Origin of the sequence: Amycolatopsis pithecellobii, assembly GCF_009707865.1 — a bacterium.
GTDB lineage: Bacteria > Actinomycetota > Actinomycetes > Mycobacteriales > Pseudonocardiaceae > Amycolatopsis_E > Amycolatopsis_E pithecellobii.
Map to the genome: position 1 here is coordinate 1 of NZ_WMBA01000068.1, position 43,339 is coordinate 43,339.

Below are 43,339 nucleotides of genomic sequence, written 5' to 3' on the forward strand. Positions count from 1 at the left end.
CGCGCCAACCACGCGACCCTGGACGGCCGGCACCTCACCGCAGTTTTCACCGAACTATGGGAAATCTACACCCAACTGGTCAACGGAGTGCCGGTAACCGCAGAACCCGGCACACTCCCCGAATCAACGGAATGATTCCCCGTCAAAAGGGAACATCACCGACAGCAGCGCCAGGACAGCAGACCACCTGGCTCGACGGTCCTCAATCACCCACCAGCGAGACCGAGTCCCGCCAAGACCGGCCAACACAGCCTGAACGACTGGCATTGGGTCCAGGCCCGACAACGCGCCCAGCCCGGCACCGTTTCGGCGGCGCCATTCTGGTACTCATTCGCGGTGTCGAAAAGATTGGTATCGCCGGTGTGCCCGCCATAGGTCAGTCAGCTCGCCTAGGCTGATGCGGGAGACCTGAACACCACAGGTGCCCAATCGGCGGTACTCCATCTCATCTCTTCAACCCAGCATCGGAGATGGATGCGACCAACGCGTCGGCCGTGAGCTGTTGCTGTGAGAGGGAAAGGCCCGCCGAGCTGGGCAATGACAGGCCGCGCCGATAGATGTGATCGGCGACGTCACCGCCCAGGCGGGCGCAACCGACATACGGAGCTTGCACGTGCAGGGGCGGCCACACACGCCGCGCTTGGACCTCGCGGCCAGAGAGCGATTCGACGAAGTGGTCGCCGTCGGCTTGTTCGTCCAGCAGGACCGAATACAGCCAGTACGTTGGCCTCGCCCAGGTCGTGCTGGGAGCGGGGGAGACGGGAAGTCCGGTCAGCAGCTTGTCGTAGCGGGCTGCGATCGCGCGTTTCGCTGCGACACGGTTGGACAACCGTTCCAGCTGGGCGAGGCCCACGGCGGCAGCAAGGCTGTTGAGGCGGTAGTTGTAGCCGACCGCATCGTGACGGTAGCCCGGCCCCGGCAGCTTCGCCTGCGTCGTGAGGTGCCGAGCCGCGGCAGCACGGTCCGCGTCGTCCGTGGTGATCATTCCGCCGCCACCCGTGGTGATGATCTTGTTGCCGTTGAAGGAAAAACACCCGAACTCGCCGGCGCTACCCACCTGTCGCCCAGCCAGCGGACCCTCCAGCCACGACGCGCCCAGCGATTCAGCGGCGTCCTCCACGATCGGGATCCCGAACTCCTCGCGCAGCGCCAGTAACGGCTCCATTTGCGCCGGATGCCCAAGGACGTGCACGATCTCGATCACGTCAGGAATCCGTTCACCGCGCTTCGCGCGCCGAACCACTTCCTCGTACAGCAGCTGCGTATTCATGTTCCACGTCGCGGACTCGCTGTCCACCAACAGGATGTCCGCGCCCGTATATGTCACGGCGTTCGCTGAGGCGATGAACGTCAGATCCGATACCGCGACCAGCTTTCCCGGGCCGGCTCCAGCGAGTCGCAGCGCCACGTGCAACGCCGCCGTGCCGCTCCCGCACGCAACCGCGTGCGCCGAACCGACCGCACGCGCAAACTCACGCTCGAAGCGTTCAACCAGGGGGCCAACCGACGATAGGTACCCGCTTTCCAGACATTCCAACAGGTATTCGCGTTCGTTGCCATCCAGTACCGGCTCAGCCAAGGGAATCATCGCTGATACCTCAGGGCCCGATGCCGCACCACCCGAGCCTCCAACCAGCGCGCGGTCTCCGCAATTCCCTTCGCCAGGTCGAAACGCGGTTCCCAGCCGAGCGTTTCCCTTGCTCGGCCGGGATCTGACAGCAATACGTGCACCTCGCCGGCCTGCGGCCGAATACGGCTCTCGTCAACCACGACCTCAGCGTCCGCCCCGGTGGCCTCGCAGCACAGATCGAACAAATCGCGGACTGACACCGCGTTGCCGGTACCGAGCTGTACCAGCGAACCCGGCGCGATCTCGGCCTCTGCCATCCGCACGAACCCTTCGACGGTATCTGCCACATATGTAAGATCACGCCGCGGCGAAAGGTTGCCGAGGCTCACCTGCTTCGCGCCCGCCAGCAGCTGCCCCAAAATGGTCGGCAGAACTGCGCGTGCCGACTGCCGCGGGCCGAACGTGTTGAACGGCCGGAGCGTGACCACTGGTGTCCCGAAGGACCGCGCGAAGCTTTCGCACAGCTGGTCCGCAGCGATCTTCGTCGCGGCGTATGGCGATTGCCCACGCAGTGGGTGTTTTTCGCTGATCGGTACCGTTTCCGGCGTTCCGTATACTTCACTGGTCGAGGTGTTGACCATCCGCACCTCTCCGGCCTCGCGCACCGCTTCGAGCACGTTCAGAGTGCCCATCACGTTCGTGTCCACATAGGATGACGGAGAGATGTAGCTGTACGGAATCGCGATCAGCGCAGCAAGGTGGAATACGATATCCACGCCGCGCACCGTGTCTTGTACGAACCGGCTGTCCCGCACGTCACCGAGCCGCACATCGATATCGTCCACCCTGGATGATTCGAGTTCGTCCAGCCAGCCGTAACTGCCGTTGGAGTTGTAGACGCACAAGGCCCGAACCGACGCGGTTTCCGACAAGAGTCGCTCTACCAGATGACTACCGATGAATCCGTCGGCCCCGGTTACCAGCACACGAGACCTCGATAACCGGCCCATCACATCTGCCCTCGAGCCTCGGCAAGCTCGGCAGGCCGCCCGATATCCTTCCAGTCCCTCAACTGCCACAACATGACACGTTCTTTCCGTTGGAGACATTCGGTGAACAGATCCGTGATCGGGAACAACTGCCCGGGCGGGATCCGCGACAGCAAATCAGGTTCGATTACATAGATCCCCGCGTTGACCGGCCACGAGTGGGTCGGTTTCTCCACCATCCGCACGAGCGCATCGTCACGGGCCTCCATGACGCCGAACGGCACCTGGTGTTCGTAGGTGCTTACCGCGATCGTCGCGACAGCGTTGTACTCGCTATGAGTTTCCAACATTTCCCGTACCGAGAACGCGGTGATCAGATCGCCGTTCATCACCAGAAGCGGCGCTGCCGAACGGTAACCGGAATCCGGGAGGAGCCCGAGAGACCCACCGGAGCCGAGCGGACGATCCGTATCCTCCCGTAGGTATTCGATGCGACAGCCGAACTTGCTGCCATCGCCGAAGTGCTTCTCGATGATGTCGGCGAGGTAGTTGACCGAGATGAAGATGTTGCGGATTCCCGCCCCGACCAGATGCAGCACGAGCCGTTCCAGGATGGGCCGCCCAGCCACGGGCAGCATGGGTTTCGGCACGTCCTTTGTGAGCGGGGCCAGCCTTTCCCCACGTCCTCCGGCCATGATGACCGCCCAGTTTTCCAACTCCGGCATGCCGACGATCTCTTCCTCGATGTGCAACCCGGCCAGCATCCCCTTCGCATCTACGATGGGAATCTCGGACACCCGCAGCGCACGCATGAGGTCGAGCACTTCGGCGCGGCCGTCATCGGGACCAACCGTGACGGTCGGCCTTCTGATAAGGCGCGCCACCGTACTGTCCAGGTCGTGACCGCGGAGCAACGCGCGCCGGATGTCGTTCTCGCCGACCGCGCCCGCGAGTCCACCATCGCCGTCGACTACGAAGGCAGTGGTCAGCCTGTGCCGGTCGATGACCGAGAGCGCTGTCCTGATCGAGGCGTTCCGACCGATCATCAGTTCGGCAAGATCAGTGTAATTCTTCACCATCGGCTCCCCAAGTTCGGACTCGAACCCAGGCTGCTTCTGGCCGGCTTTCGCAGCCAGGGGACGAGTTCCTCCTGGTAGGACCCCTTGCGCGAAATCGCCAAGACTGTGCGCAAAGCGGACAGCCGTGGTATGTGCGGCGGGGTTAGCGTCGGTGGCTCGCAGAGCATCGAAGACGCGAATCCGAGGAGCGACGAGCGATCATGGAAGTTGACTTCAACCAACCGATCTCGCAGGTCATCCGTGCGGCCCGGCGCCGGCGTCAGCTCAGTCAGTACTCGCTCGCCAGGGAGCTCGCGACAATCTCCGGCCGCCCGACGATCACCCGTGACCTGGTCGCTCGCTGGGAGCGCGGCCACCAGATCCCCCGCCTCGGTACGCGACAGTGGCTCGCCGTCGTTCTCCAGGTACCGCAGGAAAAACTCGATGTCGCGGCCGCCGCGTCGCGCAGGCGCAGCCGACTCGGGCACGCTGTCGTCACGGAAAACGCCCCCGCCGGGCCTGGGCCGGCGAGACGTGCCCAGGGCACCCCTCCCCTGCTACCCGTCTTCCGATCTCGCGTGCAGGCCGGCATTCTCGCCGCCACGCTCCTGAACCCCGACCGCTCGTTCAGCCTCACCGAACTCGCCGAGCACGCGGGCAGTTCGCTTGCCAGCGTCGACAAGGAAAACAAGCTTCTCGAGAAGGCCGGCATCCTGACGAGCCGCCGCGAAGGCACTATCCGGCTCATGCGTGCCAACAGCGACGGCGGGCCGCTGGCGGGACCGCTCACCGAACTCATGCGCCTCACGTACGGCGTCCCGCAAGTCATCGGCGAAGAGTTCGGGTGCGTGCCCGGCGTGGTCCGGATTGTGCTCGGCGGCGTGTGGGCCGACCGCTTCGCCGGCATCGCCGGGCCCGCCCCGGAAAGCATCGAGTTGCTGGTCGCAAAGCCCGCGGGACGTCCGCTCGATTCCCGTGCGCTCGCGACCGCCGCCCGGCGTACCGAGGAACGCCTCAAGCGCCCCGTGCATTTCGCGGTCGTTTCTGCGGAACCGGAACCCGACACGCTGCAGATTCCGCGACAACGCCCTGGCCATCCCGTCGTCGAGGTCTCCCCGATCCGGCCACGCGTCGCGCCGCAGATCGCCGGCGTCGAGCTGGACGGTCAGGAAATCGTCGCCCAATTGCTGCGCGTCGGCCAGCTCGAAATGGCCAACGGACCCGCCGCCAACAGCCAGCCGTTCCTGGAGCTCGCCGCCAGGCACATCACCTCCGCCGAGCAGCTCACGGAGACGTCGCCGGATTCGGCATTTCTCTTGCTGTGCCAGGCCACGCAGCTGATCGGCTCGGGGATGCTGGCGCAGCAGGGCTTGCGCATCTCGTCGACCGCGCCGGAGCATGTCCTCGGCACCGTCGTCGCGGCGCAGTTCGGACACCAGTTCTCCCAGGTGGAGGCGCTTCGCCAGCGGGCGAAGGAACTGCAGACGCCGACCAGCCGGGACAGTCACGTGATCTCCAGCGAGGCGAAGACCTACCTCGGCACGGTGCGATCACTGCTTGCGACCGCCACGGAGGTGATGCCTAAGCTGGGGCTGTTCAGTTGAGGGCGAGAACCAGATCAACCTGATACGGCAGGGCATCACTGGGATCGCAGTTCATCAGCAGGTCATCGCCGACCTCTGTGCGCTGTTCCGCCCACCGGATACCTTCGAGGACGTACCCGTTGAGCGGTCGGCCTGGAGATGAAGGCGGTGAGCGTATGGGCACAGTTCCCACGCACCGTGTCCTCGCGATATTGCGGGCAGTGGCAAGCGGCGGCGCCGAAATGACATGCAGCTGCGAGCCCGACTTGTTCATTGACGGCCTCGCCTGCTGTGATCAGGCGACAGCCCGGTTCCTGGCGCACTCTGGTCTGATCCAAGCCTCCCGGCCCGGCGCGATTGGCCAGCGCGTTCCCGTTCGGCTCACGGCGGCCGGTCACGCCGCTTTGGGCAGGAGCCCACTCGAAGCCGCCTAAATTCAAGTGGAACCGAAGCGCGGGGTGATCGCGTCGGGACCTTCCCCCAGTCTCAACCGCCTGCATACCGCCCGTGTACGCTCTTCCACGGAGGATTGGCCGAGCGGCCTAAGGCGCACGATTGGAAATCGTGTTGGGTGTTACAGCCCTCACGGGTTCGAATCCCGTATCCTCCGCCAGCTAGCAGGCGGAACGCCGGGTAGTCCGATGATCGGATGCCCGGCGTTTTGCTGCGGTGGGGCCCCCAGGCGCACCTCCGACGCCGCGAAGCCACCCGAACAGGCGCACTACCAGCGCCGCTCTCACCTGAATAGCCTAGTGCGTTCCCTGCGCGGTACTACCGATAGTTTTACAAGGGTCGCCACCACGGCGACCACGTAGCTCGACAGACCCGAGGAGAACCCGCGCCGATGGCCGGAGTGGAAGAGATCCGAGCAGGGATCGCGATGGCGAACGAGAAGTGCAACGCCAGCGTCGCCGCCCTGCAGCAGGCCGCCCAGGCGCTCCAGGAGGCCCAGCAGATCCTGGGGCAGGTTACCGCCGGTAGCACCCAACCCGAAGTGACTCAGGCGAACGGCTTACTGGCGGAGGCCGTCCAGGGGATCAACGGTCAGCAGAACACGATCCAAGCCGCCGTCTCATCGGCCGAGTCCTACTCCGCCCGGCTGTAGATGTACTCCCTGGGCGAGCTGCACGCGCAACTGGCCGCTTTCCGTGAGAAACTGGCGGAGGCAACCGGACACACCAACCGTGCGCTGGAGCTGCTTGATGAGGCACGCGAAACGATCGTCACCGCGTTCGAGCAGGCGGAGCCCTGGCTACCACCCCAGCTCGCCGCCGCCGAGGAAAGGCTCCGCCATGACGCCGAGCGGCTCGCAGCCGCCGACCAGCTGGTGACCGCCTACCAGGCAAGCCTCTGATGAAGTTCGCCAAGTCCAGCGCGCAGCGCGGCCGGGTCTTGACCGCGCTGAACGCGATGCGCCAGCAGCTCGGCCTCGTTCTCGGCGCGGCGCAGGGCGCGCGCGAAGCCGCCGAAGCCGAGCTGGACCGGGTCAGGCTGGAGCAGCGGATCGTCCGTGCGGGCGTCAGCAACGCCACTCCCGAAGACCTGCGACATCCCGCGCTGGCCGGGGTCCGCGAGCAACTGAACGCCGTGCAAGCCGCGTTCTACGCCGACGCCGCGACGGTGCCCGGCCGCCTGCGTCAGCTCCTCGCCGAAACCGCACCCGGACCCGCGAGCCGCCCGCCGAGCGACTGGCTCGGTCGCCCGGCTACCGAAAAGCTCGTGGTACCACCGCTCTGGCGCATCGGATCGTCCACTGTGGACGACAGTGGCGCCTTCCCGGTCGCCGTACCACTGCTCGACGAATCGCACCTGGCGATCACCACCGCGCCGAAAACCCGTGCCACAGCTGAATCGCTCGTCGAAACGCTACTGCTGCGGGTGCTCAGCAGCGTGGAGCCCGGCGCGGTCCGCGTGCACCTGTGGGACGTCGGCCAGCTCACCGCCGTCCTGCCCAACCTGTACCCGCTCAGCCGTACCAGCGCGATCACCATCTACGACCCCGCCCGCCTGGACGATCTGCTCGACGAGCTCGCCGGCTACATCCGCCGCACGCACGCACAAACCATGCAGGCAGGCCATCATTCCCTGCGCAGCATGCGCGAATCCCTGGGCCAGCGCACTGAACCGTGGCGCATCGCTGTGTTCTTCGGCAACGGCGAGGACTGGACGCGCGAACAACTCCGTGAGCTCAAACGCATCGCGGGCGGCGCACTCGCCGCCGGGATCTCGCTCATCGGGGTGGACCTGCCGACCATGTTCGGCGGTGGCGTCGAAAACATCCGCCTTCTCGACGAGCACCACGCCGTGTCCAGCATGACCGGCGGCGACATCACCATCGACCTCGATCCGCCGATCCCGCCCTCCGCCGTCAGCAGCGCGGCCCACCGGCTCGCGGACGCGCTGATCGCCAAGCAGGGCGGGCCCCGGTCGTTCCCCGATCTGCTCCCAGCCGAGCTGGGACAGGAAAGTTCCGCCCGCGAACTCCGCGCACCGGTCGGGTTCTTCGAGGGCGACCCGGTCGAGGTGGTCATCGGTGACGGGACCCCGCACGCGCTGATCGGCGGCCCGAGCGGCTCGGGCAAAACGAACTTCCTGTACGCGCTCCTCGGCAGCCTCGCCGCCCGCTACCCGCCCAGCGAGCTGGCGCTGTACCTCCTGGACTTCAAAGAAGGCGTGTCGTTCGCGGGGCTCGCGCCCGGCCGTCGCGACGCCAGCTGGCTGCCGCACGCGCGGCTCATCGGGGTCAACGTCAACACCGACCGCGAGTTCGGGCTCGCGTTGCTGCGGTTCCTCGCGGACGAGCTGCGGCGGCGGTCGGCCGCGGCGAAGGAACATGAGGTCACCGACCTTGCCGCGCTACGCCAGCAGGATCCGGACGGGCACTGGCCGCGGATCGTCGCCGTCATCGACGAGTTCCAGTACCTGTTCGCCGGCCGCGACGCGGTCACCAACCAGGCGACCGCACTGCTGGAGGACATCGCGCGCCGCGGTCGCGCGCAAGGCATCCACCTCATCCTGGCCAGCCAGGACATCGCCGGGATCGACGCGTTCTGGGGCAAACCGGCGGTGTTCGAGCAGTGCACGCTGCGGATCGCGATGCCGAAGGCACGGCGCGTCCTCGCCGAGACGAACAATGCCGCGGTGGCCGCGCCGAAATGGCATGCCGTCGTCAACCACGACTCCGGTATCGCGCACGGCAACCAGCTCGCGCACGTACCCGATGCCAGCGGCCGCGATATTTTCTCCTCCCTGCAACGAAAACTGTGGGAACAGTACGCCGACGAGCACCAACGGCCACGCCTGTTCGACGGGGCACACTCCCCGATACTCGAACACGTCCCGGCGTTCGCCGCGCTCACGCCAGGCAGCAGGCCGCGAGCACTGCTCGGCCAGTCGATCGACGTCGAGGACACGGCGTGCGCGGTGGAACTGTTCAGCGCACCGGGCCGCAACCTCGCGGTGCTCGGCACCGCCGCCGCCGAAGCATTGTCCATTATGGATGCGGCCGCGAAGTCGCTTGCACGGCAATATCATCCGCACGAAGTCGAGTTCCTGGTGTCCTGTTTGGTCGATCGGTGCGCACCGCCGGTGGATCACCTGGTGCAGACGCTCAAGGCGGAAGGCCATCTCGTCGAGGTATTGCACGAGGAGGAGCTCGGCGAGCGGATGGCCAAGCTCACCGAGGAACCGTCGGCGCACACCCGGATGCTGTTGCTGTACGGCGTGGACTCGGCATTGCCTTTACTGGAAGCGAAAAAACCGGGCGAGCTGAAGAGCGGGCTGGACCATTTCCGCACGGTGCTCAAGCAGGGCCCGACGAGGAACGTGCACACGCTCGGCTGGTGGCGCAGCACGGCGCGGCTCAAGGACACGCTCGGCTTCACCGGCACCGACGACATCGGTGCCTGGGCCGCACTCGATGTGCAGGGCGCCGAGTTGAGCCAGTTCGCCGCCGGTCAGGTCGTGCCGTGGTCGCCGCGACCCGGTCGTGCCCTCTTCTTCGACCGCAGCACACATGTCACCCCGGAAGTGATGATCCCCTTCGACCGCCCGGAGTACTGATGGATTCCCCGGCCATGCGCTACAAGGAAATCATCGGGCTCGCCGCGAAGGCTGCCGAGGAACTGCGGGCCTGGGAGCTGCGGCGCGCGCAGGAGCTGGAAAACGAGATCCTGGCCGCGGAGCAGGCCGTTGCCGAGGCCACGCAGCGCGAGCAGCGCACCGCCCAGGTCGCGCACAACTGGTGGCGCATGGCCGAAGACAACGTCTCACGGCTGCCATGGCTCGAGGTCGCCGAAGGACCGGAGCCGGCGACCAACGCGCGTGGTGCCTGGCTCGACCGGTACCTCAACGAACTCAAGCCGATATACCAGGAACTCGTGGATTCCGTGCTGTCACTGGGCTGGCGCGCGCGGCGCTGAGCTACACCAGATCCTTCAACGCACCCGCGCGGTCGGTCCGTTCCCAGGGCAGATCCAGATCCCTTCGGCCGAAATGGCCGTACGACGCGGTTTGTGCGTAGATCGGGCGCAGCAGGTCCAGATCACGGATGATCGCCGCCGGACGCAGATCGAACACCTCGTTGATCGCCGTCTGAATCTTCGCCGGCGAAGCCTGTTCCGTACCAAAGGTTTCCACGAACAAGCCCACCGGGGCAGCCGTCCCGATCGCATACGCCACCTGGATCTCGACGCGCTCCGCCAGCCCGGCCGCGACCACGTTCTTCGCCACCCACCGCATCGCGTACGCCGCCGAACGATCTACTTTGGACGGATCTTTGCCGGAGAACGCGCCCCCGCCATGCCGCGCCATCCCGCCATAGGTGTCAACGATGATCTTCCGGCCGGTCAGTCCGGCGTCACCCATCGGCCCACCGACCACGAACCGGCCCGTCGGGTTGATCAGGACCTTCGGGTCTTCGGCCGTCAAACCCAGCGAAGTGATTTCGGGATCGATCACCTGTTCCCGCAGATCCCGCGCCAGCATCGTCTCCAGGTCGATTCCGTCCGCGTGCTGGCTGGAGATCACCACCGTGTCCAGCCGCACCGGACGGTCACCCGCATACTCGATGGTCACCTGCGTCTTGCCATCCGGCCGTAGATACGGCACCACACCGCACTTGCGCACCTCCGTCAGCCGCCGCGACAACCGGTGCGCCAACGCGATCGGCAGCGGCATCAACTCCGGCGTGTCCGAGCACGCGTACCCGAACATCAGGCCTTGGTCGCCCGCGCCCTGTCGATCCAGCTCGTCCAGGGCGTCGTCCACACGCGACACACCTTGGGCGATATCCGGCGACTGTGCACCAATCGCGACATTCACCCCACAGGAAGTGCCGTCGAAACCCTTCGCCGAGGAGTCATAACCGATTCCGAGGATCCTGTCGCGCACCAGCGCCGGAACGTCCACATAGGCCTCGGTGGTCACCTCACCGACGACATGCACCTGCCCGGTCGTGATCATCGACTCGACCGCGACCCGGCTGCGCGGATCCGCTGCCAGCAAGGCATCCAGGATCGTGTCGCTGATCGCGTCACACATCTTGTCGGGATGTCCCTCGGTCACCGACTCACTGGTGAACAACCGCCGGTCTGTGCGCACGGTGCCTTCTCCTCATTTGCGGATGCCGTCGCTCAAGGATCGGCCAGGGAGCGAAGTTGTTACACCTTCTCGCCTGCCGGACGGTCAGCCACGCGGCCGGAAGCGGACGATCTGCGGATCGTGATCGGACGCTTGCGCAGCGAATTCGGCGTTGACGTGCACGATGTCGTAATCCATGCCGTGGGGGTCCTGCGCGGTCAGTATGTGGTCGAGCACCTGGGAATTGCCCTCATACACGTAGCTGTAGCGCTCCCCGGCGGGCAACGTGTTGATCAGGTCCGTCAGCTTCCCGCCCGTGGTAAGGGTTTCCAGCGCCGGCGAGAACTGGTAGTCGTTCAGGTCACCGGCCACGATCACGTTCGCACCGCGATCGTCCGCGAGCAGCTGGTCGACGAACCCGCGCAGCACCCGCGCCTGGTTTCCGCGCTGCACCTCGGAACTCCGGGTCGGCGGCTGATACCGGCCGTGCGTGGGCTGGTCACCGCCTTTGGAGTTGAAGTGGTTGGCGATCACGAACACCGTGCGGCCACGGAAGACGAACTCACCAGCGAGCGGTTTGCGACTGTCGGTCCACGCCTCGTTGGCCGGATCGATCCGTCCGGGCGAAACGGACAGGTGCACCTTTCGATGGTCCTGGACCAGGGACACCGGAGTGGTCGCGTCACCACCTGGACGATCCACAAAGGACACGCGATCCGGGTTGAACAGGAAGCCGACTCTGATGTTCCCGCCCGGCTCACCTCCGTCCTTGCCTTCCCGCGGATCGATTTCGCGCCACTCGTAGCGTGGTCCGCCCGCCGCGACGATCGCGTCGGTGAACCTTTGGAGAGTCTGGTCGGCCACAACCACGCCGTCACCGTTCCCGCCAGCACCGTTGTTGTCCTGGATCTCCTCCAGCGTCAGGATGTCCGGAGAGGACAGGTTGTCGACGATCCCGTGTGCCAGCTGGTCGAACTTCTCCTGAGTGTCCACAGCAGACAGATTCTCGACGTTGTAAGTGGCGATCGCGAGCTCGCCCGGCTGTTGCTTGCGGGTGACCTCCCTGGCGATCCCACCACTTTGGACACTGCCGAGGACGTTGGCCTGCAAGGTATAGCCGCCGAACTGGTCGTACTCGACGGGGCCCGAGGTGACGCCGGTCAGCTTGTCGCCGGTGTTGACCACCGGGAACGGTCGCTGCGCGTAGGGAATCAGCGACTCGATCTTGAGCACACCCATGTTCGGCTTGTCGTATCCCAGGTACAGCGTGCCGCCGCGGCTGGTCGGGTTCTCGGTCGGTTTTGTCGTGACGTACAGCTCGTTGTACTGCGTGGTCGGGCCGACTACCCGCGCGTCGCTGATGCTGACGCTCTCGCCTTCGTGGGCCTCCCAGAAGTCCAGCGAGTACTTGGCCGGCTCCAGTGGGAGGCTCTCGATATTGCCACCCGACTGCGGTGCGAGACTGTCGGGCACGGTGTCCGACGTGAGCACAGTTGGCGCCGGGATGGGATTTCCGCTCGACTGAACCGTCCACTGTGGATCGGTCAGCTCAGTGGCCGACTGGTAGTTGGAGTCAGTCGGACTGTCCGGGTAGAACTCGCTGACCGTGCCCGAAACCGTGACGGCGTCGCCGACGGCGACCGTGGGCGTGGTCGATCCGGTGAAGATCTGCAGGCCTTCGCTGGTGCGCGGATCGTTGTCCGGCTGGGGGTCCGTGATCCAGAAGCCACGAGCCGAACCGAACGCGCGGGTCGCGGTGACGATCCCGGTGACGCCGGCGACCTTCTTCCCCTTGAGGGGCGAAACCCTTGTGGTGCCTTGGATATCGTGGACTTTCGCGCTGACCGGAGGGGTGCCACCACCTGAGGTCTCGCCCTTGCTGTTGACCGGCGTTGGCGGACTGGCGGTGAAATCGGCCGCGTTGTTGTCGGTGTCGGCGCCGGTGCGGGAGACGGAGGTGGTGTTGCTCGCGGCGGGCGCGGGAGCGATCTCGCGAACGGTCGCGGCGCCATAGCCGACGAGGTCGTGGATCGCTGGGTCGGCGGCGCAGTCGGCCGCGGCGAGGCAGGTGAGGGCGGAGGTGGCGTGCACGAGCGCGACGGTCCCGGCGCCCGCGGCGAGCGCGATGCCACCGGTCGCATCGGGGGTGGGCAAGGCGACGGCGCCACCCGATCCGGTGGACTCGGCGACCAGGTACCGCGCACCGGGCGCGACGGTGCCGGTCAGGGGCGTGACCTGCCATTTGCTGGACGCGCTCGGCGAGGCCGGCAGGTACTGCACGCTCCAGCCATCGAGGCTCAGCGCGGTGCGGCCGGCGTTGGTCAGCTCGATGAAGTCGCTGGTCAGCGTGGCGCCGACGTTGCCGCCGCCGCCGTAAACCTCGCCGATCAGCAGGTCGGCACTGGGCGCGGCGAGCGCCACCGGCGCAGCGGCGACAAGCCCGGCCGCAGCCAGGACGGCGAGCACACCTGTTCTTCGAGAGATCACGCTCGGTTCCCCTCAGTCTCGATCAGTCGAGACATCGTCCCTCGAACTGGTGAGACAGGGGCAGACCGGACCGTAACAACAGGTAACGGTTGGCATTCTCGCCGGTCAACAACGAAAACGCCGGCCCCCTCCGAGAGAGAGCCGGCGCCGAGAGCGGTAGCGGTGGGATTTGAACCCACGGACGGGATCAACCGTCACACGATTTCGAGTCGTGCTCCTTCGGCCGCTCGGACACGCTACCGCCGACCAGGGTACTGCACCGGCTTTCACGCAGAGCCATCGCCCCGCCGGCCTGCGAAGAACGCCGCCATCAGGGCAGCGCACTCCTGTTCCAGCACCCCGCCGACCACCTCCGGCCGGTGGTTCAGCCGCCGGTCCCGCACGACGTCCCACAGCGAACCGACCGCACCCGTCCGCGGCTCCCACGCGCCGAAAACCACCCGCGAGATCCGCGCGAGTACCAGCGCGCCGGCGCACATCGTGCACGGTTCGACCGTCACGGCGAGCGTGCACCCGGTCAACCGCCAGCCGTCGCCGTGCACGCGGGCGGCCTTGCGCAGCGCCAGCACCTCCGCATGCGCTGTCGGGTCCCCAAGTTCCTCGCGGGCGTTGTGCGCAGACGCCAGCAAGTCACCGCCCGGCCCGAACACGGCGGCACCGATCGGCACGTCCGGGCCCGCTTCCCTGGCCGCGGCCAGTGCGGCGCGCACCAGGTCGGCGTCCATCAGATCTCGTCGAGCAGCGCGCCGAACTCGTCCGCGAACCCGCATCGTTGCGCGATCATCTGCATCTGCTCGTCCGGATACAGGTCGACCTCACCCGCGATCACCTCGAGCTCCGGCGCGGGCAAACCGACATCCGCCAGGATCTCCAGGTCGCCCTCCGGCCAGATCGACTCCTCCGCATCATCCGGGAAGTCGACCCGCAGCACGTCGAGCACATCCGCGGCGATGTCATAGTCCAGCGCCGCCGTCGCGTCCGACAACAACAACGACGGACCGCGCGGGCTGGGCCGGACGATCACGAAGAACTCGTCGTCCACCGCCAGCAGCGCGAACACCGCACCCGTCGAACGCAGCTTCCCCAGTGCGGTGATCGCCGCATCCAGGTTGGTCAGCGCATCGGGTTCCAACGCGCTGCACCGCCATCTGCCGTCCTCACGGACAACAGCCACGGCGAACCCCGCGACCGGCTCCTTCACCGACATGCGCACACCGTATACCTGCCCGGGACGAGGATGGGTCAGTATCGACCCATGACCGGACCGACCGACCTGCCCTCGCTGCCCGACGCCCGGTTCGCCGGGCTACTCGCCGAGGCGCAGGCGCTGCAGGCGACCACCGTCGAGTTGCGGCGCGACATCCACCGTCACCCCGAACGTGGCCTCCATCTGCCGCGCACCCAGGCGGCTATCCAGCGCGCGCTCGCCGATCTGCCGCTGGAGATCCGGCTCGGCAAGTCCACGACTTCGGTCACCGCCGTCCTGCGCGGCACACAGCCAGGACCGTCCGTGCTGCTGCGCGGAGACATGGACGCGCTCCCACTCCAGGAGGACACCGGCCTTGAGTTCGCTTCACTCGAAGCGGGCACCATGCACGCCTGTGGTCACGACGCCCACGTCGCGATGCTCGCCTCCGCCGCCCGCTTGCTCGCCGCGCACGTGGACGAGCTCGCCGGGTCCGTCGTGTTCATGTTCCAACCCGGCGAGGAGGGGTTCCACGGCGCGCGGCACATGATCCACGAAGGGGTGCTGGACGCGGCGGGCGAACGTGTCGAACGCGCGTTCGGGCTGCACGTTTCGGCGAATATCGCCTCCGGCCGGCTGGAGACCCGGCAGGGACCGATCATGGCGTCGACGGACAACTTCTTCGTGCGCGTCATCGGGAAAGGCGGCCACGGTTCCGCCCCGCACCACGCGATCGACCCGATCCCGGCCGCGGCGGCGATGGTCGGCGCGCTGCAGACGATGATCACCCGCCGGGTCAGCGCGTTCGACCCCGCCGTGCTGTCGGTGACCCGGATCGCGGGTGGTACCACGACCAACATCATCCCGGAGACGGCTGAGCTGGAAGGCACCTTCCGGACCCTGTCCGAACGCACCAGGGCGCTGGTGCGCGAGGAGCTGCCGAAGGTGTGCGAGGCCATCGGCGCGGCGCACGGCTGCCGCGTCCAGCTCGACATCGAACCCGGCTATCCGGTGACCGTGAACGACCCGGTGGAGGCGGACCGGGTGCTCGAGCTCGGCCGCGAGGTACTGGGCGCGGAACGGTCGGCACCGATGCCGGCACCGATCATGGGTGGCGAGGACTTTTCCTATGTGCTGCAACGGGTTCAGGGCGCCTTCGCGTTTCTCGGGGCCTGCCCGCCCGGCACCGATCCTGACGAAGCCGCGGCGAACCACTCCAACCGGGTACTGCACGATGAAAGCGCTTTCCCAGTGGGCGTCGCGATGTACACGGCGTACGCGCTGGACGCGTTGCGTACCCCACGGCGATCACTGGCAGGATGACGCCCCGTGCGAGACGTATGCGTGATCGGACTGGGGTTGATCGGCGGCTCGCTGCTGCGCGCGGCTTCCGCGGTGGGGCGCGTGACCTGGGGCGCGACGGCATCGGAAGCCGACGTGACCGCGGCCGCGGCCGAAGGCTTCGACGTGTCTGCCGACGTGGAAGCGGCCCTGCGGCGAGCGGGTGAGCAGGACGCGCTCGTCGTGCTCGCCGTACCGCTCACGGTGATCGATGACGTGCTGCGCAAGGTCGGGTCGGTCGCGCCGCGCTGCCTGCTGACCGACGTCGCGAGCGTCAAGTCGTCGGTGCTGACGTCGGTGCGCAGGCTCGCGCCGCAAACACGATTTGTCGGCGGGCACCCGATGGCAGGCACGGCGGAGTCGGGCTGGCGCGCGGGGAACGCGGCCCTGTTCGGCGGCGCGGCGTGGGTCGCGTGCGTCGAGGAGGACACGGAGCTGGCGGCGTGGGCGGAAGTCGCGCGGCTGGCCCTGGACGTCGGCGCGCACGTCGTGCCGCTGACCGCGAAAACGCATGACGAGGCGGTCGCGCGGATCTCGCACCTGCCGCATCTGCTGGCGGCGGTGCTCGCCGCGGTCGGTGCCGACGGCGGGCCGGTTCCCATGGCGCTCGCCGCCGGCTCGTACGCCGATGGGACGCGGGTGGCGGGCACGCGGCCGGAGCTGGTGCGGGGGATGACCGAAGGCAACCGCGAGGCGCTGCTGCCCGTGCTCGACGAGGCACTCGGCCGGCTCGGCGCGATGCGCGGCTCACTAGCCTCGACAGGCGGGCTGGCGGCGACGATCAATGCCGGACACAAGGGTGCGCAAGCGCTTGCGGAGGCCCGCGACGTCACGCCGACCGGGGTGCGGGTGAACCTGAGCGCGCCCGACGCGCGCGAGGGCCTGCGCGCCCTCGGCGAGCGTGGTGGCCGCATCACCGCCGTCGCCGATGACACCGCCATCGGCGAGGTCGGCTGAACCGCCCCGGCACACGATCAGCCGAGCCGGTGGAATGGCGCCTACTGCGAGCCCGGGCCGCCGGGGGATGACGGGCCTTGGTCGCCGCCTTGGGATTTGTGCAGGAAATCCTTGGCCTTGTTGCTCACGTTGTCGATCTTGTCGGCGTGCTGGCCCAGCCGTGACTTCGCGAAGCCGCTGGCCTTGTCGATGCCCTGCTCGATTTTGTCAGCGTTCTGGTCCAGCGCGTGCTGCGCCTTCTTCTTGATTTCATCGAAGTTGATGCCCATCTGTCCATCGAACACCGGATTGGCCGCTCTCGCACCGCGACAGCACCTGCCTGAGAATGGGCCGATGCCGACGAGGACGTTCTCATTCGAGGTCAAACGCACCAGTTCCGCGCCGCCGGGGGTGTTGTTCCGGCTCGAGACCGACGGGGCGCGCTGGTCGGACTGGGCGAAACCGCTTCGCTCCCGCTGGGAACGGTGGGCCGACCCGGTCGGCGGCGTCGGTGCGATCCGCCGCGTCGGGCTGTTTCCCGTGCTCATGTATGAGGAAACGATCGAGTACGAACAGGACCGTCGCCACGTCTACACCTTCGCCCGCCTGGCACCCGTCCTCGATTACCGCGGCGAAGTGACCTTCACTCCTACCCTCACAGGCGGCACCGACCTACGCTGGCGCGGTTCGTTCCGCGAGCGCTTTCCCCACACGGGCCCATTCATCCGCCATTTCCTGTCCGGCGCGATCACGATCATTTCCGCTCAACTGGTGCGCGCCGCCGAGCGCGGCTAACCCGCGCCGAGGCACAGGAAAGGCCGTCGCAACGGGTCGGCGGCCGTCGCCTCCGCCAATGCCAGCGCCGGAGACGTGCCCTTTGCCAGCAGGCGATGCAGGTCCGTCATCGTCTCGGCAGCCGCCTGGTCACCGACGCGCGAAACCGCACCGACGATCGTCCTCGACCCGCCCGCCAGCAGCGCACCCGCGAAACCCAGCGCCTCCTCGCCCGGCCGGACGTGACTCATCGCCAGCTCACACGCAGCGAGCACGACACGCTCCGGCGGCCGCCGCAGTCGCGTGGTCTCGTGCGCGAACAGCGGGCCGTCCACCAGGTCCAGCCGGGAGAACAACGCGTTCGCCGGCTCGTGCGCGCCGTGCGCGACCAGATGCGCAAGCCCCGAACCGTCCAATGCGGACAGTACCGTCGAGCTCGTCGCATCCGGGCCGTCGACCAGGGTGGCCTGCGGGTACACCGAACACAGTTCCCGCACCTCGCCGATCGCGCCCGGCACACCCGGCCCGCCGACGAGCACCACTGGCTCCGGCTCACCTTGCGTGGCCGCGCCGCACCACGCGGTCGCCGACGGGGCGATCGACACCGGACGTCCGCGCAGGGACGGCAAAGCCGACCAAGGCAAGGCATACAGCGGCCCGAACGGCACGATCACCAGCTCCCGGTCCCCGATCGCATCCGCGAGCGGAGCCACCAGCAACCGGTCGAGCAACTTCGCGCGTTTTTCCGCGGACTGGGTCACCGCGACGACCAATGGAGCCGGCAGGTGGTCGGGCGCCAGCACGTTCAGATCCGCATGCAGCTGCCTGGTGACCTCGACCGTCTCGTCAAGTGGCCCAAGGGAAACCAGCCGGAACCGGCCATCACGCACGACGAGCGCGGACAGCCGGTCGCCGTACCGGGTGAGACTCACCAGTACCCGATCGCCGAGCGCTGCGGTCACCTCGTCCGGGGTCGCGACCGGGCGCGGGCGACCCCACGGGCTCGTGTACCAGCCGAGCCGGCTCGCCTCCCGTTGCAGCCGGACATAGCGTTGCTCCAATGTGGACACCGGCTTGCCGTCGATCCGGTTCTGCTGGGCGATGCGCTGCACGTGCCGCATCTCCGTGATCAGCCGCGCCAGCACCGGATCGGCGATCTCCGGCAGCGGCTCATACCGGTAAACCTGCGCCCGGGTACGCTCCTGCCACGCGAAAACCCTTCTGGCACCGGCATTTCCGCGCGCACGATCAAGTACCAACCCGACCGCGAGACGGCCGAGCTCCTGCCCGTGCACCGCCGTGCCACACACGAGGTCCAGTCCACCCATCCGGTCGCGCACCCGGCTCAGCTCAGCGAACCCCGCCCGCGCCTGCGCCAACGCGGCACGCGAATTCCCTTGTGCCACAGCGAGTTCCGCGCGACACAGCCGTAGCAGCATCACGTGGTCGATCGGGGTGGTCTGGCGCGGCCTCGGAATCCGGGCCAGTAGCTCCTCTGCGGCGTCGACGGCGCCACGCCGCAGCAGAAGCCGCACCGCGAGCAGCCGCGCCACCGACGCTTCGTCGCGCAACCCCAGTTCCGCCAACCGCACCGCGTGCTCGGTGAGCTGCGTGGACAGCCGTGCCGGCGGCCGACGACCGGCGTCCAGTACCGCTGTCGCGTTCGCGCGCAGCTCGGCGAGCGCGGCGACCTCGGCCCATCTTTCGTTGCCGCGCCGGAGAAACCGGCGATGCGCGGCGGCGGCGAGGCGCCGCGCGAGCGGGAAATCGCCGTCGAGAATCGCGGCGGCGGCACGCGCCACCTCCGCCTCGGCGACATCCTGGATCGCGCGGTTGCGCCGCAGTTCCGGCAGCGCATCGTCCAGCTGCCGCGCCGCTTCTTCGGCGAGCCCGGCGGTGAGCAACGCGCGCCCCTGGTCCAACCGCAACCGCGGCAGCCAGCCCGGGCTCTCCGCGTGGTAGATCCGCGCCGCCTGCTCGTAGTAGTTCAGTGCCGCCGGGATGTCCCCGACCAACTGGGACTGGTCGCCGAAGTTGTGCCGCGCCTTGCCTTCGATCCGGGTCAGGCCGTGCCGTTCGGCAAGAGCTATACAGTGCCGCAGATCGGACAACGCCGCGTCCGGGTTGTTGAGGCTCATGTGGACCAATGCGCGGTTCATCACGTTGCGTGCCAACGGAAGCGCGTTCTCCTCGGCGTCGTAGGCGAGCACCGGAATGATCTCGTCGAACAGCGTGAGGGCTTCGGTGAACCGCCCGATCCGGGTGAGCACAAGGGCACGCTGCGCGCCGATGAGCGCACTGAGTAGGTGCGGCGCGGCGCTTTCCGGCAGCAGCTTCGGCAACGCGGCGGCGTCGTCCAGGTGGCCTAGACCAGTGGTCGCCGAGCCGACCTCGGCTTCGGCCATCGCCAAGCTGATGAGCACGCGGGCGCGCAGCCGCACCCATTCGGGTTCGACGCATCCGCCCAGGGAATCCAGGAGTTTCAGCGCCCGGTTCAGCAGCCGGACGGCCTCCACGTTGTGGAGGTTCCCGGACGCGTCAGCGGCCCTGGCATGCAGGCGCGCGGCACGTGCGAGAACGCGCTCGAGTTCGCGGGAGCCTGCCACACCACCTATCTGAGCACACCGCGCCACTCAGGCATACAGGCGGTGAGCTCACAGCACCACGGCCGGGGTCACCACGGTGCGGTTGCTCGCCGCGCCCCCGACGGAGATCACGATCTGTGTGGTCCCGCGTGGCACGTTGTCCAGCACGAATCGCCCACCCTCGTCACACACCGTGGACTCCGAACCATGCCCGGCGACCCGGACCTCGACCCCGTGCTCACCGGCCGGGACGAGCCAGCCGTCGATCCGGTGCCGCTGGCCCACCCTGGTCAGGTTGATCATCACGGTCAGATCGCTGACCGTGAAGGTGATCGTACCCTGGTCAACGGTGCTGCGGACCCCGGCGAGCTGCCCCGCCCGCTCCCAGCGGGCCACCTCGACGTCGAGATTCTCCAGCTCCAGTGCGAACTGGACCCGTTCGACGAGGCCGGCCGGCGGTGAATCGCAGGCCGCCAGCACGCGGCCGAGATCAGCCAGCAACGCGTCGTCGTCGGGGTGCGCCCTCCCCGGCACCTGGATCTCGTTCATGCGCTGCCCCCTTCGCTGTCCAGCATTTCGCGCATCGTCTTCAGGCAGCGGCCACGGTTGGGCCCGATACTGCCCCGCGGCATCCGCAATGCCTCAGCGACAACCCGGTACTCCGCGCGTCCGGAAAGCACCGTGAGCCGCAACAGTTCCTGGCACCGCTGCGGAAGCTTGCCGAAGGCAACCCAGATCCGGCGGTCCCGTTCGGTGCGCAATGCCTCGGCCTCGGGTCCGGGCAGCGTGCTGAGCACGGTCTCGGCCATTTCGTCGGTCAACGGGACGGGCGCCTGCTTCCGGCCGTTCGCACGTTGCGCCTCGTGGCGGGCCGTGGTGACGAGCCAGCCCGCAAGCGCCTTGGGTTCCCGGAGCTGGTCCAGATGACTGAGCAAAGCGAGCCACACCGTCTGCACGACGTCCTCGGCCGTGTGCCGGTCCAGCCCCTGGCCACGCGCGACATTCCACACCAGCGGCGTCAGCTCGGCGACCAAGCGGTCCAGGCCGCGTTTGTCCCCTTCGCGGGCGGCATGCAGGCACGCTTCGAACAGCTCGGGGCCGCGCAGCCCCTCCCAAGGAGGGTCCGCTTCGGCGGTGTGGACGCCCGTCACCCCAAATCGCCCCGCTCTCCGTGGATTCTCCCCACCAACCGAACGCAGTATCCCGCTTACGTCGGAAGAGAGGAACCTATCCGCCACCAGATACAAACATCACCCATTCGACGTAGGCCTTTCCGCCAGATATGCGCCGGCCGGTGTCGGCGAACGTCGACACCGGCCGGCTCCCCCTGTAGTCGTCCCCCCGTCTTGGACGACCACGGGATCAGTGGTGGCCGGCGGCCCCCTCGGCTGCCGGCCACCACTAGCTGGACATCACACCAGTAACTGGTCGATCTGGCCGTACGCATTTTCGTGGAAGGAGACGGTCAGCCCGTTCGCCTTCGCCAGTACCGCGAGCCCGGTGAGCGGGCTGCGGCCGGTTTCGACCGCGGCGAGCTGCTTCCAGCCCAAGCCCGCGATGAACGCCCACACGCCGGGGCGCACGCTCGAGGACCACAGCTGCGTGATCAGCCGGTTGCGGATCCACAGGCCGGTGGCCTGCACCGTGCCGTTGGCGGTGTGCGGCGCGGGCCTCGGTGGCGTGTTGGGATCCCAGGCGCCGGTGGGCGGTGGGGTATTCGGGTCCCACGCGCCGGTGGGCGGTGGGGTGTTCGGATCCCAGGCACCAGCCGGCGGTGGCGTGTTGGGATCCCACGCGCCGGTCGGCGGCGGGGTATTCGGATCCCAGGCACCAGTCGGCGGTGGAGTGTTCGGATCCCACGCGCCCGTGGGCGGCGGGGTGTTGGGGTCCCACGCACCAGTCGGTGCCCCGGGCGGCGGTTTGTTCGGGTCCCAGGCACCAGTCGGTGCACCAGGGGGTGGCTTGTTCGGGTCCCACGCGCCGTCCGGAGTGTCGAGGTGGGTGGGTTCGGGCTCGTCGTCAGGGCCGGTGGCCGGGTTCTGCGTCTCGCTGGTGGTCATCGCTGCTGCTCCCCTGCTGCGCGAATCAGTAAGTGGTCTGGACCATTAATAACTCGTCGTTCACTACGTACGGGACGACGGGATGCCCGCCCGCCCGCGCGTCGGCGAGCAGCGCGAACTGGTTCGCCCCACTTGCCCCTGCGGAGAGCCTGGTCCACCCCAGGTCCTCCAGAAAAGCCCATCCGCGCGCCTCCTGCGCCGACGCGAACAGGCCGAGCGCGCGTTGTGGCGATAGCCACGCGCGCAAGGTGGTGCCCGTGCAGCCGATCGTGGTCGGCCGCTCCTCCGGATAGTCCTCTATGTACGACTCGCCGTACGCAATCCGGAAGTAGCCGTCCTCTCCCCAGCCGGTGCCCCATGAGTTCTTCGCGATCCAGCAACCCTGGTCGTCGTCCCAGCCGACGAGCGCGACACAGTGGCCCCCCTTCGTCTCCTCCGTGGTGTGCCGGTAAACGCCGCCCGTGTAGTGGAAAAAGTCCTCGTAGACCACCATGCACGTGGTGACTGGCCCGTATCCGTAGATGTGGTGCTTGATGCCCGCCGGATCCCGGGTCAGGTCGACCATGTTCTCCGCGTGCACGACGCGGTTGTGCCAGTTCGGGTTCAGGGAACCGGCACCGTTGTCGTGGTAGGGCCAGTAATCCTCGAACGTGACCCCGTTCGACATGCAGTCGCCCAGCAGGTCGTCCGGCCACGTGCCGTCCTCCCCGCTCAACTGCTTCTGGGTGGCCTGTCCGAAGTAGAGGTGCGCTTCGGACAGGTCCAGATCCAGCCGCGCGGCCCGCCGGGTGTACGCCGCCGTCCCCTCCAGCACGGCGATGACCCCGAACGCGGTGCACGAACCGCGCTCCCCCTGGTCCTTCACGGGCGTCGTGTAGTCGCCGTCGCACGTTCGCCGCAGATCGAACGCCCGCGGTAGCTCGGACGTCGGCGCGCGCAGTGCGGTGCACTTCTGCCCGGCGGTCCCGAGCGCGGCCTCGGCCATCCGCCCTGGCAGATCTGCCCTGGCTTCGACCGCGGCCGCACTCGGGGCCGGCACCCCCAGCCGCACCGCACGCGAGCGGCCCCCCAGCCTGCTCAGCAAGGTCTCCCCCGCTTGCCACGGATCCCCAAGCGTGGCAAGGGAATCGCGGATTTCCGCGATTTCTTCCTCGCAAGAGCGTTCGGAGCTCATGCGTCCTCCATCGGGGGGCGTGTCCGGCTACCGCTCCTATGACGCGGTAGCGGGTGTCCCAGATACACACCGGCAGGATCTTTTTGTAACCCGCTGGTCGGACGCCGAACTTTCACCCGTTCAGCCTAGAGATCACCTACTGGCGGTGTCGTCCGATTCGTACAAGCGGTACCGCCACCGGTCCGGGCACACTGCGGTATGACCATGACCGCGCGGACCATCAGCATCAGCATCGACCGGCCCTACGCCGAGGTCTACCGTTTCCTTGCGGAGCCGGACAATTTCTCGCGGTGGGCGTCCGGAATGGACGCGACCGCGGAGCTGACGACTACGCCACCCAACGAGTTCGGCGTCCTCGATCACACCGTGCACCTGCCTGATGGACAGAATGTGTATGTGCCGATGCGGACCGTACACAACGGAGCGGGCACCGAGGTGCTGTTCACCGTGTTCCGCTTGCCGGACATGGACGACGCCGCGTTCGCCGCCGACGCCGAGGCGGTGCTCAAGGACCTCCGTGTCCTGAAAGGACTGCTGGAATCAGGCCTTGGCGACTGAGACGGCTTGGCGGATCAGCGCACTGTCGCCGGCCGTGCGCAGGACGTAATCGGCGAGGTCGGCGCGGGAGATCGAGAAGCTGCCGCGGACATTGCGGCCGACGCTGCTGGTGATCCGGCCGGTGTGCGGGCCGGTGGTCAACCGTGGCGGGCGGACGATCGTCCATTCCAGACCGCTCGCGGCCACCTGGTCTTCCATCGCCGCCATGTCCGCATAGCCGTCGCGCAGTACGCGGATCAGGATCGGCTTGACGATCCGGCGCGTGAAGACGCCGTCACCTTCGGTGTGCATTCCACTGTTGCTGACCACCACCAGCCGCCGGACGCCCGCGGTGTCCATTGCGGACATGATGCTCGCGGTGCCGTCGCGGCAGATCGTGGTGGGTCCGCGACCGTGCGGCCCGAGCGCGGACACCACCAATTCGCTCCCGCTCACCGCGGGCACGATCTCGTTCGGCACGAACACGTTCGCCGTGACGACTTCCAGCCGCTCGTGCGCCGGTACGTCCAGCCGCGCCGGGTCACGGACGACGGCCGTCACCTGATACCCGAGCGCGAGCCCCTTGCGCACCACCTCGGTGCCGGTTCCGCCGGTCGCGCCGAAAACCGTGAGCTTCATGATCCCCTCCTGGTTAGTGTTCACTCACCAGCTATGGTTAGTGAGTATTCACCCACCGTCAAGCGACGGCTGAGAAAGGGCTCAGGATTGGGCACACGGGACGAGATCCTCGCGGCCGCGCGGCGGATCATGCGTGAGCGGGGCTACGCCCGGGCGACGACCAAGGAGATCGCCCGCGCGGCCGGTTACTCGGAAGCCGCGCTGTACAAGCACTTCACCGACAAGACCGAGATCTTCCTCGGCGTGCTGTCCGAGCAGCTGCCCGCATTCAGCACCGTGCTCGGTGAGCTCGAAGCGGGAAAGGGCACGGTACGGGCAAACCTCGCCAAGATCGCCCGCGCCGCGCTCGACCACTACCTGGAGAGCTTCCCGATCTCGGCGTCATTGTTCTCCACACGCGAGCTGCTCACCGCGCATCGGGACGCGATGCGCGAGCGGGACAGCGGTCCACGCAATCCGCACCGGGCGCTGAGCCGCTATCTGCGTGCGGAGCAGCGGCTCGGCCGTCTGCCGCGGGCCGCCGACCCGGACGCGATGGCCACTCTGCTCCTCGGCGCGTGCTTCCAGCAGGCGTTCCTGCTCTCCTTCGAAGGCGAGCCGGCGCCGCCGCTCGACACGCTCGCCAAGAGCCTGGTCAAGCCCCTTCTTTAGGCGACCGCCGGGCCCGCCAGCGCTCGACGATCTTGGGCATCTCATCGGCGAGGAACGCGAAGAAGTCGTGCGTCTCCTGGAGCCGTCCGCCCGCCGGACTGTCCGGCCCGACCGCTTCGATCCCGGCGGCAAGCGTGCCGAGCAGGTCCTGATACCGCTTGTCCTGGTTGCTGACCATCTCGTACCAGTAGTCGCTGCGGACCACGAAGATGTCATGCCGTTCGCCGGGGCGGCGCGAGCGCTGCACCAGCCCGATCTGCACGAGGTAGCGCACCGCGCCGGACACCGCGGCCGGGCTGATCCGCAGCACCTCGGCCACTTGACGCGCGGTGAGGTGACCTTCGGGACTCGCGAGCGTCGCCGCGAACACCCGGGACGGCATGCGCGGCATGCCCGCTTCGGTCAACGCGAGCCCGAACTTTTCCACGAACTGCAGTGCGGCCTCGTCCAAGCGCACGGCGGGGTCGGTCGGCATCCGGTCATCCTCTCGCATCACCCGACAGCCTTCACTCATTTTTCTAACTTCACAAGTTTGTGAAACAAGTGTAGCTTCCCGGACATGGACAACGCCATCTCCATCTCCGGGCTGCACAAGTCGTTCGGGTCGACGAAGGCCCTCGACGGCCTCGATCTGGAGGTCGCCACCGGAGAGGTGCACGGATTCCTCGGCCCCAACGGGTCCGGCAAATCGACCACCGTGCGCGTACTGCTCGGGCTGCTGCGCGCCGACGCCGGCCGGGCACGACTGCTCGGCGGTGACCCGTGGCGTGACGCCGCGACGCTGCACCGTCGCCTCGCCTACGTCCCCGGGGACGTGAACCTCTGGCCCAACCTCTCCGGCGGCGAAGTCATCGATCTGCTCGGGCGGTTGCGCGGCGGGCTCGACCCCCGGCGGCGCAAGGACCTCATCGACCGCTTCGACCTCGACCCGAGGAAGAAGGGCCGCACGTACTCCAAGGGCAACCGGCAGAAAGTCGCCATCGTCGCGGCGCTCGCGTCCACTGTGGACCTTCTGGTGCTCGACGAACCGACCTCGGGCCTCGATCCGTTGATGGAGGCGACTTTCCAGGACGCGATCCGGGAGGAACGCGAACAGGGCCGCACAGTCCTGCTCTCCAGCCACATCCTCGCCGAGGTCGAAGCCCTGTGCGATCGCGTGAGCATCATCCGCGCCGGGCGCACCGTCGAGACCGGCACGCTGGCGGACCTGCGACACCTGACCCGGACCTCGATCACCGCCGAACTCGCCGGACAGCCCAACGGGCTGGCGACACTGGCGGACGTGCACGACCTGACCGTCGAGGGCAACCGGGTGCGGTTCGACGTCGAGACGCATTCGCTGGACAAGGTGTTGCGGCAGCTGACCGAAGTCGGCGTGCGCAGCCTCACCAGCCAACCGCCGACACTGGAGGAACTGTTCCTGCGCCACTACCAGACCGAAGCAGGCGTGCGATGAACCCGTTCGCGGGCACCTGGCAGCTGACCCGGCTGGCGCTGCGGCGCGACCGCGTCGTGGTGCCGATCTGGGTGGTGCTCATCGGGATCGTGCCGGCCGCCGCGGCCGGGAGCTACGCGCAGTTCTATCCCGACGCCGCCAGCCGGGCCTCGCTCACCGCGGGTGCGAGCGGCAACCCGTCGGTGGCGCTGCTGTACGGTCCGGCGTTCGACCTGTCCACGGCGGGCGGTTTCACGGCTTGGCGGTTCAGCACGTTCCTTGCCCTGTTCATCGCGCTGGCCTGCATCTTCACCGTCACCCGGCACACCAGGCAGGAGGAGGAAACCGGCAGGCAGGAATTGCTGTCCTCCGGGGTGACCGGCCGGTACGCCGCGCTCACCGCGGCACTCGCCGAGTCGGGTCTGGCCGCGTTCGCGACGGGGTTGATCGCGACGGCGGCTCTGCTCGCGGCGGGCTTGCCCGCGGCCGGCAGTGTCGCGTTCGGTCTCGGCGTCGTGCTCACCGGCTGGGTGTTCAGCGGGGTTTCGGCCATCACCGGCCAGCTTGTCGAGTATTCGCGGACGGCCAACGGCCTGGCGTGCGCGGTGCTCGGCGTCGCGTTCCTGCTGCGCGGGGTCGGCGATTCGGCCAAGGACATCGGCTGGCTGTCCTGGCTTTCGCCGCTCGGATGGCCGGCGCAGCTGCGGTCGTTCGCGGGTGAACGCTGGTGGGTAGTGCTGTTGCCGCTCGCGACGGCCGTCGTGCTCGGTGCGGTCGCCTACTGGTTGCTGCCCCGGCGGGATGTCGGGCTGAGCGTCTTCCCGGCACGTCCGGGCCCGGCAGCCGGTTCGGCGCGACTGCGGTCGCCGCTCGCGCTGGCGTGGCGGTTGCATCGCGGCCTGCTGACTGGGTGGGCCGCCGGATTCGCGTTCGCCGGTGCGCTGTTCGGCGCGCTCGCCAGCGGAATCGGCGGGCTGGTCGGGGACAGCGCGCAGGTGCGCGAGTCGTTCGAGCGGCTGGGTGGCGCATCCGGTCTGGTCAATGCCTATATCGCGGCCATCGCGGGCATTTTCGGGATGATCGCCGCGGTGTTCGCGGTGCAGGCGAACCTGCGGATGCGCAGCGAAGAGACGGCGTTCCGGCTCGAACCGTTGCTCGCCACGGGCGTCGGTCGGCTGCGGTGGGCGGCGAGCCATCTCGTGTTCTCGTTGCTCGGCAGCGCGTTGCTGCTCGCCGTCGCCGGGACGTTCGCGGGGCTGCTGCACGGTTTGCGCGTCCACGACGTCAGCGGCGAGCTCCCGGCGGTGCTCGGCGCGACGTTCGCGCAACTGCCCGCGGTGTGGGTCGTCGCCGGGATTTCCGTGCTGCTGTTCGGTTTCCTGCCGAAGTACGCGAACGTGAGCTGGTCGGTGGCGTCGCTTTCGCTGGCGCTCGCGCTGTACGGGCCGGTGTTGCGGCTGCCGCAGCCGGTGCTGGACATCTCGCCGTTCACGCACGTACCGAAGCTGCCGAGTGCGTCCCTCACCGCGACGCCGATGCTGTGGCTGACGGGAATCGCGCTGGTCACGCTCATTTTCGGATTGATGGGTTTCCGCCGGCGCGATGTCGGGTAAACGCTAGCGGGGCTGAGGAGCCCGGGCGCTGTCGGGGGGCCCGGGCTCCTCTCGCAGTTTCCGGGCCGGTGGGCCGGGTAGTCAGCCGGCATGAACGAGCTCATCGATCGCGTACCGAAGCAGATCTTTCTCGCCGGGAAGTGGCAGGATTCCGCGGACGGCAGCCGGTTCGGGGTGCAGGACCCGAGCAACGAGGAGCAGTTGTGCGAGGTCGCGGACGCGCAGGACGCCGACGCGCGAGCCGCGATCGAAGCCGCCGTCGCCGCACAGGACGAATGGGGTGCGACCGCGCTGCGTGAGCGCGGGGAAATTCTGCGCCGCGCCTGGCAGCTGATGACCGACCGTGCCGACGAGCTCGCCCGCCTGATGACGCTCGAGATGGGCAAGAACCTCGAGGAGTCCAAGGCCGAAGTCACCTACGCGGCCGAGTTCTTCCGCTGGTTTTCCGAAGAAGCCGTCCGGATCGAAGGCCGCTACGCGCGCAACCCCGCAGGCGCCGGGCGGATGCTCGTCTCGAAGCACCCGGTCGGACCGTGTCTGCTGATCACGCCGTGGAACTTCCCGTTGGCCATGGGCACCCGCAAGCTCGGCCCGGCAATCGCGGCCGGCTGCACCATGATCGTGAAACCGGCCCAGCTCACGCCGCTGTCGATGCTGAATCTCGCGGCGTTGCTGCAAGAAGCCGGGCTGCCCGATGGGGTGCTCGGCGTGCTGCCCTCGACATCGGCGAGCCGGGTCGTCAGTCCGGTGCTGGCGGACCCGCGGATCCGGAAGATGTCGTTCACCGGTTCCACCGAAGTCGGGCGCAAACTCGTCGAACAGTGCGCTCCGAACCTGCAGCGGATGTCGATGGAACTCGGTGGCAACGCGCCATTTCTGGTGTTCGACGACGCCTCGCTGGACGATGCGGTCACCGGTGCGGTCACCGCGAAGATGCGTAACAACGGTGAATCCTGTGTCGCGGCGAACCGGTTCCACGTGCATTCCTCGATCGCGGACGAGTTCGTGCGGCGGCTGACCGAGAAGATGTCGGCGGTACACGCCGATCCGCTGATCAACGCCGGGCAGCGGGACAAGGTGCGCGAGCTCGTCGACGACGCGCTCGAGCGCGGGGCGCACGCCACCACGGGCGGCAAGCCCCTGGCCGGCAAGGGTTTCTACTACGCACCCACGGTGTTGACCGATGTACCACCGGACGCGCGGATCCTGCACGAGGAAGTGTTCGGGCCGGTCGCGCCGGTGACCACTTTCGACAGTGAGGACCAGGCGCTCGCCCTTGCCGGCGACACGGAATTCGGGCTCGTCGCCTACGTGTTCACTCGCAACCTCGACCGCGCGCTGCGGGTCGGCGAGCGGTTGCGGACCGGCATGGTCGGCCTCAACACCGGGCTCGTGTCCAATGCCGCCGCTCCGTTCGGCGGGGTGAAGCAGTCGGGGTTCGGACGCGAAGGCGGCGACGAAGGGATCGACGAATACCTTGACGTGAAATACCTGGCGCTCGCGCTGAAGGAATGACCATTTCGGACAATTCACGTTTTCGCTTGTCCGCGGAACCCTCATGGACTTAGCTCCATCAGAGTGAGCATGAATTCGCCCGGAGACACGGGAATAGCGGACATCAAGCACAAAGCAGAAGTGGCGAAGGCGCAGCTGCAACAGTTGTCCGCCACGCTGTCCAGCAACGACGGTGCCGCGACCGTGACCGTCAATGCCAGTGGTGCGCTGCAAAAACTCGCATTCGGGGCGAAAGCGCGTGAACTCCCGCTCGAACAGCTGGCGGCCACCATCGTCACCACCGCGCAGCGCGCGCAGGCGCAGGCCGCGCGACAGATCACCACGATCATGGCCCCGGTCGTCGGCGCCGACAGCGACGCGATGCATTTTCTGCAGGAGCAGTTGCCCGCGCCTGAGGTACCTGATGAGCAGCCACCCGCGGCGCCGGATCGACGGTTCGTCCTGAATGAGGAACAGACCGCTCCGCCCGCACCCGTTCGGTCCCCTCGCCCGCCACGTCCACCTGCGACAGACGATGGCAACGACGATTCGGGTTCGATCATGCAAAGGGGCTGGTGATGGCAGGCGGATACCAGGTGCATCTCCCGACACTCGCCGGGCACGAAACGGAAGTGCGTGACACCGCGGACAAAGTGCACGAGGCCATCGACGCCACCGGTGGCGCACAAGGACTCGGGGACATGAACGCGTTCGGCCTCGTCGGGCAGGTCGTGGCGCTGGGCATCGAGTACTGGATCCACAGCGCGACCAGTCTCATCAAGGGCCTCGGCGACGCCGGGCACGAGCTGGCCGACAAGGTCGGCACCGCGCACACGGCGATGGCGAACCACGAAGACAAGTCGAAGGCGATGCTCACCGCGCTCGGTAAGGAGCTGTAAGTCATGACCTCGACCGAGACGCCGACCGGTTTCCTGTCCAATACCGGGAAGGACGGCGCGAGCGCGATCGACAACCTGCCGGCCCAGACCGCCGGATCCGGGCTGTTCAACGACGTCGCGACCACCGTCAAGGATTTCTCCGACGGCGACTGGGCCAACGCGGCGATGGACGTGGCGACCGACGGGCTCGACCTGCTCGGCGCCGCGATGAACCCGATGGACGCGCTCGCCAGCGCGGGCGTCGGCTGGCTCATCGAACACATCAGCTTCCTCAAGGAAGGTCTGGACAAGCTCGCCGGGAACCCCGAAGCGGTCACGGCGAAAGCCCAGACCTGGCAGAGCATCGCCAAGCAGCTCAGCGAAACGGCCGAGACGTACGAGCAGTCGGCGGCCAAGGCCGGCGAGTCGTACCGGGGTGAAGGCGGGCCCGCGGCATATCAGAAAACCGCGCAGAGCTACGCCGATTCACTGCGCGGCGCCGCCGGGCACGCGCAGAACGCTTCCACGGCAATGCAAATCGGCGCCGCGATCGTCGGCACCGAGCGCGGGCTGATTCGCGACATGATCTCGGAGTTCATCGGCGAGCTGATCGTCAAGGGACTCGCCGCACTGGCCACATCGTGGTGTTCCTTCGGCGGCACCGTCGCGGCGTTCATCGCGGACTCCGTGGTGGAAGGCGGAATTCTCGCCGAAAAGATCAGTACCCGGATCGCGAAGATCGTCGCGAAGCTGGAGGCACTGGCCAAGAACGCGAACAAGTCGAAGGGCGTGCTCGAAGCCGCCGCCAAGGCATTGGGCAAGATCGGCAAGACCGCGGACAAGCTCGTCGACAAGAGTGTCGACGCGGCAACGAAAATCGAGTCGACCGCGAACAACCTCAAGCAGGCGGGCAAGGAAGCCAAAGAGGCCGCCGAGGCGAGGAAGACCGCGGCGGAAATCAGGGAAGCGACCGAGGGCGCGAAGGAAAACCCGCTCGAGAAGAGCTTCCTCAACCTGGACAAGTGGGCCGAGGAAGGGCACCCGCCCAAGCCGAACGCGGCCGACGGGATCGCGGTCGCCACCGAGGGCAGGCGACAGGAGAACGAGCAGGCCGACCGGTCGAAGGAAGCCGCCGAGTCCGCGGAGTCCGAAGAGAGCGCGAGTTGAGCGTTGCGAGAGCGCGAGTCGAGCGTTGCGTGCGGCGGGAACGTGCAACTCGGGCGGCGGGAACGTGCAACTCGGGCGGCGGGAAAGCGCAACTCGCGCCACGGGAAAGCTCAACTCGCGCGGATACCGCTGCCGCACGGCGGCCTCGGGCGCGTGCAGGCCGGTCACCGAGTGACCTATTTGTACTGGACCCGGCCCGCGGTGCGGGTGCTCTGCCCGGACCACAATTGCGGCGCGAACCGCTGGACGGCATCGGCGAGCTGTTCGACGGTGGCGGGCTGATCCCCCACCGGCACCCTCATGTGCTGTTTGCGCGTGTGCACGACGATGCTGTCCAGGCGCCGCCGCGCGGTCCATGCGGTCGGCGCGGGCCGGCTCATGCTCGTCTCGACCGAGACGGACGTGATCTCGGGCCAGCCGAACATGAACGGCTCGCCATGCGGGTCGTCCCAGGCGAAGCCGTCGGCATCGAGCACGAAGTACCGCCTGCGCGCGGTCATCGGCACTGACAGCACGAGGCCCACGGCCACCAGGGTGAACGGTATGCCGAAGATTGCTCCGATCACCCGGATCGCAACGCTTTCGTGCTGGCCGAAGATGATCACGAGAAAGCCGGCGGACGCGGCCACCGTCACGACCTCGCCGACCATTGCCTGCCAACGGGTGCGCCTGCCGACGTCGACCACGGCCGGCGGGCGGGTGTCCGGCGCGGGAACAACCTGCGGAGCGACCCCGGGTTCGGCGACGAGCGCATCCCACGGCGTCGCCGGAACCCGTTGCCACGCGGCCGGAGCCGCCTGTGCAATGGCCTCCGTGATACCGGCGCGACGCGGAATCCGGACCCGGAATGTCCCGTTTCGGGGCAGTCGCAGGATTTTCGGGCTGGTCAGCTTGGCCGCGAAATCCGCTGACTTCGGGAAAAACACCAAGATCAGGCCGAACCGCTCATTGATGCCGTGATCGGAATGCACGCCCACGGCGGCCAAATCCGCCCACGAGATCGTGAAAGCGTCGCCCATTTTCGTCTCGTAGGAAATCGTCTCACCGCTGACCACCAGATCATGGGGCCACCACAGCGAACGCCAGCCACTCAGCCGGAGCAGGACTACCAGCAGAAACGGGATGCCGATGACGATCATCGGCACCGTCAGCCATCCTGTCCAGTCCAGTACCGCACCCAGGAACACCAAACCGAACCCGATGACGAGAAACAGGATCGCGACGGTGATCTGATCGATTCGAGCTTCCCAGCCGAGCCGGATTCGGGTCATGAGCGCCGATTCTAAGCGCTACTGTCCTGCCTGGACGGTCGGCTGCTCCAGCAATCCCGTCAGCGCTTGCCACACCCCGGGCACGAGCAGAATCGCCAAAACCACAAAAACCGGGAAAATCAGGAGGTTCTCCACCCGTTTTCCGGTGCGAAAACGCAGAAATGCCGGGGGCCGCAGTTCGTACCAGGTCTCGCCGGCGATGGGCACCGGGAACAGGAAAGGGCAGCCGGACTCGGTCAGCGCGTCCCCGAGGCAGTGCGTGAAGCAGCCGACGGCGACCGCCACCCCGAGCCAGCCGGTGAGTTGCTGTAGCTCTCCGGCGGCGCTCGCGGTCATCGCCCACCACACCGTCGCGCCGCCCCCGACGAACAGCAGCCAGTCCCCCAGTGCGTCGGCGGCCAGCAGCACGCCGAACAACACCACCCCGGCGACGGCGTACCAGCCCCCGGCGCGCGTGCCCCACATCGTCAGTGCGCCAAGCCCGAGCGCGAACAGCAACGTGTGCGACATGTGGCGGTGCGTGCCCGTGTGCTTCTCGTCACGCGGACCCTTCGTGAGCGCGTACAGCGCCGCGGAAACCCGCCGCAGCAACCAGGACAGGGCGCCGGTGACCGGCCCGAGCAACCGGGACGCACCCGCCCCTGGATGATCGAGATCAGGCAACAGCGCGAAACCTGCTGTGGTGGCAGCGAACGCGACGGCCTGGTGCACCGAACCCGCGCCCACCATCGGGGCGGCTACGAGTCCGGCGCACCAGCCGGTCAAGGCATGTGTACGGCCCATCATGATGAATGATCATGGCAAGGGAACCCGCCATGAGGAGAGGCAGACACGCAATGAGCCCGGAATTCCAGGAGTTCTGGTCCGAACGGCACCTGTGCACGCTCACCACGCTGCGCCCCGACGGTTCACCGCATGTCGTGGTCGTCGGCGTGACGCTGGACGAGAAAGCCGAGGTGGCACGGGTGATCTGCGGCCGCGGCAGCGTCAAGGCGCGCAATGTCCGTGCCGACGGACGGGTCGCCGTCAGCCAGCACGACGGCCGCCGATGGTCGACGCTGGAAGGGCAGGCGGTCATCCGCGAGGACGCGGAATCGGTGCGGGATGGCGAAAACCGCTACGCCGAACGCTATGGCCGTCAGCCAAGGCCCAACCCGGAACGTGTCGTCATCGAGATCACGATCACCCGCACGCTCGGTATGTCCTGACGTCGGTCACCGGGTCTCGCTGATCAGCCACGCCAGGTACTCCGCGCTCCCACCGTCGATCGGTGTCGCGATGATCTCCGGAACGTCGTAACTGTGCGCGGATTTCAACGACGCCACCAACTCCGGCACGCGATCGGCCGCGGTCTTGATCTCCACCCGCCACTCGGGGTCCGTCCGGACCTCGCCTTCCCAACGGTAGACGCTGGTGATCGGACCGACGATCTGCGCGCATGCGCCCAGCCGGTCCGCGACGGCTTGCGCGGCAAGGGCTCGGGCCGCGTCCTCACTGTCGGTGGTGGTCGTGACGATGACGTGATCGGGCACGCGTTCAGATTAGGTGACGGGTCTCGATGTGTCGTCGGCGCTGGGCGCGGGTAGCCGGAAAGCGCCAAGACGAACGTGAGGAGAGACCATGGCGGAGACGGTTGGCGATTACGTACTGCGACGGCTGCGGGAATGGGGAGTCGAGCAGGTGTTCGGCTATCCCGGCGACGGGATCAACGGCATCGTCGCCTCGTTCGGCAAAGCGGACAACGACCCCCGTTTCGTGCAGGCCCGCCATGAGGAGATGGCCGCGTTCGAGGCCGTCGGGTATTCGAAGTTCTCCGGCGAGATCGGCGTGTGTCTCGCGACTTCCGGTCCCGGCGCCATCCATCTCCTCAACGGGCTCTACGACGCCAAGCTCGACCATGTGCCGGTGGTCGCGATCATCGGTCAGACCGCACGCAGCGCGATGGGCGGCAGCTACCAGCAGGAGGTCGATCTCCAGGCGCTGTACAAGGATGTGGCCAGCGAATATCTGGTCGAGGTGAACGTCGCACAGCAACTGCCCAACGCGCTGGACCGCGCGATCCGTACCGCGCTCGCCAAGCGCGCGCCGACCGCTGTGATCATCCCGACCGATCTGCAGGAGGCGCCGTATTCGCCGCCATCGCACGAGTTCAAGCAGGTCCCGTCCAGCACGCCCGGCTGGCCGCATCCGGTCACGACGCCGCCCGACGACGAGCTGGCACGCGCCGCGGAGGTGCTCAATTCCGGTGAAAAGCTCGCGATTCTGGTCGGTCAGGGCGCGCGCAACGCGGCCGCCGAAGTCAGGCAACTCGCCGAACTGACCGGCGCAGGGGTCGCGAAAGCGTTACTGGGCAAGGACGTCCTGCCCGACGACCTGCCGTACGTGACCGGCGCGATCGGCCTGCTGGGCACCCGGCCGAGTTACGAGCTGATGCGGGACTGCGACACGTTGCTGATCGTCGGCTCGAACTTCCCGTACAGCCAGTTCCTGCCCGAATTCGGCAAGGCACGCGGGGTGCAGATCGACATCGACGGCAGCATGATCGGCATGCGCTACCCGACGGAGGTCAACCTCATCGGCGAGGCACAGGGCACGTTGCGCGCGCTGCTGCCGATGATCGCCCGCAGGGAAGACCGTTCGTGGCGCGAAAAAATCGAGAAGAACGTGTCGGACTGGTGGAAGACCGTTGAGCAGCAAGCGATGCTCGACGCCAAGCCGGTCAACCCGATGCGCATCGTGCACGAACTTTCCCAGCGCATCCCCGAAAACGCCATCGTCACCGCCGATTCCGGCTCGTCGACGAACTGGTATGCCCGCAATCTCCGGATCCGCGGGCGGATACGTTCTTCGCTGTCCGGCACGCTCGCGACGATGGGACCCGGGGTGCCGTATGCGATCGGGGCGAAATTCGCGCATCCGGACCGGCCGGTGATCGCGCTCGTCGGAGACGGCGCGATGCAGATGAATGGTCTCGCCGAACTGATCACGATCGCGCGCTATCAGAAGCTGTGGCCTGACCCGCGGATGGTCGTGTGCGTGTTCCACAACAACGATCTCAACCAGGTCACCTGGGAGCTGCGGGCGATGAGCGGCTCGCCGAAGTTCGAGGAATCCCAGTCGCTTCCGGAGGTCTCGTACGCGGACTTCGCTCGCTCGCTGGGTTTCGAAAGCGTCGCGGTGGACGATCCGGGCCAGCTCGGGCCGGCGTGGGATCGGGCGCTGTCGGCCGACAAGCCGGCAGTCCTCGATATTCGGTGCGATCCCGAAGTCCCGCCGATCCCGCCGCACGCGACGTTCGAGCAGATGAAGTCGGCCGCGGAGGCCGTGCTCAAGGGCGATCCGAACGCGTGGCATCTGATGGTGCAGGGGCTCAAGACCAAGGCGGAGGAGCTGATGCCCAGCCGCTGACATGAGCCGATGAAAACGCCACGGGAGACCGCCGCCCTGCTCCGGCAACGGATGTCCGCTGGGGTGCGGTCGTTGCTGGACCCGGCCGACTTCCGCGCCTACTTCCGCACGCAGCTGGCGGTCGTGTTCGTCGAGGTCGTGCGGATCGCGGTGCAGGAGACGGCGGGACGTGGGGTCGCCCAGCGGGACTACGTCACGTTCGACGCCACCTCCGTCGGACTGCTGGCGAAGATCCCGGCCGTGATCGGGCTGAAGGACGGGCACGGCGACCTCGACCACCTGCAACGGTTACACCTGGCCGCGCCAGCGGACTTCCTCTTCTTCAACGGCGTCGCGACCGCGGAAATGCAGGCCCGCGCGTACTCGGCGATCGGTGTGCCGGCCTACTCGTCGGCGGTGCACGCGTTCGCGCCGGAGATCTCCAAGGCGTCTTCACCGCACCGCACGCCGGCGATCAGTCGCGTGTGGACGCGCTCCAGGCATTGCTGACGGCCGGACTGGATCTTGTCTGAGGAGGACACTGTTGTCCCGAATCGCGGAAGTGCGCGTCACCCCGATCCTCACCTCCGACCCGCCGCTGCTGAACTTGCAAGGCGTGCACCAGCCGTACACGCCACGTACGATCGTCGAAGTGATCGCCGAAAGCGGCGCGGTCGGCCTCGGTGACGCGGTCGAAGCCAGCGCGTATCTGTTCTAAGGTGTTGTGGCGCAAGCGAAACGCATGGTGTCGGACTACGGGTTCAGTTCCTTCAAGCTCAACGGCGGGGTGTTCGAACCGGCGCAGGAGATCGCGGCCGCGCGGGCGCTGGAGGACGTCCTGGAGTACCTTGAGGATCCGACCACCGGTACCGCGAACATGGCCGAGGTGGTGAGGACGTGATCACTCGACCACATACGTTCTCCGGCGGGAAGATCGCGGTGTCCGACTCGGGTTGGCAGCAAAGCGAAGTACGGCACCGGGACGACGCAGCCGCCAGGCGCCGGGTGCTCGGTGAGACGCCCGAACGCGGCTACGCGATCGATCGAGCCATGCGGACGGCCTGGCGCTGATGAACGCCATCCTCGATGCGCTGGCACTCGCCGGGTCGATGACCTGGGAAGTCCTGTGGGCACTGATCCTCGGCTTCGCGCTGTCCGCGGTGGTTCAGGCGGTGGTGCGCAAGTCAACGGTGGTGAACCTGCTCGGCGACGATCACGCGCGCACGCTCACCGTCTCGGCGGGGCTGGGCGCCGCGTCGTCGTCGTGCTCGTACGCGGCGGTCGCGCTGGCGCGGTCACTGTTCCGGAAAGGCGCGAACTTCACGGCGGCGATGACCTTCGAGATCGCGTCCACGAACCTGGTGGTGGAGCTCGGCATTCTGCTCGCATTGCTGATGGGGTGGCAGTTCACGATCGCGGAGTTCGTCGGCGGGCCACTGATGATCGTGTTCGTCGCGCTGATGTTCCGGTTCTTCGTCCGCGAGCGGCTGCTGCGGGCGGCGCGTGAGCAGGCGGAAAAAGGTCTTGCCGGATCCATGGAGGGCCATGCGGCGATGGACATGTCCGTGGCGCGGGCGGGCACGTTCTGGCAACGGCTCGGCTCGCGCGAGGGATTCACGTCGGTGTCGCACGTGTTCGTCATGGAATGGGCTGCGATCCTGCGCGATCTGGTGATCGGGCTGCTCATCGCGGGCGCGATCGGCGCGTGGGTGCCGGAATCGTTCTGGCGCGGGTTCTTCCTCACCGACCATCGGCTGGGTTCGGCGCTCTGGGGGCCGGTCGTCGGGCCGGTGGTGGCGATCCTCAGTTTCGTCTGCTCGATCGGCAATGTGCCGCTCGCGGCCGTGCTGTGGAACGGCGGCATCAGCTTCGGCGGGGTGGTCGCGTTCATCTTCGCGGATCTGCTGATCCTGCCGATCCTCAACATCTACCGGAAGTACTACGGCGTGAGGATGGCGTTGACCCTGCTGGGTGTCTTCTACCTGGCGATGGTCGCCGCGGGTTATGTCGTGGAGTTGCTGTTCGGCGTGAGCGGGCTGATCCCGACCGAGCGCAATGCCCGGATCGAGGAGGCCGGGATCTCCTGGAACTACACGACCTGGCTGAACATCGCCTTCCTGCTGCTGGCCGCGGTGCTGCTGTTCCGCTTCTTCCGCACCGGCGGGCGGGCGATGCTCAGCATGATGGGCGGCGCCCCTACCGGAACCTCCTGAGCCGCAAGGAATTGCTGACCACGAACACGGAACTGAACGCCATCGCCGCGCCGGCGATCATCGGGTTGAGCAGGCCGGCCTCGGCGAGTGGCAGCGCGGCGATGTTGTAGGCGAACGCCCAGAACAGGTTCCCCTTGATGGTGCCCAGCGTGCGGCGCGACAGCCGGATCGCGTCGGCGGCCGCGCGCAGATCGCCACGCACCAGCGTCAGGTCACTGGCTTCGATCGCGACGTCTGTCCCGGTACCCATCGCGAGCCCCAGATCAGCCTGGGCGAGCGCGGCCGCGTCGTTCACGCCGTCACCGACCATCGCGACCCGTCGGCCTTCGTCCTGCAACCGTTTGACCACGTCGACCTTGCCGGCAGGCAGCACCTCGGCCACCACGTCGTCGATGCCGACCTCCCGCGCCACCTGCCGTGCGACCGTTTCGTTGTCACCGGTCAGCAGCACCGGTTTCAGCCCGAGCGCGACGAACCGGCGAACCGCCTCGGCGGACGTCGGCTTGACCGTATCGGCGACTTCGAGCACCGCCCGCACGCGGCCGTCCCAGCCGACCACCACCGCGGTGCGGCCCAGCTTTTCCGCTGCCGCCTTGGCTTCCGCGAGTTCCCGAGGTAGCTCGTCGAACAGCTCCGCCTTGCCGACGGTCACCGCGTGCCCGTCGACGCGGCCCCGCACGCCGAAGCCCTCGAGGTTGGTGAACTGCGTGACCTCACCGGGCACGGCGAGGGCTTTCGCGATCGGATGTTCCGACGCGTTTTCCAGGGCGCCCGCGAGCAGCAGTACCTCGGCGCGGTCCTCTCCGGGCGCGAGCGTCACACCGGCCAGCGCCATCCGGCCCGTGGTCACGGTTCCGGTCTTGTCCAGCACGATCGTGTCGATCCGGCGGGTGCTCTCCAGGACTTCCGGTCCCTTGATCAAAATGCCGAGCTGCGCGCCGCGGCCGGTGCCGACCAGCAGCGCGGTCGGTGTGGCCAGCCCCAGCGCGCACGGGCAGGCGATGATCAGCACGGCGACGGCGGCGGTGATCGCGGCCGATGGGGTGCCGCCCGCGATGAGCCAGCCGACCAGCGTGGTCAGCGACAGCATGAGCACCAGCGGCACGAACAGCCCGGCCACCCGGTCGGCCAGCCGCTGGACCTGCGCCTTCCCGGCCTGCGCGTCCTCGACGAGCTTCGCCATCTGGGCCAGCTGGGTGTCCGCGCCGACGCGAGTCGCGCGCACCACGAGCCGGCCACCCGCGTTGACCGTGGCCCCGACGACCTGGTCCCCTGGTCCCACCTCGACCGGCACGGACTCGCCGGTCAGCATGCTCACGTCGACCGCGGATGCGCCTTCCTCGACCACGCCGTCCGTCGCGATCTTCTCGCCCGGCCGCACGAGGAACCGGTCACCGGTGGCGAGCTCGCCGGCCGGAATGCGCACTTCGGCGCCGTCGCGCAGCACCGTGACGTCTTTCGCGCTGAGTTCGAGCAGTGCCCGCAGCGCCGCTCCGGCCCGGCGTTTCGACCGGGCCTCGAAATACCGCCCTGCCACCAGGAAAGCGATGACGCCGACCGTGACCTCGAAGTAGATGGCATCGCCCGTCGAGCGTTCGATGGTCAGCTCGAAGGGATGCCGCGTGCCGATCACCCCGGCGTCACCGAAGACGAGCGCGTACAGCGACCACACGAACGCGGCGAGAGTGCCGACGGAGATCAGCGTATCCATCGTCACGGTGCCATGGGACAGGTTCGTCCAGGTCGCCTTGTGGAACGGCCACGCCGCCCACGTGATCACCGGAGTCGCGAGCGCGAGCGAAACCCACTGCCAGTAGTCGAACTGCCAGCCGGGAACCATCGCCAGCACGATGACCGGCACGGCAAGCACGGCGGACACGATGAGCCTGTCCCGCAACGGGCGCGACGGGTCATCGCCCTGCCCTGGCTGTGGGAGCGCGGCGGTGTAGCCGGCCGCTTCGACGGTCTCGATGAGCGTCTGTGGAGTGACGCCGGCGGGGAAGGTCACGTTGGCCTTCTCCGTGGCGTAGTTGACCGTCGCGCTGACCCCGTCGAGCTTGTTGAGCTTCTTCTCAACCCGCATCGCGCAGGATGCGCAGGTCATCCCGCCGATCGCGAGCTCGAGCCTGCCCTGCTCGGTCGTCGCGGTCATCAGGCGACCTGGTAACCGGCCTCGTCGACCGCGGCCCGCACGGCTTCGTCACTCAACCCAGCCGCGCTGACCACCGTGAGCGCACCGGTGGGGAGGTCCACGACGACGGACTGAACACCGTCGATCGCACCCACCTCTTCCGTGACCGCCTTGACGCAGTGCTCACAGGTCATTCCGGTGACGGTGTAGCTGGTCTCAGTCATGATCTGAACTGTACCCCCTACGGGTAGGGGGCGTCTCAGTCGGCGGGCACCGCCCAGCGCTCCTCGATTCGCCCGACACGCCACACCACCAGCGCCACCAGCCACGTCAGCACGAACAACCCGACGATCGCGTACCCGGCGTAGTCGAGATTGATGTTGGCGATCGCCGCGAGCGGTCCGCTTGTGATGCCGAGCTGCGCCGTGAGCACGCTGATCAGCTCGATTCCCCCGATGAGCAGCGCGATCAGCACCGACAGCGCGGTCACGGTGATGTTGTAGAAGATCTTGCGCACCGGCTGCGCGAAAGCCCAGTCGTACGCACGGTGCATGAACACGCCGTCCGCCGCGTCGAACAAGGTCATCCCGGCCGCGAACAACACCGGCAGCACGAGAATCGCGTACCACGGCAGGGAAAACGCTGCGGCGCCCCCGGCCAGCACGAGCAGGCCGACCTCGGTCGCGGTGTCGAACCCCAGCCCGAACAGCAGGCCGACCGGGTAGATGTGCCACGGCTTGCGGACCGCGGCCGTCGCCCGGCCCAAAATCCGGTTGAGGAACCCGCGCTTGTTGAGCTGATCCTCCAACTGCTCCTCGGTGAACTCGCCCGCCCGGATACCGCGGAACACCTTCACGATCCCGACGAGCACCACCAGATTGATCAACCCGATCAGGCACAGGAACACCCCGGACACCGACACGCCGACGACCCCGGTGACCTGATGCAGCGCCGACGAGTCGTTCTCGAGCTCACCCGTCAACGCCCGCACCCCGAACGAGAGCAGCAGACACAACGCGAACACGATGGTCGAATGGCCGAGGGAGAACCAGAACCCCACGGTCAGCGGCCGCTGACCGTCCGCGATGAGCTTGCGGGTGGCGTTGTCGATGGCGGCGATGTGGTCCACGTCGAAGGCGTGCCGCATGCCCAGGGTGAAGGCCGTGACCCCGAGCCCTACGCCGAAGACCTGGGCATTACCGATCGAGTAATGCTCGGGCACGACGAACAGGGTCAGCACACCCCAGCCCAGCACATTCAGCACGACGATGAACGCGGCCATCGCCGCCACCGGTCCCCAGCTACGCGTCCGCATACCTGACAGAGTAATCAGATGAACAGACGTTTTGGGTTTCACTTGCATCTCGGGATACGGGGAACGGGTATGATGATGGACAGCCGATTACGGAGAGTGGGCAGCGCAATGGCAAGCTACAGCGAGGACAAGGACGCCTACCTCAAGCGCCTTCGCCGGATCGAGGGTCAGATCCGGGGCCTCCAGCGGATGGTCGAAGAGGACAAGTACTGCATCGACATCCTCACCCAGGTGTCAGCCGCGACGAAGGCACTGCAGGCGTTCTCCCTGGAACTGCTCGACGAACACCTTTCCAGCTGTGTCGTCGATGCGGCCAAGGCGGGCGGCCGCGAAGCCGAGATCAAGGTCCGCGAAGCCTCGGACGCCATCGCGCGTCTCGTGAAGTCCTGATTTTTCCCTTCCACAGAAACAAAAATCACGATCCACAGAGGACTCCACGCCAAACCCAACCCCAAACTGTCAGACCCCACCCCTAGGGTCTGCACCATGCCCACTCCCACCAAAAAAGCAAGCTCAACCACCCGGCGGCAGAGCATCATGCCCATACACCCGCCGGCTCTCGACCGACCCGTCCCGCCGCAAGATCTTCAACACACTCGGCCGATCCCCGCGCGCCAGCCTCGCAGCGGTGCACACCGCCTCGCGTTTGCGCCCATGATGCGAGAGCACCCGGTCGGTCCGCCGCACATCCCAGCTGCCGAACAATGGCGAAACCCAGTACACAGTAGACAACATCGCAGGTCCCCTTCCCCAGCAAGAAATCAAAAACCCCACCAAAACCAACGTCCCAGAAGTGCTAGTGTATTCCAAACCTGAAACAAGTCAAGGCGGTAAGAAATGCCGGCGAGATTGAACGCGACGAGGTTGTACGCGGCCCTGGACGCCGAGCGCACAGCGCGCAGGTTGTCGTGGCGTCAGCTCGCGGCCGAGGCCGGGGTGAGTGCGTCTCTGGTCAGCCGGATGGGAAACGGGCACCGGCCCGATCTTGACGGGTTCATCGCACTGGTCCAGTGGCTCGGCTTGCCGGCCGAGACGTTCATGGTGTGGCCGGAAGGCGTGCGCGACAAGTCTTCCCGCCCGTCCTTGGAGGCACAGCTCGCTCCGCTGCTGCGAGCCGAGGAAGAACTCAGTGAGGCCGACCAGCAACACGTCCTGGACGTCGTCGGCATCACGCTTCGACATATGAGGGCCAAGAACAAGGGAGGCTGAGGTGCCCCTCAGCTTGAGTTTTAACCTGTTCGGCGTGGTCGGGGGGTGACCGGTTTGGCTTTCGTGGTCGTGGTCG

General features: G+C 67.4%; 48 protein-coding genes and 2 tRNA genes. 27 read left to right on the forward strand and 23 right to left on the reverse strand.

The features are described 5' to 3' along the window. Nucleotides 1-445: 445 nt before the first annotated feature. Genes GKO32_RS31270 through GKO32_RS31280 form a run of 3 tightly spaced genes read right to left on the reverse strand, consistent with a single transcriptional unit; the run spans nucleotide 446 to nucleotide 3,563 of the window. The gene (locus GKO32_RS31270) at nucleotides 446-1,588 is read right to left on the reverse strand and encodes a DegT/DnrJ/EryC1/StrS family aminotransferase (protein WP_154760515.1); all 1,143 of its coding nucleotides are present in this window, start codon (nucleotides 1,586-1,588) and stop codon (nucleotides 446-448) included. Continuing rightward, nucleotides 1,585-2,580, reverse strand: a complete 996-nt coding sequence (locus GKO32_RS31275) for an SDR family NAD(P)-dependent oxidoreductase (protein ID WP_154760516.1) — start codon at nucleotides 2,578-2,580, stop codon at nucleotides 1,585-1,587. Before GKO32_RS31275 ends, GKO32_RS31270 begins: the two co-directional genes overlap by 4 nt. Next, the gene (locus tag GKO32_RS31280; protein WP_376766016.1) at nucleotides 2,580-3,563 is read right to left on the reverse strand and encodes a sugar phosphate nucleotidyltransferase; all 984 of its coding nucleotides are present in this window, start codon (nucleotides 3,561-3,563) and stop codon (nucleotides 2,580-2,582) included. Before GKO32_RS31280 ends, GKO32_RS31275 begins: the two co-directional genes overlap by 1 nt. Here GKO32_RS31280 and GKO32_RS40310 point away from each other — a divergent pair. From GKO32_RS40310 to GKO32_RS31310, 7 genes are all read left to right on the forward strand, one after another. Next, a complete protein-coding gene (locus GKO32_RS40310; RefSeq protein WP_312868876.1) occupies nucleotides 3,459-3,716 on the forward strand; it encodes a hypothetical protein in 258 nt (85 codons plus the stop codon). The two genes, GKO32_RS31280 and GKO32_RS40310, sit on opposite strands and share 105 nt — an antisense overlap. A 122-nt stretch (nucleotides 3,717-3,838) precedes the next feature. Next, the gene (locus tag GKO32_RS31285; RefSeq protein WP_154760518.1) at nucleotides 3,839-5,221 is read left to right on the forward strand and encodes a transcriptional regulator; all 1,383 of its coding nucleotides are present in this window, start codon (nucleotides 3,839-3,841) and stop codon (nucleotides 5,219-5,221) included. Between the two features lie 502 nt (nucleotides 5,222-5,723). Next, nucleotides 5,724-5,813 (forward strand) — tRNA-Ser (locus GKO32_RS31290). A 231-nt stretch (nucleotides 5,814-6,044) separates the two neighbouring features. Continuing rightward, nucleotides 6,045-6,305 carry a hypothetical protein gene (locus GKO32_RS31295; protein ID WP_154760519.1) on the forward strand — a complete coding sequence of 87 codons (261 nt, stop codon included), beginning with the start codon at nucleotides 6,045-6,047 and terminating at the stop codon, nucleotides 6,303-6,305. Beyond that, on the forward strand, nucleotides 6,306-6,554 hold the full coding sequence (locus GKO32_RS31300) for a hypothetical protein (protein ID WP_154760520.1): 249 nt from the start codon (nucleotides 6,306-6,308) through the stop codon (nucleotides 6,552-6,554). Then, nucleotides 6,554-9,262: an FtsK/SpoIIIE domain-containing protein gene (locus GKO32_RS31305; RefSeq protein ID WP_154760521.1), complete on the forward strand. Its 2,709-nt coding sequence runs from the start codon at nucleotides 6,554-6,556 to the stop codon at nucleotides 9,260-9,262. Before GKO32_RS31300 ends, GKO32_RS31305 begins: the two co-directional genes overlap by 1 nt. Beyond that, a complete protein-coding gene (locus GKO32_RS31310) occupies nucleotides 9,262-9,621 on the forward strand; it encodes a hypothetical protein (protein ID WP_154760522.1) in 360 nt (119 codons plus the stop codon). The genes GKO32_RS31305 and GKO32_RS31310 overlap by 1 nt, the downstream gene beginning before the upstream one ends. A gap of 1 nt (nucleotide 9,622) precedes the next feature. Here GKO32_RS31310 and metK read toward each other — a convergent pair whose 3' ends face one another. The 5 genes from metK to GKO32_RS31335 all read right to left on the reverse strand — a co-directional run bounded on the left by metK (nucleotide 9,623) and on the right by GKO32_RS31335 (nucleotide 14,474). After that, nucleotides 9,623-10,801, reverse strand: coding sequence for a methionine adenosyltransferase (gene metK / locus GKO32_RS31315; protein ID WP_312868877.1), 1,179 nt, complete (start codon nucleotides 10,799-10,801; stop codon nucleotides 9,623-9,625). A gap of 84 nt (nucleotides 10,802-10,885) precedes the next feature. Continuing rightward, nucleotides 10,886-13,267, reverse strand: coding sequence for a DUF8508 domain-containing protein (locus tag GKO32_RS31320; protein WP_312868879.1), 2,382 nt, complete (start codon nucleotides 13,265-13,267; stop codon nucleotides 10,886-10,888). 154 nt (nucleotides 13,268-13,421) lie between these two features. Continuing rightward, nucleotides 13,422-13,508, reverse strand: a tRNA-Ser gene (locus tag GKO32_RS31325). Between the two features lie 25 nt (nucleotides 13,509-13,533). Beyond that, nucleotides 13,534-13,992: a nucleoside deaminase gene (locus tag GKO32_RS31330; RefSeq protein WP_154760523.1), complete on the reverse strand. Its 459-nt coding sequence runs from the start codon at nucleotides 13,990-13,992 to the stop codon at nucleotides 13,534-13,536. Further along, the gene (locus GKO32_RS31335) at nucleotides 13,992-14,474 is read right to left on the reverse strand and encodes a tRNA adenosine deaminase-associated protein (RefSeq protein WP_154760524.1); all 483 of its coding nucleotides are present in this window, start codon (nucleotides 14,472-14,474) and stop codon (nucleotides 13,992-13,994) included. Before GKO32_RS31335 ends, GKO32_RS31330 begins: the two co-directional genes overlap by 1 nt. 48 nt (nucleotides 14,475-14,522) lie before the next feature. Between GKO32_RS31335 and GKO32_RS31340 the strand changes: the two genes are divergently transcribed. Further along, entirely contained in the window at nucleotides 14,523-15,776 is a 1,254-nt protein-coding gene (locus tag GKO32_RS31340; RefSeq protein ID WP_154760525.1) for a M20 metallopeptidase family protein, read from the forward strand. A 21-nt stretch (nucleotides 15,777-15,797) separates the two neighbouring features. Further along, a complete protein-coding gene (locus tag GKO32_RS31345; protein ID WP_312868883.1) occupies nucleotides 15,798-16,751 on the forward strand; it encodes a prephenate dehydrogenase in 954 nt (317 codons plus the stop codon). Nucleotides 16,752-16,792: 41 nt separating this feature from the next. On the opposite strand, the gene GKO32_RS31350 is transcribed toward GKO32_RS31345, so the two are convergent. Then, nucleotides 16,793-17,020 carry an antitoxin gene (locus tag GKO32_RS31350; protein ID WP_154760526.1) on the reverse strand — a complete coding sequence of 76 codons (228 nt, stop codon included), beginning with the start codon at nucleotides 17,018-17,020 and terminating at the stop codon, nucleotides 16,793-16,795. A gap of 64 nt (nucleotides 17,021-17,084) precedes the next feature. Between GKO32_RS31350 and GKO32_RS31355 the strand changes: the two genes are divergently transcribed. Further along, nucleotides 17,085-17,525, forward strand: a complete 441-nt coding sequence (locus GKO32_RS31355; protein ID WP_154760527.1) for an SRPBCC family protein — start codon at nucleotides 17,085-17,087, stop codon at nucleotides 17,523-17,525. Here the strand turns inward: GKO32_RS31355 and GKO32_RS31360 are convergent. The 5 genes from GKO32_RS31360 to GKO32_RS31380 form a co-directional block, all read right to left on the reverse strand. Beyond that, a complete protein-coding gene (locus GKO32_RS31360; RefSeq protein WP_246245008.1) occupies nucleotides 17,522-19,909 on the reverse strand; it encodes a CHAT domain-containing protein in 2,388 nt (795 codons plus the stop codon). The two genes, GKO32_RS31355 and GKO32_RS31360, sit on opposite strands and share 4 nt — an antisense overlap. A gap of 249 nt (nucleotides 19,910-20,158) precedes the next feature. Next, on the reverse strand, nucleotides 20,159-20,638 hold the full coding sequence (locus tag GKO32_RS31365; protein ID WP_154760528.1) for a carboxypeptidase regulatory-like domain-containing protein: 480 nt from the start codon (nucleotides 20,636-20,638) through the stop codon (nucleotides 20,159-20,161). Next, on the reverse strand, nucleotides 20,635-21,240 hold the full coding sequence (locus GKO32_RS31370) for an RNA polymerase sigma factor (RefSeq protein WP_312868881.1): 606 nt from the start codon (nucleotides 21,238-21,240) through the stop codon (nucleotides 20,635-20,637). Before GKO32_RS31370 ends, GKO32_RS31365 begins: the two co-directional genes overlap by 4 nt. 261 nt (nucleotides 21,241-21,501) lie before the next feature. Further along, nucleotides 21,502-22,149 carry a hypothetical protein gene (locus GKO32_RS31375; protein ID WP_154760529.1) on the reverse strand — a complete coding sequence of 216 codons (648 nt, stop codon included), beginning with the start codon at nucleotides 22,147-22,149 and terminating at the stop codon, nucleotides 21,502-21,504. Between the two features lie 25 nt (nucleotides 22,150-22,174). Then, nucleotides 22,175-23,323: a C1 family peptidase gene (locus tag GKO32_RS31380; protein ID WP_154760530.1), complete on the reverse strand. Its 1,149-nt coding sequence runs from the start codon at nucleotides 23,321-23,323 to the stop codon at nucleotides 22,175-22,177. A gap of 204 nt (nucleotides 23,324-23,527) precedes the next feature. Here GKO32_RS31380 and GKO32_RS31385 point away from each other — a divergent pair, with 204 nt between their 5' ends. Further along, complete coding sequence (locus tag GKO32_RS31385; protein WP_208024602.1) at nucleotides 23,528-23,881, forward strand: SRPBCC family protein; 354 nt, start codon at nucleotides 23,528-23,530, stop codon at nucleotides 23,879-23,881. Here the strand turns inward: GKO32_RS31385 and GKO32_RS31390 are convergent. Continuing rightward, a complete protein-coding gene (locus GKO32_RS31390; protein ID WP_154760532.1) occupies nucleotides 23,864-24,499 on the reverse strand; it encodes an NAD(P)-dependent oxidoreductase in 636 nt (211 codons plus the stop codon). The two genes, GKO32_RS31385 and GKO32_RS31390, sit on opposite strands and share 18 nt — an antisense overlap. Before the next feature lie 87 nt (nucleotides 24,500-24,586). Between GKO32_RS31390 and GKO32_RS31395 the strand changes: the two genes are divergently transcribed. Then, nucleotides 24,587-25,150, forward strand: a complete 564-nt coding sequence (locus GKO32_RS31395) for a TetR/AcrR family transcriptional regulator (RefSeq protein WP_154760533.1) — start codon at nucleotides 24,587-24,589, stop codon at nucleotides 25,148-25,150. On the opposite strand, the gene GKO32_RS31400 is transcribed toward GKO32_RS31395, so the two are convergent. Next, nucleotides 25,134-25,625, reverse strand: coding sequence for a GbsR/MarR family transcriptional regulator (locus GKO32_RS31400; RefSeq protein ID WP_154760534.1), 492 nt, complete (start codon nucleotides 25,623-25,625; stop codon nucleotides 25,134-25,136). The genes GKO32_RS31395 and GKO32_RS31400 overlap by 17 nt on opposite strands. A gap of 84 nt (nucleotides 25,626-25,709) precedes the next feature. On the opposite strand from GKO32_RS31400, the gene GKO32_RS31405 reads away from it, so the two are divergent. The 6 genes from GKO32_RS31405 (at nucleotide 25,710) to GKO32_RS31430 (ending at nucleotide 31,737) form a co-directional block, all read left to right on the forward strand. After that, complete coding sequence (locus GKO32_RS31405) at nucleotides 25,710-26,606, forward strand: ABC transporter ATP-binding protein (RefSeq protein WP_154760535.1); 897 nt, start codon at nucleotides 25,710-25,712, stop codon at nucleotides 26,604-26,606. Then, the gene (locus tag GKO32_RS31410; protein WP_154760536.1) at nucleotides 26,603-28,198 is read left to right on the forward strand and encodes an ABC transporter permease; all 1,596 of its coding nucleotides are present in this window, start codon (nucleotides 26,603-26,605) and stop codon (nucleotides 28,196-28,198) included. Before GKO32_RS31405 ends, GKO32_RS31410 begins: the two co-directional genes overlap by 4 nt. Before the next feature lie 90 nt (nucleotides 28,199-28,288). Next, nucleotides 28,289-29,713 (forward strand): NAD-dependent succinate-semialdehyde dehydrogenase, encoded by a 1,425-nt coding sequence (locus GKO32_RS31415; protein WP_154760537.1) that lies wholly within the window; start codon nucleotides 28,289-28,291, stop codon nucleotides 29,711-29,713. Between the two features lie 69 nt (nucleotides 29,714-29,782). Further along, the gene (locus tag GKO32_RS31420; protein WP_154760538.1) at nucleotides 29,783-30,271 is read left to right on the forward strand and encodes a YbaB/EbfC family nucleoid-associated protein; all 489 of its coding nucleotides are present in this window, start codon (nucleotides 29,783-29,785) and stop codon (nucleotides 30,269-30,271) included. Further along, nucleotides 30,271-30,591, forward strand: coding sequence for a type VII secretion target (locus GKO32_RS31425; protein ID WP_154760539.1), 321 nt, complete (start codon nucleotides 30,271-30,273; stop codon nucleotides 30,589-30,591). The genes GKO32_RS31420 and GKO32_RS31425 overlap by 1 nt, the downstream gene beginning before the upstream one ends. Before the next feature lie 3 nt (nucleotides 30,592-30,594). Continuing rightward, complete coding sequence (locus GKO32_RS31430; protein ID WP_154760540.1) at nucleotides 30,595-31,737, forward strand: hypothetical protein; 1,143 nt, start codon at nucleotides 30,595-30,597, stop codon at nucleotides 31,735-31,737. A 176-nt stretch (nucleotides 31,738-31,913) separates the two neighbouring features. Here the strand turns inward: GKO32_RS31430 and GKO32_RS31435 are convergent, their stop codons facing one another. Further along, nucleotides 31,914-33,008: a hypothetical protein gene (locus GKO32_RS31435; RefSeq protein ID WP_154760541.1), complete on the reverse strand. Its 1,095-nt coding sequence runs from the start codon at nucleotides 33,006-33,008 to the stop codon at nucleotides 31,914-31,916. A gap of 18 nt (nucleotides 33,009-33,026) precedes the next feature. After that, nucleotides 33,027-33,791, reverse strand: a complete 765-nt coding sequence (locus tag GKO32_RS31440) for a metal-dependent hydrolase (RefSeq protein WP_154760557.1) — start codon at nucleotides 33,789-33,791, stop codon at nucleotides 33,027-33,029. A gap of 53 nt (nucleotides 33,792-33,844) precedes the next feature. On the opposite strand from GKO32_RS31440, the gene GKO32_RS31445 reads away from it, so the two are divergent. After that, nucleotides 33,845-34,216 (forward strand): PPOX class F420-dependent oxidoreductase, encoded by a 372-nt coding sequence (locus GKO32_RS31445; RefSeq protein ID WP_154760542.1) that lies wholly within the window; start codon nucleotides 33,845-33,847, stop codon nucleotides 34,214-34,216. A gap of 6 nt (nucleotides 34,217-34,222) precedes the next feature. Here GKO32_RS31445 and cutA read toward each other — a convergent pair whose 3' ends face one another. After that, the gene (gene cutA, locus GKO32_RS31450) at nucleotides 34,223-34,540 is read right to left on the reverse strand and encodes a divalent-cation tolerance protein CutA (protein ID WP_312868882.1); all 318 of its coding nucleotides are present in this window, start codon (nucleotides 34,538-34,540) and stop codon (nucleotides 34,223-34,225) included. An 88-nt stretch (nucleotides 34,541-34,628) separates the two neighbouring features. Here cutA and GKO32_RS31455 point away from each other — a divergent pair, with 88 nt between their 5' ends. Genes GKO32_RS31455 through GKO32_RS31475 form a run of 6 tightly spaced genes read left to right on the forward strand, consistent with a single transcriptional unit; the run spans nucleotide 34,629 to nucleotide 38,608 of the window. Then, on the forward strand, nucleotides 34,629-36,416 hold the full coding sequence (locus tag GKO32_RS31455; protein ID WP_154760543.1) for a thiamine pyrophosphate-requiring protein: 1,788 nt from the start codon (nucleotides 34,629-34,631) through the stop codon (nucleotides 36,414-36,416). Nucleotides 36,417-36,425: 9 nt separating this feature from the next. Next, entirely contained in the window at nucleotides 36,426-36,905 is a 480-nt protein-coding gene (locus tag GKO32_RS31460; RefSeq protein ID WP_154760544.1) for a dihydrodipicolinate synthase family protein, read from the forward strand. A 34-nt stretch (nucleotides 36,906-36,939) separates the two neighbouring features. Then, the gene (locus GKO32_RS38560) at nucleotides 36,940-37,113 is read left to right on the forward strand and encodes a hypothetical protein (protein WP_208024603.1); all 174 of its coding nucleotides are present in this window, start codon (nucleotides 36,940-36,942) and stop codon (nucleotides 37,111-37,113) included. 6 nt (nucleotides 37,114-37,119) lie between these two features. Further along, nucleotides 37,120-37,296 carry a hypothetical protein gene (locus GKO32_RS38565; RefSeq protein WP_208024604.1) on the forward strand — a complete coding sequence of 59 codons (177 nt, stop codon included), beginning with the start codon at nucleotides 37,120-37,122 and terminating at the stop codon, nucleotides 37,294-37,296. Beyond that, entirely contained in the window at nucleotides 37,293-37,466 is a 174-nt protein-coding gene (locus tag GKO32_RS31470; RefSeq protein ID WP_154760545.1) for a hypothetical protein, read from the forward strand. The genes GKO32_RS38565 and GKO32_RS31470 overlap by 4 nt, the downstream gene beginning before the upstream one ends. Then, entirely contained in the window at nucleotides 37,466-38,608 is a 1,143-nt protein-coding gene (locus GKO32_RS31475; RefSeq protein ID WP_154760546.1) for a permease, read from the forward strand. Before GKO32_RS31470 ends, GKO32_RS31475 begins: the two co-directional genes overlap by 1 nt. Here the strand turns inward: GKO32_RS31475 and GKO32_RS31480 are convergent. From GKO32_RS31480 to nicT, 3 genes are read right to left on the reverse strand one after another with little or no spacing between them, the layout of a single operon-like run. Next, entirely contained in the window at nucleotides 38,592-40,760 is a 2,169-nt protein-coding gene (locus tag GKO32_RS31480) for a heavy metal translocating P-type ATPase (RefSeq protein ID WP_154760547.1), read from the reverse strand. The genes GKO32_RS31475 and GKO32_RS31480 overlap by 17 nt on opposite strands. After that, the gene (locus GKO32_RS31485; RefSeq protein ID WP_154760548.1) at nucleotides 40,760-40,963 is read right to left on the reverse strand and encodes a heavy-metal-associated domain-containing protein; all 204 of its coding nucleotides are present in this window, start codon (nucleotides 40,961-40,963) and stop codon (nucleotides 40,760-40,762) included. The genes GKO32_RS31480 and GKO32_RS31485 overlap by 1 nt, the downstream gene beginning before the upstream one ends. Before the next feature lie 35 nt (nucleotides 40,964-40,998). After that, entirely contained in the window at nucleotides 40,999-42,054 is a 1,056-nt protein-coding gene (nicT, locus tag GKO32_RS31490) for a Nickel transporter NicT (RefSeq protein WP_246245002.1), read from the reverse strand. 108 nt (nucleotides 42,055-42,162) lie between these two features. Between nicT and GKO32_RS31495 the strand changes: the two genes are divergently transcribed. After that, on the forward strand, nucleotides 42,163-42,444 hold the full coding sequence (locus GKO32_RS31495) for a metal-sensitive transcriptional regulator (RefSeq protein WP_154760549.1): 282 nt from the start codon (nucleotides 42,163-42,165) through the stop codon (nucleotides 42,442-42,444). A 123-nt stretch (nucleotides 42,445-42,567) separates the two neighbouring features. Here the strand turns inward: GKO32_RS31495 and GKO32_RS31500 are convergent, their stop codons facing one another. After that, nucleotides 42,568-42,789 (reverse strand): DUF2188 domain-containing protein, encoded by a 222-nt coding sequence (locus tag GKO32_RS31500; protein WP_154760550.1) that lies wholly within the window; start codon nucleotides 42,787-42,789, stop codon nucleotides 42,568-42,570. 102 nt (nucleotides 42,790-42,891) lie between these two features. On the opposite strand from GKO32_RS31500, the gene GKO32_RS31505 reads away from it, so the two are divergent. Then, nucleotides 42,892-43,263 carry a helix-turn-helix domain-containing protein gene (locus tag GKO32_RS31505; RefSeq protein WP_154760551.1) on the forward strand — a complete coding sequence of 124 codons (372 nt, stop codon included), beginning with the start codon at nucleotides 42,892-42,894 and terminating at the stop codon, nucleotides 43,261-43,263. Nucleotides 43,264-43,339: the final 76 nt, after the last annotated feature.

Coding starts and splice junctions, on each gene's coding strand:
- GKO32_RS31270 (WP_154760515.1), bottom strand. CDS start 1,588: ATGATTCCCTTGGCTGAGCCGGTACTGGATGGCAACGAACGCGAATAC.
- GKO32_RS31275 (WP_154760516.1), bottom strand. CDS start 2,580: ATGGGCCGGTTATCGAGGTCTCGTGTGCTGGTAACCGGGGCCGACGGA.
- GKO32_RS31285 (WP_154760518.1), top strand. CDS start 3,839: ATGGAAGTTGACTTCAACCAACCGATCTCGCAGGTCATCCGTGCGGCC.
- GKO32_RS31295 (WP_154760519.1), top strand. CDS start 6,045: ATGGCCGGAGTGGAAGAGATCCGAGCAGGGATCGCGATGGCGAACGAG.
- GKO32_RS31300 (WP_154760520.1), top strand. CDS start 6,306: ATGTACTCCCTGGGCGAGCTGCACGCGCAACTGGCCGCTTTCCGTGAG.
- GKO32_RS31305 (WP_154760521.1), top strand. CDS start 6,554: ATGAAGTTCGCCAAGTCCAGCGCGCAGCGCGGCCGGGTCTTGACCGCG.
- GKO32_RS31310 (WP_154760522.1), top strand. CDS start 9,262: ATGGATTCCCCGGCCATGCGCTACAAGGAAATCATCGGGCTCGCCGCG.
- GKO32_RS31330 (WP_154760523.1), bottom strand. CDS start 13,992: ATGGACGCCGACCTGGTGCGCGCCGCACTGGCCGCGGCCAGGGAAGCG.
- GKO32_RS31335 (WP_154760524.1), bottom strand. CDS start 14,474: ATGTCGGTGAAGGAGCCGGTCGCGGGGTTCGCCGTGGCTGTTGTCCGT.
- GKO32_RS31340 (WP_154760525.1), top strand. CDS start 14,523: ATGACCGGACCGACCGACCTGCCCTCGCTGCCCGACGCCCGGTTCGCC.
- GKO32_RS31350 (WP_154760526.1), bottom strand. CDS start 17,020: ATGGGCATCAACTTCGATGAAATCAAGAAGAAGGCGCAGCACGCGCTG.
- GKO32_RS31355 (WP_154760527.1), top strand. CDS start 17,085: ATGCCGACGAGGACGTTCTCATTCGAGGTCAAACGCACCAGTTCCGCG.
- GKO32_RS31360 (WP_246245008.1), bottom strand. CDS start 19,909: ATGGCCGAAGCCGAGGTCGGCTCGGCGACCACTGGTCTAGGCCACCTG.
- GKO32_RS31365 (WP_154760528.1), bottom strand. CDS start 20,638: ATGAACGAGATCCAGGTGCCGGGGAGGGCGCACCCCGACGACGACGCG.
- GKO32_RS31375 (WP_154760529.1), bottom strand. CDS start 22,149: ATGACCACCAGCGAGACGCAGAACCCGGCCACCGGCCCTGACGACGAG.
- GKO32_RS31380 (WP_154760530.1), bottom strand. CDS start 23,323: ATGAGCTCCGAACGCTCTTGCGAGGAAGAAATCGCGGAAATCCGCGAT.
- GKO32_RS31385 (WP_208024602.1), top strand. CDS start 23,528: ATGACCGCGCGGACCATCAGCATCAGCATCGACCGGCCCTACGCCGAG.
- GKO32_RS31390 (WP_154760532.1), bottom strand. CDS start 24,499: ATGAAGCTCACGGTTTTCGGCGCGACCGGCGGAACCGGCACCGAGGTG.
- GKO32_RS31400 (WP_154760534.1), bottom strand. CDS start 25,625: ATGCCGACCGACCCCGCCGTGCGCTTGGACGAGGCCGCACTGCAGTTC.
- GKO32_RS31405 (WP_154760535.1), top strand. CDS start 25,710: ATGGACAACGCCATCTCCATCTCCGGGCTGCACAAGTCGTTCGGGTCG.
- GKO32_RS31410 (WP_154760536.1), top strand. CDS start 26,603: ATGAACCCGTTCGCGGGCACCTGGCAGCTGACCCGGCTGGCGCTGCGG.
- GKO32_RS31415 (WP_154760537.1), top strand. CDS start 28,289: ATGAACGAGCTCATCGATCGCGTACCGAAGCAGATCTTTCTCGCCGGG.
- GKO32_RS31420 (WP_154760538.1), top strand. CDS start 29,783: ATGAATTCGCCCGGAGACACGGGAATAGCGGACATCAAGCACAAAGCA.
- GKO32_RS31425 (WP_154760539.1), top strand. CDS start 30,271: ATGGCAGGCGGATACCAGGTGCATCTCCCGACACTCGCCGGGCACGAA.
- GKO32_RS31430 (WP_154760540.1), top strand. CDS start 30,595: ATGACCTCGACCGAGACGCCGACCGGTTTCCTGTCCAATACCGGGAAG.
- GKO32_RS31435 (WP_154760541.1), bottom strand. CDS start 33,008: ATGACCCGAATCCGGCTCGGCTGGGAAGCTCGAATCGATCAGATCACC.
- GKO32_RS31440 (WP_154760557.1), bottom strand. CDS start 33,791: ATGGGCCGTACACATGCCTTGACCGGCTGGTGCGCCGGACTCGTAGCC.
- GKO32_RS31445 (WP_154760542.1), top strand. CDS start 33,845: ATGAGCCCGGAATTCCAGGAGTTCTGGTCCGAACGGCACCTGTGCACG.
- GKO32_RS31455 (WP_154760543.1), top strand. CDS start 34,629: ATGGCGGAGACGGTTGGCGATTACGTACTGCGACGGCTGCGGGAATGG.
- GKO32_RS31460 (WP_154760544.1), top strand. CDS start 36,426: ATGAAAACGCCACGGGAGACCGCCGCCCTGCTCCGGCAACGGATGTCC.
- GKO32_RS31475 (WP_154760546.1), top strand. CDS start 37,466: ATGAACGCCATCCTCGATGCGCTGGCACTCGCCGGGTCGATGACCTGG.
- GKO32_RS31480 (WP_154760547.1), bottom strand. CDS start 40,760: ATGACCGCGACGACCGAGCAGGGCAGGCTCGAGCTCGCGATCGGCGGG.
- GKO32_RS31485 (WP_154760548.1), bottom strand. CDS start 40,963: ATGACTGAGACCAGCTACACCGTCACCGGAATGACCTGTGAGCACTGC.
- nicT (WP_246245002.1), bottom strand. CDS start 42,054: ATGCGGACGCGTAGCTGGGGACCGGTGGCGGCGATGGCCGCGTTCATC.
- GKO32_RS31495 (WP_154760549.1), top strand. CDS start 42,163: ATGGCAAGCTACAGCGAGGACAAGGACGCCTACCTCAAGCGCCTTCGC.
- GKO32_RS31500 (WP_154760550.1), bottom strand. CDS start 42,789: ATGTTGTCTACTGTGTACTGGGTTTCGCCATTGTTCGGCAGCTGGGAT.
- GKO32_RS31505 (WP_154760551.1), top strand. CDS start 42,892: ATGCCGGCGAGATTGAACGCGACGAGGTTGTACGCGGCCCTGGACGCC.